At 73.6% G+C, this 57,671-nt stretch carries 42 protein-coding genes, 1 pseudogene and 1 riboswitch (1 of these 44 running past the window's edge); of the genes and pseudogenes, 20 read left to right on the top strand and 23 right to left on the bottom strand.

Annotated features, from left to right (window positions below; translation table 11 throughout):
* From AB0B58_RS30230 to AB0B58_RS30215, 4 genes are all read left to right on the top strand, one after another.
* Positions 1-588: the 3' portion of a flavodoxin family protein gene (locus tag AB0B58_RS30230; RefSeq protein ID WP_360230426.1), read on the top strand. 99 nt of this gene lie to the left of the window's left edge; 588 of the gene's 687 nt are visible here — the last part of the coding sequence; its start codon lies off the left edge, out of view; the stop codon is at positions 586-588.
* Entirely contained in the window at positions 585-1,346 is a 762-nt protein-coding gene (locus AB0B58_RS30225) for an alpha/beta fold hydrolase (protein ID WP_360230424.1), read from the top strand. Before AB0B58_RS30230 ends, AB0B58_RS30225 begins: the two co-directional genes overlap by 4 nt.
* Positions 1,347-1,412: 66 nt before the next feature.
* Positions 1,413-2,048 carry a TetR family transcriptional regulator gene (locus tag AB0B58_RS30220; protein ID WP_360230422.1) on the top strand — a complete coding sequence of 212 codons (636 nt, stop codon included), beginning with the start codon at positions 1,413-1,415 and terminating at the stop codon, positions 2,046-2,048.
* A gap of 81 nt (positions 2,049-2,129) precedes the next feature.
* Entirely contained in the window at positions 2,130-2,921 is a 792-nt protein-coding gene (locus tag AB0B58_RS30215; RefSeq protein ID WP_360230420.1) for an SDR family oxidoreductase, read from the top strand.
* Between the two features lie 17 nt (positions 2,922-2,938).
* Here AB0B58_RS30215 and AB0B58_RS30210 read toward each other — a convergent pair whose 3' ends face one another.
* Complete coding sequence (locus tag AB0B58_RS30210) at positions 2,939-3,760, bottom strand: alpha/beta fold hydrolase (protein WP_360230418.1); 822 nt, start codon at positions 3,758-3,760, stop codon at positions 2,939-2,941.
* A gap of 148 nt (positions 3,761-3,908) precedes the next feature.
* Here AB0B58_RS30210 and AB0B58_RS30205 point away from each other — a divergent pair, with 148 nt between their 5' ends.
* The 5 genes from AB0B58_RS30205 (at position 3,909) to pntB (ending at position 15,365) form a co-directional block, all read left to right on the top strand.
* The gene (locus AB0B58_RS30205; RefSeq protein ID WP_360230416.1) at positions 3,909-9,749 is read left to right on the top strand and encodes an amino acid adenylation domain-containing protein; all 5,841 of its coding nucleotides are present in this window, start codon (positions 3,909-3,911) and stop codon (positions 9,747-9,749) included.
* A 64-nt stretch (positions 9,750-9,813) separates the two neighbouring features.
* The gene (locus AB0B58_RS30200) at positions 9,814-10,710 is read left to right on the top strand and encodes a VOC family protein (protein ID WP_360230414.1); all 897 of its coding nucleotides are present in this window, start codon (positions 9,814-9,816) and stop codon (positions 10,708-10,710) included.
* Positions 10,707-12,056 carry an MFS transporter gene (locus AB0B58_RS30195; RefSeq protein WP_360230412.1) on the top strand — a complete coding sequence of 450 codons (1,350 nt, stop codon included), beginning with the start codon at positions 10,707-10,709 and terminating at the stop codon, positions 12,054-12,056. Before AB0B58_RS30200 ends, AB0B58_RS30195 begins: the two co-directional genes overlap by 4 nt.
* Before the next feature lie 329 nt (positions 12,057-12,385).
* Positions 12,386-13,912, top strand: coding sequence for a Re/Si-specific NAD(P)(+) transhydrogenase subunit alpha (locus tag AB0B58_RS30190; RefSeq protein WP_360230410.1), 1,527 nt, complete (start codon positions 12,386-12,388; stop codon positions 13,910-13,912).
* Positions 13,913-13,916: 4 nt separating this feature from the next.
* Positions 13,917-15,365 carry a Re/Si-specific NAD(P)(+) transhydrogenase subunit beta gene (gene pntB, locus AB0B58_RS30185; RefSeq protein ID WP_360230408.1) on the top strand — a complete coding sequence of 483 codons (1,449 nt, stop codon included), beginning with the start codon at positions 13,917-13,919 and terminating at the stop codon, positions 15,363-15,365.
* Positions 15,366-15,431: 66 nt separating this feature from the next.
* Here pntB and AB0B58_RS30180 read toward each other — a convergent pair whose 3' ends face one another.
* Entirely contained in the window at positions 15,432-16,931 is a 1,500-nt protein-coding gene (locus tag AB0B58_RS30180) for an MFS transporter (RefSeq protein WP_360230406.1), read from the bottom strand.
* Positions 16,932-17,162: 231 nt separating this feature from the next.
* Between AB0B58_RS30180 and AB0B58_RS30175 the strand changes: the two genes are divergently transcribed.
* Positions 17,163-18,143, top strand: a complete 981-nt coding sequence (locus AB0B58_RS30175; protein ID WP_360230404.1) for a LysR family transcriptional regulator — start codon at positions 17,163-17,165, stop codon at positions 18,141-18,143.
* Here the strand turns inward: AB0B58_RS30175 and AB0B58_RS30170 are convergent.
* Complete coding sequence (locus AB0B58_RS30170) at positions 18,140-19,696, bottom strand: condensation domain-containing protein (protein ID WP_360230402.1); 1,557 nt, start codon at positions 19,694-19,696, stop codon at positions 18,140-18,142. The two genes, AB0B58_RS30175 and AB0B58_RS30170, sit on opposite strands and share 4 nt — an antisense overlap.
* Positions 19,697-19,859: 163 nt before the next feature.
* On the opposite strand from AB0B58_RS30170, the gene AB0B58_RS30165 reads away from it, so the two are divergent.
* Genes AB0B58_RS30165 through AB0B58_RS30155 form a run of 3 tightly spaced genes read left to right on the top strand, consistent with a single transcriptional unit; the run spans position 19,860 to position 23,349 of the window.
* The gene (locus AB0B58_RS30165; protein ID WP_360230400.1) at positions 19,860-21,272 is read left to right on the top strand and encodes a phenylacetate--CoA ligase family protein; all 1,413 of its coding nucleotides are present in this window, start codon (positions 19,860-19,862) and stop codon (positions 21,270-21,272) included.
* A 44-nt stretch (positions 21,273-21,316) separates the two neighbouring features.
* Positions 21,317-22,768, top strand: a complete 1,452-nt coding sequence (locus tag AB0B58_RS30160; RefSeq protein WP_360230398.1) for an anthranilate synthase component I family protein — start codon at positions 21,317-21,319, stop codon at positions 22,766-22,768.
* A complete protein-coding gene (locus tag AB0B58_RS30155; RefSeq protein ID WP_360230396.1) occupies positions 22,765-23,349 on the top strand; it encodes an aminodeoxychorismate/anthranilate synthase component II in 585 nt (194 codons plus the stop codon). Before AB0B58_RS30160 ends, AB0B58_RS30155 begins: the two co-directional genes overlap by 4 nt.
* Before the next feature lie 13 nt (positions 23,350-23,362).
* Here the strand turns inward: AB0B58_RS30155 and AB0B58_RS30150 are convergent, their stop codons facing one another.
* Positions 23,363-24,457, bottom strand: a complete 1,095-nt coding sequence (locus AB0B58_RS30150) for an AMP-binding protein (RefSeq protein WP_360230394.1) — start codon at positions 24,455-24,457, stop codon at positions 23,363-23,365.
* Between the two features lie 184 nt (positions 24,458-24,641).
* Here AB0B58_RS30150 and AB0B58_RS30145 point away from each other — a divergent pair, with 184 nt between their 5' ends.
* Positions 24,642-28,196: an amino acid adenylation domain-containing protein gene (locus AB0B58_RS30145; RefSeq protein ID WP_360230393.1), complete on the top strand. Its 3,555-nt coding sequence runs from the start codon at positions 24,642-24,644 to the stop codon at positions 28,194-28,196.
* 65 nt (positions 28,197-28,261) lie between these two features.
* Positions 28,262-29,368 carry a 3-deoxy-7-phosphoheptulonate synthase gene (gene aroF, locus AB0B58_RS30140; protein ID WP_360230392.1) on the top strand — a complete coding sequence of 369 codons (1,107 nt, stop codon included), beginning with the start codon at positions 28,262-28,264 and terminating at the stop codon, positions 29,366-29,368.
* 15 nt (positions 29,369-29,383) lie between these two features.
* On the opposite strand, the gene AB0B58_RS30135 is transcribed toward aroF, so the two are convergent.
* The 3 genes from AB0B58_RS30135 to AB0B58_RS30125 all read right to left on the bottom strand — a co-directional run bounded on the left by AB0B58_RS30135 (position 29,384) and on the right by AB0B58_RS30125 (position 32,152).
* Positions 29,384-30,028 (bottom strand): response regulator transcription factor, encoded by a 645-nt coding sequence (locus AB0B58_RS30135; RefSeq protein ID WP_360230390.1) that lies wholly within the window; start codon positions 30,026-30,028, stop codon positions 29,384-29,386.
* A gap of 38 nt (positions 30,029-30,066) precedes the next feature.
* The gene (locus tag AB0B58_RS30130; RefSeq protein WP_360230388.1) at positions 30,067-30,942 is read right to left on the bottom strand and encodes an ATP-binding protein; all 876 of its coding nucleotides are present in this window, start codon (positions 30,940-30,942) and stop codon (positions 30,067-30,069) included.
* A 292-nt stretch (positions 30,943-31,234) separates the two neighbouring features.
* A complete protein-coding gene (locus AB0B58_RS30125) occupies positions 31,235-32,152 on the bottom strand; it encodes a UbiA family prenyltransferase (RefSeq protein ID WP_360230386.1) in 918 nt (305 codons plus the stop codon).
* Between the two features lie 258 nt (positions 32,153-32,410).
* Between AB0B58_RS30125 and AB0B58_RS30120 the strand changes: the two genes are divergently transcribed.
* From AB0B58_RS30120 to AB0B58_RS30110, 3 genes and pseudogenes are all read left to right on the top strand, one after another.
* On the top strand, positions 32,411-33,175 hold the full coding sequence (locus AB0B58_RS30120; RefSeq protein WP_360230384.1) for a BTAD domain-containing putative transcriptional regulator: 765 nt from the start codon (positions 32,411-32,413) through the stop codon (positions 33,173-33,175).
* A gap of 61 nt (positions 33,176-33,236) precedes the next feature.
* Positions 33,237-34,196, top strand: a pseudogene (locus tag AB0B58_RS30115) (hydroxyacid dehydrogenase); the annotation flags it as partial.
* A 168-nt stretch (positions 34,197-34,364) separates the two neighbouring features.
* Complete coding sequence (locus AB0B58_RS30110; protein ID WP_360230382.1) at positions 34,365-35,204, top strand: glycosyltransferase family 2 protein; 840 nt, start codon at positions 34,365-34,367, stop codon at positions 35,202-35,204.
* Between the two features lie 122 nt (positions 35,205-35,326).
* Here the strand turns inward: AB0B58_RS30110 and katG are convergent, their stop codons facing one another.
* From katG to AB0B58_RS30050, 12 genes are all read right to left on the bottom strand, one after another.
* The gene (gene katG, locus AB0B58_RS30105) at positions 35,327-37,615 is read right to left on the bottom strand and encodes a catalase/peroxidase HPI (protein ID WP_360230380.1); all 2,289 of its coding nucleotides are present in this window, start codon (positions 37,613-37,615) and stop codon (positions 35,327-35,329) included.
* A 23-nt stretch (positions 37,616-37,638) separates the two neighbouring features.
* Entirely contained in the window at positions 37,639-38,040 is a 402-nt protein-coding gene (locus AB0B58_RS30100; RefSeq protein WP_360230595.1) for a Fur family transcriptional regulator, read from the bottom strand.
* 122 nt (positions 38,041-38,162) lie between these two features.
* Positions 38,163-43,736, bottom strand: coding sequence for an AAA family ATPase (locus tag AB0B58_RS30095; RefSeq protein WP_360230378.1), 5,574 nt, complete (start codon positions 43,734-43,736; stop codon positions 38,163-38,165).
* A 79-nt stretch (positions 43,737-43,815) separates the two neighbouring features.
* Positions 43,816-44,394 (bottom strand): TetR/AcrR family transcriptional regulator, encoded by a 579-nt coding sequence (locus AB0B58_RS30090; protein WP_360230376.1) that lies wholly within the window; start codon positions 44,392-44,394, stop codon positions 43,816-43,818.
* Between the two features lie 53 nt (positions 44,395-44,447).
* On the bottom strand, positions 44,448-45,329 hold the full coding sequence (locus AB0B58_RS30085) for a hypothetical protein (RefSeq protein ID WP_360230374.1): 882 nt from the start codon (positions 45,327-45,329) through the stop codon (positions 44,448-44,450).
* The gene (locus AB0B58_RS30080; protein WP_360230372.1) at positions 45,326-46,573 is read right to left on the bottom strand and encodes a cytochrome P450; all 1,248 of its coding nucleotides are present in this window, start codon (positions 46,571-46,573) and stop codon (positions 45,326-45,328) included. The genes AB0B58_RS30085 and AB0B58_RS30080 overlap by 4 nt, the downstream gene beginning before the upstream one ends.
* On the bottom strand, positions 46,570-46,965 hold the full coding sequence (locus AB0B58_RS30075) for a nuclear transport factor 2 family protein (RefSeq protein WP_360230370.1): 396 nt from the start codon (positions 46,963-46,965) through the stop codon (positions 46,570-46,572). The genes AB0B58_RS30080 and AB0B58_RS30075 overlap by 4 nt, the downstream gene beginning before the upstream one ends.
* A complete protein-coding gene (locus AB0B58_RS30070; RefSeq protein WP_360230368.1) occupies positions 46,962-48,047 on the bottom strand; it encodes a ketoacyl-ACP synthase III family protein in 1,086 nt (361 codons plus the stop codon). The genes AB0B58_RS30075 and AB0B58_RS30070 overlap by 4 nt, the downstream gene beginning before the upstream one ends.
* 2 nt (positions 48,048-48,049) lie before the next feature.
* On the bottom strand, positions 48,050-50,737 hold the full coding sequence (locus AB0B58_RS30065) for a PEP/pyruvate-binding domain-containing protein (RefSeq protein WP_360230366.1): 2,688 nt from the start codon (positions 50,735-50,737) through the stop codon (positions 48,050-48,052).
* 2 nt (positions 50,738-50,739) lie between these two features.
* Complete coding sequence (locus tag AB0B58_RS30060; protein WP_360230364.1) at positions 50,740-51,381, bottom strand: isoprenylcysteine carboxylmethyltransferase family protein; 642 nt, start codon at positions 51,379-51,381, stop codon at positions 50,740-50,742.
* A complete protein-coding gene (locus tag AB0B58_RS30055) occupies positions 51,378-52,256 on the bottom strand; it encodes an AfsA-related hotdog domain-containing protein (RefSeq protein WP_360230362.1) in 879 nt (292 codons plus the stop codon). Before AB0B58_RS30055 ends, AB0B58_RS30060 begins: the two co-directional genes overlap by 4 nt.
* Positions 52,257-52,313: 57 nt before the next feature.
* The gene (locus AB0B58_RS30050; protein WP_360230360.1) at positions 52,314-52,931 is read right to left on the bottom strand and encodes a nitroreductase family protein; all 618 of its coding nucleotides are present in this window, start codon (positions 52,929-52,931) and stop codon (positions 52,314-52,316) included.
* Between the two features lie 369 nt (positions 52,932-53,300).
* On the opposite strand from AB0B58_RS30050, the gene AB0B58_RS30045 reads away from it, so the two are divergent.
* The gene (locus AB0B58_RS30045; protein WP_360230358.1) at positions 53,301-53,483 is read left to right on the top strand and encodes a hypothetical protein; all 183 of its coding nucleotides are present in this window, start codon (positions 53,301-53,303) and stop codon (positions 53,481-53,483) included.
* Positions 53,484-53,492: 9 nt separating this feature from the next.
* Here AB0B58_RS30045 and AB0B58_RS30040 read toward each other — a convergent pair whose 3' ends face one another.
* From AB0B58_RS30040 to AB0B58_RS30030, 3 genes are all read right to left on the bottom strand, one after another.
* Positions 53,493-54,122 carry a methyltransferase domain-containing protein gene (locus tag AB0B58_RS30040; RefSeq protein ID WP_360230356.1) on the bottom strand — a complete coding sequence of 210 codons (630 nt, stop codon included), beginning with the start codon at positions 54,120-54,122 and terminating at the stop codon, positions 53,493-53,495.
* Between the two features lie 94 nt (positions 54,123-54,216).
* On the bottom strand, positions 54,217-54,687 hold the full coding sequence (locus AB0B58_RS30035) for a VOC family protein (RefSeq protein ID WP_360230354.1): 471 nt from the start codon (positions 54,685-54,687) through the stop codon (positions 54,217-54,219).
* 15 nt (positions 54,688-54,702) lie between these two features.
* Positions 54,703-55,359 carry a class I SAM-dependent methyltransferase gene (locus AB0B58_RS30030; RefSeq protein WP_360230352.1) on the bottom strand — a complete coding sequence of 219 codons (657 nt, stop codon included), beginning with the start codon at positions 55,357-55,359 and terminating at the stop codon, positions 54,703-54,705.
* 290 nt (positions 55,360-55,649) lie between these two features.
* Positions 55,650-55,813: riboswitch (cyclic di-AMP (ydaO/yuaA leader) on the top strand.
* 7 nt (positions 55,814-55,820) lie between these two features.
* On the opposite strand from AB0B58_RS30030, the gene AB0B58_RS30025 reads away from it, so the two are divergent.
* Positions 55,821-56,420: a C40 family peptidase gene (locus tag AB0B58_RS30025; RefSeq protein ID WP_360230350.1), complete on the top strand. Its 600-nt coding sequence runs from the start codon at positions 55,821-55,823 to the stop codon at positions 56,418-56,420.
* Between the two features lie 54 nt (positions 56,421-56,474).
* Here the strand turns inward: AB0B58_RS30025 and AB0B58_RS30020 are convergent, their stop codons facing one another.
* A complete protein-coding gene (locus AB0B58_RS30020) occupies positions 56,475-57,551 on the bottom strand; it encodes a WD40 repeat domain-containing protein (protein ID WP_360230348.1) in 1,077 nt (358 codons plus the stop codon).
* Positions 57,552-57,671: the final 120 nt, after the last annotated feature.

Here is a 57,671-nt window from a genome sequence, read left to right as displayed (position 1 = left end):
CGCGGCGTCGACCTGGACGTGATCAACCTCGCGGAGTACCGGCTGACCGGCTGCGGGCCGTGCGGCGACTGCAACGCCCGCACCGAGCCCTGCGTGCTGGTCGGCGACGACCTGCCGGCGCTGGTCGACCGGATGACCCTCGCCGACGGGGTCATCCTGGCCGCGCCCGTGCACGGCTTCGGGCTCTGCACCACCATGCAGGCGTTCATCGAACGGGCCGGCGTGGGCTACCTGCGCTTCCAGCGGCCGCTGACCAACAAGGTCGGCGGGGTCATCGTCGTGGGCCGGCGCTACAGCCACACCGAGGTCTACCACCAGCTCGTCGACAACGTGCTGCTCAACCGCATGGTGATGGTCGGCGCCGGCTTCCCGGCGATCCTGTACGGCAACCACCGCGGCGAGGCCGTCCGCGACGAGGAGGGCGTGGAGATGATGGACCGGATGCTGGTCCGGATGGCCGCCATGGCCCGGGTCCTCGCCGAGCACCGCGAGTTCACCGGCCGCGACGTGCTGGAGGTCGACCAGGACAACGAGCGCGACGACCGCTGGTTCGCGCGCCGGTACGACACGGCGAAGGCGACGGCATGAGCGCCACCGCGGTCGGGTCGGAGTGGATCTCCTGCGCCTTCCGGCGGCCCGCCGCCACCGTGCGCCTGTTCTGCTTCCCGTACGCCGGCGGCGGCGCGACCGCCTTCCAGCCGTGGGTGCCGCGGCTGCCCGCGACCGTGGAGGTGTGGCCGGTCTGCCTTCCCGGGCGCGAGCAGCGCCTCTTCGATCCGGCGTACACGAGCCTTCCCGACCTGGTGGCGGAGCTGCGCGAGGCCCTGGCGGGCCCGATGGCCGACTCGCCGGTGCCGGTCGCGTTCTTCGGCCATAGCCTGGGCGCGCTGCTGGCGTTCGAGCTGGCCCGCTCGCTGCGGGAACACGGCGACGCCGAACCGTCCACGCTGGTGCTGTCCGGCCGCGCCGCGCCGCACCGGGCGCCCGGGCGGCGGCTGGCGACCCTGCCCGACGACGCGTTCGTCGCCGCCGTGCAGCGGTTCGGCGCCACGCCGTCGGCGGCGCTGGACCACCCCGAGGTGCGGGAGCTGTGCCTGCCGATGCTGCGGGCCGACTTCACCATGGCCGAGACCTACACCTACCGTCCCGGCCCGCCGCTGGACTGCCCGGTGACCACCTGGGCCGGCAAGGACGACCCGGGCGCCACGCCGGACCTGGTCGAGCAGTGGGCCGGTTACACGACCGGGCCGGTGCGGCACCGCACCTTCCCGGGCGGCCATTTCTTCCTGCACACCGACGGATCGGTGTTCGACGCCCTGGCCGAGGACCTGAGCCGGTCCCGCTGACCCTCGCGGAAAGAAAACCGACCGGCCGGTATGTACATACCAGCCGGTCGGTTTTATGCTTCCCGGGTGGGAGAGGTCAGCATGCAGCGGGTTCCAGCCACCGCCAAAGGGGAGGCGACGCGGGCGCATCTGCTGCGCACGGCCGCGGCGATCTTCGCCGAGCGGGGATACGCGGCGACCACGCAGGGCGACCTGATCGCCGCGTCCGGGCTGACGAAGGGCGCCTTCTACTTCTACTTCCGCAGCAAGGCCGACCTCGCCCTCACGGTGCTCCGGGAGCAGAAGGGCCGATGGCTCACGGAGGTCGGCGAGCGGGTGCTCGCCGAGCCGACGGCCGCGGGGCAGCTGCGGGCGCTCGTGCCGGCCATGCTCGACCTCATCTCGCGCGAACCGGCGGCGTGGAGCGTCACCCGATTGACCCGCGAGCTGTCGGCCGATCCGGAGCTGGCGGTCGAGGTCTCCAAGGTCCCGGCCGAGTGGGTCGCGTTCATCGCCGACGTCGTGCGGCGCGGTCAGGCCGACGGCGACCTGCGGGGCGGCCTGCGGCCCGAGGTGGTCGCGTCGGTGCTGATCGGCGCGTTCGACGGGCTGAAGGACCTGACCGGCGTGCTGGAGCCCGAGGGCGACAACTCGGCGGCGTTCGTCGAGCGGGTGCACACCCTGCTCGCGATCGTGGAGCTCGCCCTGATCAACCCGGTCTGACCGGTCCGCTGCTTCCCGCCGCTCAAGAATCTCTGGCATAAAAAAAACAAACCTACCGGTCGGTTTTCCTCAGGAGGAACAATGCAACTCAACGGACAGACGGCCCTGATCACCGGGGCGTCGAGCGGCATCGGAGCCGCATACGCGCGGGAGTTCGCGGCGCGTGGCGCCGACCTCGTGCTGGTCGCCCGCGGCGAGGCGGCGATGCGGGCACTGGCCGGCGAGCTGCGCGGAGCACACGGCCGCCGGGTCGAGATCGTGCCCGCCGACCTCGCCGAGCCCGGCGCCGCGGACCTCGTGGCCGAGCGGGTGGCCGCGCTCGGGATCGAGATCGACCTGCTGGTCAACAACGCCGGCTTCGGGATGCACGGCGACTTCGCCGGCGCCGACGCCGGCCGGATCACCGCGCAGATCCAGCTCAACTGCGTCGCGCTCGTCGACCTGACGCGGCGGTTCCTGCCCGGCATGGTGGCACGCGGGCGGGGCGCGATCGTCAACGTCGCGAGCACGGCCGCGTTCCAGCCGCTGCCGCACATGGCGGTCTACGGCGCGACCAAGGCCTTCGTGCTGTCGTTCAGCGAGGCGCTGTACGCCGAGGCGAGGCCGGCCGGGGTGAAGGTGCTGGCGATCTGCCCGGGCGCGACCGAGACGCCGTTCTTCGACGTGGCCGGGGAGGACGCGGCGGTCGGCCGCAAGCGCACCCCGGAACAGGTGGTGGCCACGACGCTGTCGGCCCTGGGCCGCGGACGGCCGAGCCGGGTCGACGGCCTGGCCAACGCGGTGCTGGCGGTGGTGACGAGGTGGGCGCCGAGGCGCATGGTGATCGCGCTGGCGGGTCGCCTGACCGCACCGCGCGAGGGCGCCACCGTGTGAGGTGACGCGGGCCCGGCTCAGGCCAGGAACTCCTCGACGAGGGCGTGGAAGGCGCCGGCACTGTCGATCTCGACGTGGTGCCCGGCGGCCGGCAGCACCGCCACCGCCGCCGACGGCAGGCCCTCGGTCAGGGTCCGCATCCGCGCGCCGGTGAGCAGCGCGCCGGGCACCGCCGGGTCGGCGCCGATCGCCAGGGTGTCCGCGCCGACCCGGGATAGCAGCGCACCCCAGTCCACCTCGCCCTGCTCGCCCTCGACCATGGCCCGGAACACGCCGTCGTCGGTCTCGGCCAGCGCCCGCGCGATCATCCGCCGCCACGCCTCGGTGCGGGCCGGCGTCGCCGCCAGCTCCCGGAAGATCTCGTCGACCGGGCGCCGGCGCAGCTCCCGGAACCGGGCCATGTCGGCGCGCACGACCGGCCAGTCCCCGCTCAGCAGCACCGGCGGCTCGGCCGCCACCAGCCGCCGGATCCGGGCCGGTGCGGCGCCGGGTTCGCACCGGCCGGCGGCCGCGTGCAGCGCGACGGCCGCGCCGAGCGAGTGCCCCAGCACGTCCACGACCGGGCCCAGCCGGGGCAGCACGGCCCGGATGTCGGCCGCGTAGTCGACGAACCGGTACCCACCGGGCGGGCGCCCGCTGCCGCCGTGCCCCCGCAGGTCCAGGCAGTAGACGGTCCGGCCGGCCGACAGCCGCTCGGCGCTGGCGGAGAACGTGCGCCACGACTCCCAGATGCCGTGCAGGACCAGCAGCGGCGGCGGCCCGGGCGGGCCCGTCCAGCGGGCGGCGTGCAGTCGCACACCCGCGCCGGGCAGGTCCAGGTGGTGCGGCTGACAACCCATCCGAGTTCTCCTTCGGCGCCGTGCGGGGAGGCCCCGCGCGGGGATGGTGCACCGCCGGGGTCTACGGCCGGTTACGTAACCGGCGCCGAACCGGCGGTTCCTACCGTGGCCGGACCGAGCGCTTTGGCGCGGTGAGAGAGGAGCTACCGTGACGTCTTCGCTGCCCATCGGAAATGCGGTCCCGAGTGGACCCGGCACCGGTGGACCCGCAAGCACGGACCGGGGCCGCCAGGCGTGGCTCACCTACCTCGCCGGCGCGCCGGTCACGGTCGAGCTGCCGCTCGACCACCTCCGGCCGCTGGAGCGCGACCAGACCGCCGCCCGGGTGCCGGTGCCGGTGCCGCCGGGTGTGCTGGCGGCGCTGGCCGACCTCGACACCGACGCGTCGACCGGCTGGCTGGCCGCGTTCACCGCGCTGCTGGTCCGCTACACCGGCGACACCGAGCTGGTCGTCGGCGTGCCGGTCGGCGACGCCCGCGACGGTACGGACGCGCAGCCCGCGGTGGCCCGCCGGATCGTCGCCCCCGCCGGGGTCACCTTCCGGGAGCTGCTCGACCGGGTCGAGGCCGCCGAGGCGGCGGCCAACCGCCTGGTCCCGTTGCCCCTGCCCGAGGTGGGCGCGCTCACCTGGCCGGACGAGGTGCCCGGCACGGTGGCCCCGTTCGCGGTCGGGTTCGTCCGCGGCGACGCACCCCGCCTCGCGGCCGGCTGGGCCGGCGCGGACCTCACCCTGGCCGTCGACGCCGAGGGCCGCGGCGCGCGCCTGTATTACGACGCCGCGCTGTTCGTCAACCGCACCGCGGCCCGCCTCGCCCAGCACCTCGCCACCCTGCTGGGGGAGCTGGTCGCGCACCCGGACCGGCCGGTGACCCGGGCCCGGCTGCTCGGCGCCGACGAGCGTCGCCGGGTGCTTGTCGACTTCAACGACACCGAGGTCTCGTACGCCGACGAGCGGCCGTGGGCGGCGCGCATCGCCGACCTCGCCCGGCGCCGTCCGTCCGCGCCGGCCGTCCGCGACCGCGGCTGCAGGCTCACCTTCGCCCAGCTCGACGCCGCCGCCAACCGGCTCGCGCGGGAGTTCCACGCCCGCGGGCTGCCGGCCGCCGGCCGGGTCGCGCTCTACCTCGACCGCAGCGCCGGCGCGGTGGTGGCCACCCTGGCCGCCCACCGGGCCGGCGCCGCCGTCGTGCTGCTCGATCCCGCGCAGCCGTCGGCCCGTACCGAGATGATGGCGGCCGAGACCGGACCGGACGTCGTCGTGACCACCGCCGCGCGGCTCGCCGACCTGCCGGACGCGCTAGCCGAGCGGGCGGTCTGCCTGGACCGCGACGCCGCGGCCGTGGACGCGCACCCGGCGACCGCGCCGGAGGTCGCCGCGCCGGACGCCGACGACATCAGCCAGATCGCATACACCTCCGGCTCGACGCACGAGCCCAAGCCGGTGCTGCAGCGCCACCGCACCCTGGACAACCTGGCCGACTGGACCTGCCGGGCGTACGGGGTGAGCGCCGAGGACCGGGCCAGCTGGATCTCCGCGCCGGGCTACGGCATCGGCATGCTCGAGTGGATGCCGTTCCTGGCCTGCGGCGCCGAGATCAACATCGCCGACGCCCGGACCGCGGCGACGGCGAACCGGCTCCGCGACTGGCTGGTCGCCCGGGGCGTCACCCACGCGCTGGTCCTCAACCACGTCGCGGAACGCCTGGCCGGGCTCTTCTGGCCGGAGCGCTCGGCGCTGCGGATCCTGGTGTCGGTCGGCGAGCCGATGCGGCACTGGCCCGCGCCGTCGCTGCCCTTCGAGGTGGTCGCCTGCTACGGCGCCACCGAGGTCGGCGCCGTGACCAGCAGCTACGACCTGGCCGGCGGCGTGCGCTGCACGTCGCGGGCGGTGCCCGAGGACGACCGGGCCGTGCGCGTACCCTCGGTCGGCCGGCCGATCGCCAACCTGCGGGTGTACCTGCTCGACCAGCACCGCAACCCGGTGCCGATCGGGGTGCCCGGCGAGCTGTACGTCGCCGGCGCCGGGCTGGCCGCCGGCTACCTGGACCGCCCCGAACTCGCGGCCGAGGCCTTCGTGCCGAACCCGCTGCCGGAGGAGCCCGAGCCGGTGCTGTACCGCAGCGGCGACCTCGCCCGGTACCGCGCGGACGGCACGATCGAGGTCGTCGGCCGGGCGGACAGCGTCGTGCGGATCCGCGGCCACCGGGTCGCGCTCCGCGACGTCGAGGCGGTCGTGGCCACCGACACCGGGGTCCGGGAGACCGCCGTGCTGGCGCACACTGACGACGACGGCGCGGTCCGGCTCGTCGCGTACGTGGTGCCGGCCGACGAGGCCGCGTTCTCCAGCCGGACCCTGCGGCACAGCCTGGCCAACCAGCTCCCGTCGCACCTGCTGCCGAGCGCGGTCGTCCGGCTGCCCGGCCTGCCCTGGCTGCCCAACGGCAAGCTGGACCGCCGGGCCCTGCCGGCACCGCCGGCGCCGGTGACCAGCGCGCCGCACGTGGCCGCCCGCACCCCGGTCGAGCGGGAGCTGACCGACCTGTGCGTCGAGGTGCTCGGCGTGGAACGGATCGGCATGGACGACGACCTGACCGGCGCGGCCGTGCCCGCCCGCCTGCGGGACGCGTTGCGCGCGCTGGTCGCCAGCCGGTACGACCTGGAGCTCGACGACTCCCGGATCACCTCGATCGGCGCCATCGCGGCCCTGGTGGACGCGGCACGCGCGGGCGCCGACGACGCGTTCGGCGCGCTGCCCCCGGTCGAGCACCACCCCGAGGCGCGCTTCGAGCCGTTCCCGCTCACCGACACCCAGCAGGCGTACTGGATCGGCCGCAGCGACGCGGTCGAGCTGGGCAGCGTGGGCTGCCACGGCTACTGGGAGTGGGAGAGCACCGGCCTGGACGTGGCCCGGTTCCGCACCGCCTGGTCCCGGGTGCTGGAGCGGCACGACATGCTGCGCGCGGTCATCAACCCGGACGGCACCCAGCGCATCCTGGCCGACCTGCCGGACTACGAGATCCCGCTGCTGGACCTGCGCGAGCACGACGCCGCCGCGGCCGAGGGCGAGGCGGCGAAGCTGCGCGACCACCTGTCGCACCACGTGGCGCCGGCCGACACCTGGCCGCTGTGGGACGTCCGGCTCACCCTGCTGCCCGGCGGCCGGACCCGGATCCACCTGAGCCTCGACCTGCTGATCATCGACGCCTGGAGCTACTTCCAGATCCTCGTACCCGACCTGGTCATGTTCTACGAGGACCCGCAGGCGGTGCCGGCCCCGCTCGAGCTGTCCTTCCGGGACTACGTGCTGGCCGCCGACGTCGCCCTCGAACAGTCCGAGGCCTACCGGCGATCCCGCCGGTACTGGCTGGAGCGGCTCGACGAGGGGCTGCCGGACGCGCCGGAGCTGCCCCGCGCCCCCGGCTCCGGCGACCTCGGCGATGTCCGGTTCACCCGCCGGGAGCACCGGCTGGACCCGGCGGCCTGGAGCCGGCTCAAGGAACGGGCGCAGACCGCCGGTACCACGCCGTCCGGTGTGGTGGTCGCCGCGTTCGCCGAGGTGCTGCGCGCCTGGAGCGGCAACGACCGGTTCACCGTCAACTTCCCGCTGTTCAACCGGCTGCCGTTGCACGACGACGTGGACGCCCTGATCGGCGACTTCACCACCACCTCGCTGCTGGCCGTCGAGAAGGTCGACGGCACCTTCGCCGAGCGGGCCCGGTCCATTCAGGAGCGGCTCTTCGAGGACCTGGAACACCGCCACTTCGGCGGCGTGCGGGTGATGCGCGAGCTGGCCCGGCGCGGCGGCGGACACGCCGGCGCGGCCTTCCCGGTGGTCGTCACCAGCCTGCTGGGTCAGCCGCCGCGGCACTTCACCACCGCGCTGGGCGATGCGATACACACCAGCACCCAGACGCCGCAGGTGACGCTGGACTTCCAGGTCTCCGAGGTGGCCGGTGCGCTGCACTTCAGCTGGGACAGCATCGACGAGGTGTTCCCGGCCGGGATGCTCGCGGACATGTTCGACGCGTACGGCCGGCTGCTCGACCTCCTCGTGCGGGACGCGGCGAGCTGGCGCAACGAGCGCTTCCCGCTCGTGCCGGGCGAACAGCTGCGCGTCCGCGAGGAGATCAACCGTACCGACGCGGAGCTGCCGGAGCTGCTGCTGCACACCCCGGTGGCGGAGCACGCCGCGCGGCGGCCGGACTCGCTCGCGGTGGTCGGCGGCGACGTGCGCCTCACGTACCGGGAGCTGGACCGCCGGGTGAACCAGGTCGGCCGGCGGCTGCGCGCCGACGGCGCGCGCCCGGGCACGCTTGTGGCCATCGTCTCGGAGAAGGGCTGGGAGCAGATCGTCGCCGCGCACGGCGTCCTGGCCTCCGGCGCCGCCTACCTGCCGATCGACGCGGACGTGCCGACCGAGCGCCTGCACTACCTGCTCGAGCACGGCCGGGTGGACACGGTGCTCACCCAGGCCGCGGTCGACGCCCGGGTGGACTGGCCGGACTCCGTGCGGCGCCTGCTGGTCGACGGCGACTTCGACGACGTCGACCCGGGGCCGCTGGAACCGGCGCAGGAGGTCAGCGACCTGGCCTACGTCATCTACACCTCCGGCTCGACCGGCCGCCCGAAGGGCGTCATGGTCGACCACCGGGGCGCCGCCAACACCATCCTGGACATGAACCGCCGCCTGGGCATCGGCCCTGACGATTCCTGCCTGGCCGTCTCCGGCCTGCACTTCGACCTGTCCGTGTACGACACGTTCGGCATGATCGCCGCGGGCGGCACCGTGGTGCTGCCGCCGAGCGCGCCGAACCCGGAACCGGCGCGGTGGGCCGAGCTGATCCGCGCGCACGGCATCACCTTCTGGAACTCCGTTCCGGCGCTGCTGGAGATCCTGGTCGGCCACGCCGAGGGCGCCGGGGAGTCCCTTGCCCCGCTGGGCGCGGCGGTCCTGGCCGGCGACTGGATCCCGGTGACCCTGCCGGACCGGTTGCGTGCCGTCGCGAGCGGCGTACGGGTGATCGGGTCCGGCGGGCCGACCGAGAGCTGCGTCTGGTCAGTGGTGTACCCGATCGGCGAGGTGGACCCGGCCTGGCAGAGCATCCCGTACGGGCGGCCGATGACCAACCAGCGCTACCACGTCCTCGACGCCCGGCGCGAGCACCGGCCGGTGTGGGTGCCCGGCGAGATCTACATCGAGAGCCCGGTCGGGCTGGCCCGCGGGTACTGGCGCGACGAGGAGCGCACCGCCGCGCAGTTCGTCCGGAACCCGGCCACCGGCGTCCGGATGTACGCCTCCGGCGACCTGGGCCGCTACCTGCCCGACGGCACCATCGAGATCCTGGGCCGCACCGACTTCCAGGTGAAGATCCAGGGTCACCGCATCGAGCTCGGCGAGATCGAGACGGTCCTGGCCGAGCACCCGTCGGTCGACCGGGCGGTCGCGGTGGCGTCCGGCGCCACCCCGCAGACCCGCCGGCTGGTCGCCTACGTGACCGCGGCCGGCGCCGAACCCGCGCCGGCGGAGCTGACCGCGTTCCTGGCCGGGCGGCTGCCGCGGTACATGGTGCCGGGCTCGATCAGCGTCCTCGGCGCGTTGCCGCTGACCGGCAACGGCAAGGTGGACCGGCGCGCGCTGGCCTCGCTGACCGGGCAGCGCGACGACAGCCGGGACCACGTCGCCCCGGACGGGCCGGTCGAGGAGCTGATGGCGGCGATGTGGGCCGAGCTCATCGGGCTCGACCAGGTCGGCCGGCACGACAACTTCTTCGAGCTGGGCGGCAACTCGGTCATCGCGACCCAGCTCGTTTCCCGGGTGCGGGAGATGTTCGGCGTCGACCTGCCGCTGAAGGCGATCTTCACCGCTCCGACCGTCGCCCAGGTCACCGAGGCACTGGTCGCCGACCCGCTCCGCGCCGGTGCGGTACGGGCCGTCGCCGATCTGCTCGCCGGCCTCGACGACGGCGACATCGACGCCCTCCTCGAGTGAGTGCCGGGGACCCGGCGGTCCCCGTAGCCCGTCCGTCCGCATCGCACCTCCGTGGGAGCAGACCATGCCGATCATCGGAATCGATCACGTCATGCTCGCCACGGGCGACCTCGACACCGCCCGTGACGCGTTCCAGGCCTGCCTGGACCGGCCGGCCCGGCCGGGCAGCCGGCATCCCGGCTGGGGCACCGCCAACGCGGTGGTGCGGTTCGCGGACACGTACCTGGAGTTGATCACGGTCTTCGACCGGGACGTGGCCCGGTCGCGTCCGGCCGGGCGGCGGCTGGCCGACGTGATCGACGCCGGCGGCGGCTGGGCGGCGCCGGTGCTGGCCGCCACCGACCTCGACGGCACCTGCCGGGCCCTGCGCGGCCGGGGGATCGAGGTCGCGGCGCCGGTCGACGGGGAGTCGGTGCGCCCGGACGGGCGCCGCCGGCGCTGGCGGATCGGCGTGCACGGCGACGAGTTCCGCACCGGCCGCCTGCCGTCGATGATCGAGTACCTGGACCCCTGGCCGGAGGACGACCCTGCTCCGGCCGAGCTGAACCGCAACGGCATCCGGGGCCTGGCCGGCGTCGAACTCGCGGTGCCGGACCTGCCGGCCCGGACCGCCGAGTACGCCGCCCTGCTCGACACGGCGCCGCTGATCGGGGACTTCAGCGCCGCCTGGACGCTGCCCGACGGCCGCCGCCTGCGCCTGGTCACGCCCGGCCGGTGTGGTGACCCGGTCGACGTCCACCTGGGACGGCTGGGCCCGGGGCTGTTCCAGGTCGACCTCGCCGTTGAGGCGCCCGAGCGCCTGCGGGGGGTGCTGCCGGCCGATGACGACCTCGTCCTCGACCCGGCCGCCACCGCCGGGGCCCGGCTGCGCCTGGTCGACGCCGCCCGGGTGGGCGGGCCGCGACGGCCGCCGGCGCAGACCCGTCCGACAGTCCACGCATCAGGAGGTATCCGACCGTGACCACGTACGCCGTACCGACCGCCAGCACGCCACGGTCCCGGATCCGGACTGTCGCCACCACCGTCGCCGGCAACTTCATCGAGTACTTCGACTGGCTCATCTTCGGGCTGTACGCGCCGATCCTGGCCCAGCACTTCTTCCCCGGCGGCAACCCGCTCACCGCCGTGCTCGGGGTGTTCTCGGCGTACGCGACCGGCATGCTGTTCCGGCCGCTCGGCGGCATCCTGGCCGGCACGCTCGCCGACCGCCGCGGCCGGCGGGTCGCGCTGCTGCTGTCGATCACGCTGATGGGCGGCGGCAGCCTGGTCATCGGGTTGCTGCCGGCGTACGCGAGCATCGGCATCGCGGCGCCGATCCTGCTGTTTCTGGCCCGCGCCGCGCAGGGTCTCTCCGCCGGCGGCGAGTGGCCGGCCGCCGTGTCGTACCTGATGGAGCTGGCACCGAAGAACCGGCGTTGCCTGTACGGCAGCTACTTCGCGGTCAGCTCGGCCGCCGGCGGGCTGGCCGCCGCCGCGCTGGGGCTCGGGCTCGGCGCGTTCTTCGGCGCGGGCGCCATGGCGCAGTGGGCGTGGCGGGTCCCGTTCCTGGTCGGCGCGGCCCTGTCGGTGATCCTGCTGCTGCTGCGCCGGCAGCTCGCGGAGAGCGAGCCGTTCGCCCGGGCGCGCCGCACCCGTCCCCGCGCCAGCCTGCGCCGGCTGCTGCGCGAACACCCCCGGGCGGTCGCGCTGGCCGCGCTGTTCGTGGCCGGCGTGACGATCAACACCACCACCTGGACGACCGTGGTGCCGGCGCTGGCGCAGACCAGGCTGCACGCCGACCCGGCGGTCGTCTACGCGGCGGTCAGCGCGTCGATCGCGCTGGCGATGCTCGTGCAGATCCCGTTCGGGCTGCTGGCCGACCGGATCGGGGTGCTGCCGATGCTCACCGGCAGCCTGCTCGGCTTCGCCGTGGCCGGCCCGATCGCCCTCGCCGCCATGGCACCCAGCACCGGGCGCCTGGTGCTGAGCATGGGCACCGGGCTGGTGCTGATGGCGTGCCTGACCTCCGTCATGCCCAAGCTGATGGCCGCGCTCTTCCCGGTCGACCTGCGGGCCAGCGGAATCGGCCTGCCGCACGGCATCGCCAACTCGCTGGCCGGCGGCCTCACCCCGTGGCTCGGCACCTACCTCGCCGGACACGACCGCTTCGGCTGGTACCTGGCGCTGCTCGTGGCCGCGGCCGCGCTGGCCTGGGTGGCGGGCTGGAGCGCGGTGCGCAGAATGTCCGTTGAGTCCGCCGACCCGGTCGCCGGCCCGGCGCCGCGGAGCGAGCCGCTGGTCGCCACGGCGGCGGGACGCGACGGCTGACGGGCAGCCGCGCCGACAGGGCCGCTGGACACCGACAGGGCCGCTGGACCAGGAGGGTCCGGCGGCCCCCGCGCGCCCGGCACCTTGCCGCGGTGAACCACCGCGATCCTGCCGCGCCCGGCTCGGCGGCACGGGTCTCTGGCAGCAGGTACACGGGATGCACGGCGCTGAGCGCGACGCGCCCGTGACTTTCGGTGCTCCGGGCTCTGGCGTTATGACGCCGAACCCCCTAACCTCACCGTACTCGCGAGTAACAAATTTCGGGGCGCATTGAACCGCCGGGTCGCGTATCCCGTTGTCATGGTCAACTTCAACCGGGGAGTCAACACATGATCATCGGCGTGCCGCGCGACCCGCAACCGGGTGAACGCCGGGTGGCGGCGACACCCGCCAACGTGGCGGCGTTGGTCAAACTGGGCTACGACGTGGTGGTGGAGTCCGGCGCCGGCGCCGGGTCGTCGTTCTCCGACGAGGCGTACGCCGACTCCGGCGCGACGATCGGCGACCCGCTGACCGCCGACGTCATCTTCGCGATCAACCCGCCGCCGCCCGGGCAGCTCGACCGGCTGCCCGTCGGCGTCACGCTGATCGGCATGCTGAACCCGCGCCTCGACCCCGACCTGGTCGAGGACCTGGCCCGGCGGCCGATCACGGCGCTGTCGATGGACGCGGTGCCGCGCATCTCGCGGGCCCAGTCGCTGGACGTGCTCTCCTCGATGGCCAACATCGCCGGCTACCGCGCGGTCGTCGAGGCGGCCCACGCCTTCGGCCGCTTCTTCACCGGCCAGGTGACCGCGGCGGGCAAGGTCCCGCCGGCCAAGGTGCTCGTCGCCGGCGCGGGCGTCGCGGGCCTCGCCGCGATCGGCGCCGCCGGCAGCATGGGCGCGGTCGTACGGGCGACGGATCCGCGCCCGGAGGTGGCCGACCAGGTCAGGTCCCTCGGCGGGGAGTACCTGTCGATCGAGGCCGCCGACGTGGAGGTCTCCTCCACCGGCTACGCCAAGCAGATGTCGGACGACTACAACGAGCGCGCCGCCCGGCTCTACGCCGAACAGGCCACCGACGCCGACATCATCATCACCACGGCGCTCATCCCCGGAAGGCCGGCGCCGCGGCTGATCACCGCGCCGATGGTGGCCAGCATGAAGCCGGGCAGCGTGATCGTCGACATGGCCGCCGCCAACGGCGGAAACGTCGAGGGCACCGTGCCGGGCGAGGTCGTCGTCACCGCGAACGGCGTGACGATCATCGGATACACCGACCTGCCCGGGCGCCTGCCCGCGCAGGCCTCCCAGCTGTACGGCACCAACCTGGTCAACCTCATGAAGCTGATGACGCCGAAGTCGGACGGCGAGCTCGTCCTCGACTTCGAAGACGTAGTGCAGCGGTCGATGACCGTGGTGCGCGACGGCGAGCTGACCTGGCCCCCGCCCCCGGTGTCGGTGTCCGCGGCGCCCGCGGTGGCACCGGCCGCCACGGTGGTGGCCGAGCCGGCCGTCAAGCGACCGGTCTCGCCGCAGCGCCGGCTGGCGACGGTCGGCGCCGGCGCCGGCGCGCTGTTCCTGCTCGCGGCGCTGTCACCGGCCGCCATGCGCGGGCACCTCACCGTCTTCGCCCTGGCGATCGTCATCGGCTACTACGTCATCGGGCACGTGCACCACGCCCTGCACACCCCGCTGATGTCGGTGACCAACGCGATCTCCGGAATCATCGTCGTCGGCGCCCTGCTTCAGCTCGGGCACGGCGACAGCCTGGTGACCGGGCTCTCCTTCGTCGCGATCCTGCTGGCCAGCATCAACGTCTTCGGTGGCTTCGCGGTTACCCGCCGCATGCTCGCCATGTTCTCCAGGAGCTGATCTGATGGACATCGAATCCGCGGCGCAGGCCGCGTACATCGTCGCGGCGCTCCTCTTCATCCTGGCGCTCGCCGGGCTGTCGAAACACGAGACCGCCAAGGCCGGCAACACCTTCGGCATCGCCGGCATGGCCGTGGCGCTGGGTGCGACCGTCGCCCTCGCGATCGCCCACGACATGAGCGCCACCGGCCTGGCGCTGCTCGTCGTGGCGACCCTGATCGGCGCCGCGATCGGCCTGTACCGCGCCCGCCGCGTCGAGATGACCGGGATGCCGGAGCTGATCGCGCTGCTGCACAGCTTCGTCGGCCTCGCCGCGGTGCTGGTCGGCTGGAACGGGTACCTGCACGTCGAGGCGGAGTCGGACGGCGCGGAGGCCGCGCTGCTGCGCAGCCAGGACATGCTGGGCATCCACAGTGCCGAGGTCGTCATCGGTGTCTTCATCGGCGCGGTCACCTTCACCGGCTCGATCGTGGCGTTCCTCAAGCTGTCCGCCCGGATCAAGTCGAGCCCGCTGACCCTGCCCGGCAAGAACGCGCTCAACGTCGGCGCGCTCGCCGCGTTCGCCGGGCTCACCACCTGGTTCGTTATCTCACCGCGGCTGTGGCTGCTGATCGTCGTCACCGTGATCGCCCTGCTGCTGGGCTGGCACCTGGTCGCCTCCATCGGCGGCGGCGACATGCCGGTCGTGGTGTCGATGCTCAACAGCTACTCCGGCTGGGCCGCGGCGGCCGCCGGCTTCCTCCTCGAGAACGACCTGCTCATCGTCACCGGCGCGCTCGTCGGCTCGTCGGGCGCCTACCTGTCGTACATCATGTGCAAGGCGATGAACCGGTCCTTCATCTCGGTGATCGCCGGCGGCTTCGGCATCGAGGCCGGGCCCGCCGAGGACAAGGACTACGGCGAGCACCGCGAGATCACCCCCGAGCGCGTCGCCGAACTGCTGACGGCGGCCGACTCGGTGATCATCACCCCCGGGTACGGCATGGCTGTCGCGCAGGCGCAGCACGGCGTCGCCGAGCTCACCCACCTGCTCCGCGAGCGGGGGGTCAAGGTCCGGTTCGGCATCCACCCGGTGGCGGGCCGGCTGCCGGGCCACATGAACGTCCTGCTCGCCGAGGCCCGCGTGCCCTACGACGTGGTCCTGGAGATGGACGAGGTCAACGACGACTTCGCGGACACCTCGGTCGTGCTGGTGATCGGGGCCAACGACACGGTCAACCCCGCGGCGACCGAGGACCCGAGCAGCCCCATCGCCGGCATGCCCGTCCTCACGGTGTGGGAGGCCGAGCACGTCGTCGTCTTCAAGCGCTCGATGGCCTCCGGGTACGCCGGCGTGCAGAACCCCCTGTTCTTCCGGGAGAACTGCTCGATGCTCTTCGGCGACGCCAAGGAGCGGGTGGAGAACATCCTCCGCGAGGTCACCTCCGGCGCACCCGCCGGCGCCCGCCGGTAACGCGAGAACGGCGGTGGCCGGGAGCGGATCCGCTCCCGGCCACCGGCCGTCGTTCCCGCCGCGCGGTCAGGTGCGTTCGCGCCGGCCGACCAGCTCCGCGTCGGAGACGTGGCCGTTGCGGGACGCGCCTTCGCCGGCGACGCGGCCGCGGGCGCCGGTCTTCGGGCCGGTCCCGGCCTCGGGTGTGCTCGGCGCCGGCGGCGCGGCGGGCGCTTCGACCCGCACGCCCCGCAGGATGAGCATCGAGGCCACCGAGCCGATCGCCAGCGCGATCGCCGCGATCATGAAGGCGAAGGTGTACCCGCTGGTGACGGCGGCCTGCTCCGCGGCGCCCGTCGCCTGCTCGTCCTGCTGGTAGCTCAGGGCGAGGGCCACGAACACCGTCAGGCCGAGCGCGCCACCCAGCTGCAGCACCGTGGTGACGATGCCGGAGCCCAGGCCGGCGTCGGCCTCGGAGACGTCGTGTACCGCGGCGTTCTGCATCGCCGGGTTTGTCATGCCGAAGCCGAGCGCGGTCACCACCATGGCCGGCAGCAGCTCGGTCAGGTACGAGCCGTCGACGCTGAGCCGGGTGAACAGGGCCACGCCGACGGCCGACACGGCCAGCCCGGACGCCAGCGCGATGCGCGGGCCGTACCTGGTCATGAGCTTGGTCGAGAGGAACAGGCCGGGCATGAACGCCACGCAGAACGGCAGCCAGGCCAGGCCGCTACGCAGGGGCGAGTAGCCCAGGATGTTCTGGCCGTAGAGCACGACCATGAAGAACACGGCGGCCGAGCTGCTGGCGATGAACACCGTCGCGACGTTGGCCGTGGCGCGGACCTTGTTGGCGAAGAAGCGCAGCGGCACCAGCGGCTGGGCCACCCGGGTCTCGACGATCACGAACGCGACCAGGGCCACGACGCCGATGGCCAGCGGGACCAGCACCTGCGCCGAGTCGAGCGGGTTGCGGGCCGCGGACAGGATGGCGTTCAGGATAGCGATCAGACCACCGGTGACCAGTACCGCGCCGGGCAGGTCGAGGCGTCGCTTGCCGGTGACCGGCGCCCTGTTCTCGTCGGCGTACTTCGGCAGCAGCAGCATCGGCACGAGCGCCAGCGGCACGTTGATCAGGAAGACCCAGCGCCAGCTCACCAGGTCGGTCAGCACGCCGGACAGCAGCACGCCGGCCGCGGAGCCCAGGCCGGCCAGCCCGCCCCAGATGCCGAACGCCTTGGCCCGCTCCTTCGGGTCGGTGAACAGCAGCGCCACCATCGACATGGCGGCGGGCGCCGCCAGCGCCTCGGCCACGCCCTGCAGCGACCGGCCGGCGAGCAACACCCCGCTGTTCTGCGCGAGTCCGGCGGTGATCGAGGCGACGGCGAACAGCCCGGCGCCGAGGCAGAACACCCGGCGGCGGCCGTACATGTCGGCGAGGCGGCCGCCGACCAGCAGCAGCCCGCCGGCGGTGATCAGGTAGGCGCTGACCACCCAGGTCAGGGTCGCGTCGGCCAGCCCGAGGTCTTTCTGGATAGAGGGCAACGCGACATTGACGATTGTCGCGTCCAGGAAAATGATGAACTGCACGAGCGCGAGCAGGGAGAGTGCTCGCCAACGTCGTGGATCGGCCCTTTCGGTAACCTTCCGGGGCTTCGCGGTATCCATTCCAGCCCCTCCTTCCGGGTGTGTGAGCCAGGGAATTCCGATGTGGTTTCGAGTGGTGCTCTCCGGTCCTTTCAGTCAATCGCCACGGACATCGCGGGTCCAACAACGGAGTGACCCGTTTGACAACCGATGGTTGTCGGCCAAGATGGCGTCATGGACCTCGACCTCGACCTGGCCCTGGTGCGGGCGTTCGTGGTGACGGCCGAGGAGCTGCATTTCGGCCGGGCCAGCCAGCGGCTCGGCGTTTCGCAGCAGGCGCTGTCCAAACGCATCCGCCGCCTCGAGGAGGCGCTCGACGCGTCGCTCTTCGAGCGCTCCACCCGTACCACCGGGCTCACCGAGACCGGCCGGCGCTTCCTCGGGCCGGCCGGTGAGCTGCTCGCGGCCGGCGACGCCGCCGTGGCCAGCGTGCGACGGCAGGGCACGCCGCTGCGGATCGACGTGCTGCACGATCGACTGGGTCCGGTACACCTCATCACCACCCTGACCGAGAGCAATCCGGGCCTGCGTCTGGAGCTCAGTGCCCGGCGCGGCCTGACCTTGGCCCTTCCGGCACTGCGCCGGTCCGAGATCGATGCGGTATTCGGCCGGGTGTCGCAATTGGTACCCGCCGCCGGGCTGGACCACACATTGGTGCGCCTCGAACCTCTGGTGGCGATCGTCGCCGCGGACCACCCATTGGCCCGGCACGACGCGGTGAGCCCGGCCGGTTTGCGCGAATACGGCATCTGGGTGCCCAATCCGGGCAGCGCGGTGGAGTGGGCCGGGTACGTGCAGCGTTTCGCCGACGATTTCGGCATTCCGCTCTCCTTCGAACAGGTCGACAACGTCAGCGCCGATCAGGTGCTGCGGCGGGGCCGGGCGCGGGGCCAGGTGTTCCTGTCCGCCGCCGACGTGGCCAACCCGGACGCCGACGACCTGCGTACGGTGTCGCTCGTGGAGCCCCGGCCGGTGTATCCCTGGTCGCTGCTGTGGCGCGGCAGCGACCGGCGGCGGCTGCTGCACGACTTCATCGCGCTGCTCGACGACCTCGGCACCCTGGAGGGCTGGCGGGCGTACACCCTGTCGGAGTGCTGGCTGCCCGACGAGGACCGCTCCGCGCTCGCCGGGACCGCGGCGGCGCGGGACGCCTAACGGGACCAGCGGTTCGAGCGCCGCGCCGCCGAGGCGGAGCGGGTCGCCGGTGCGCCGTCGTGGCGCAGCGCGCGGGCCCTCGCCGCCACCCGTCGGCGGGCCGCGCCGGGCGGCCGCACCGCCGAACGGCGCTCGCCCGGGCTACCTGCGATCCGCTCCAGGACGTGCCGCAGGTCGTCGACGAGGTCGCCGGCGGTGGAGTCGTCGAACAGCTCCGCGTTGTACTCCAGGCGCCCGGTAAGCGAATCGGGTCCATGTTCGACGGTCAGCTCCAGGTCGAGCCGAACGGTCCCGTTGGGGCACCCGTCGATCCGCATGGTCGTGTCCGGGCCGAGCTCGGCCCGGTCGCTGCCCGGCGGCAGGTTGCCGAGGTTGAACAGGACGTCGAAGAGCGGGTTGCGGCTGGCGTCGCGGTCCGGGAGCACCGCCTCGGCCAGCTTGCCGAACGGAACGTCCTGTCCGGACACCGCCGCGAGCATCGCCTCGTTCGCCCGCGCGGTGACCTCGGCCAGCGTCGGGTCGCCGGCGAGGTCGACCCGCAGCGGCAGCGTGTTGGAGCACGGCCCGACGACGCCGTCGAGCTCCGGGCGCCCGCGCCCGGCCAGCGGCACCCCGATCACGCCGGCGTCGCCCCCGGCGTGCGCGGCCAGGGTGAGCGCGTACGCGCCGAGCAGCACCCCGAACGGGGTGACGCCGGCGTTCTCGGCGGCGGCGGTGACGGCCCGCGCGGCCGGGCCGCCGAGGTCGAAGCGGCGCATGCCGCCGCGGAAGGTCTGCCGGTCCGGCCGGGGCCGGTCGGTGGGCAGCTCCCGCGGCTCCGGCCCGGCGAGCCGCTCGCGCCAGCCGGACACCAGGTCGCGCAGCAGCTCGCCGTCGACCCGCGCCCGCTGCCACCGCGCGACGTCGAGGAACTGCAGCCGTACCGGCGGAAGGTTCGCGGGGCGCCCGGCGCGGCGGCCGCGGTACGCCGCCGCGAGCTCGGTGCCGATGATCCCGAAGGACCAGCCGTCGACAAGCGTGTGATGGGAGATCCAGGCCAGGACGTGCCGGTCGTCGCGGATCCGGAGCAGCGCCAGCCGCAGCGGCGGGCCGGCGGACAGGTCGAAGACGGTCCGGGACAGCTCGCCGAGGAGTTCCCCGGCCGCCTGCTCCGGATCGTCCGCCGTGCTCACGTCGGTCAGCGGCATCGCCGGCGTCCGGTCGGTGACCTCCTGGTCCAGCCGGCCGCCGGTCACCACCAGCCGGGTACGCAGCACGTCGTGGCGGCCGGCGACGTCGGCGACCGCGCCGCCGAGGGCGTCCGCGTCGAGCGGGCCGTCCAGCCGGAAGGCGAAGGACACGTTGTACGCCGGGACGCCGTCGGCGAGCCGGCTGACGAACCAGAGCTGCTCCTGCACGAACGAGGCCGGACCCCGCCCGCCGGGGCAGGAGCCGGGGGTCAGCCGCGGCTCCTGCGCCACGACGGTGCCGGTGGCGGCGGTGTGGACCTTGGCCAGGAACCTGCCGCGTTCTTCGGCGGACATCGAGGCCAGCCGGGCCGTCAGGGTCTTCACGTGTGCCTCCTTGGGCCGGGGTCGGGTACGCCGATCCGCGCTGGGCGCCACCGTAGGCCGCGGCGGTTACGTGACGGTCCGTCGTGGACGTAACCGGCGGTCAACCGGCGCCGCCTACGTTCGCCGGGAACGGTGGCACCGACGACACCCGGGAGCGACAACGATGACCACGACAGCGGCCCACAGCCTCTGGCTCGAGTACATGTCCGTCTTCGACCGCTACCAGACCGGCGAGCTGACCGCCGAGGACTGGGACCAGTGGCGTCGTAACCGGCTGCGGACCACGCTGCGGCACGTGCGCGACCGCTCGCCGTTCTACGGCCGGCACCTGGCGGGCATCGACGTCGACTCGATCACCCCGGACACCCTCGACCGGCTTCCCTTCACCACCAAGGACGACCTGCGCCGGGAGATGTTCGACGCGCTCAGCGGCAGCGCGGCGGAGGCGCTGGTGTACTACGAGACGACCGGCACGACCGGCGCCTCGACGCCGTGCCCGCGCGACGCCAAGGACGTGAAGACCAGCAACGTGCACGTCGAGTGGGCCTGGCGGCGGATGTTCGAGCGCTACTTCGGCGCGCGCCGCCCGGTCATCGCCCTGATGGGCCCGTCGGAGCTGTACGCTTTCGGCGACACGTTCGGCGACGTCGCGCAGCGGCTGGACGCCTGCCACGTCAAGCTCTGGCCCGAGTCGCCGCGGGTGGGCTTCCGGAAGGCGCTGCGGCTGCTCCGGGAGCTCGAGGTCGAGGTCGTCGTCGCCGCGCCGGCCCTGTGCCTCAACCTGGCCAAGGCCGCGATCCAGAACGGCCTCGACCCGGCCCGGGACTTCTCCGTCAAGCTGTTCTGCACGCTGGGGGAGATCTGCACCCCGGCCTTCGGCGAGAACGTCAGGTCGATCTGGGGCGCCGACGTGCGTCCCGCCCTGTACGGGTCGCAGGAGGCGCTCGCCATCGGCACCGGCTGCACCCACGACCGGCTGCACGTGTCGCAGCCGAACTACCTGGTGGAGGTCCTCGACCCGGACACCTCGGTCAGCCTCGGCGGCTACGGCACTGGCGAGCTGTGCCTGACCATGCTCATCGACGGGATCAAGCCGCTGATCCGCTACCGCACCGGCGACCTGGTCATCGTCTCGCCCAACGCGTGCGGCTGCGGCGGCCCCGGCGACGTCGTCGAGGTGCTCGGCCGGGTCGCCGACCGGGTGCGCATCGGTGCGGACAGCTACCGGCCGGCGCAGATCGAGTCGAGCGTCCTGGGCGGGCTGACCGGCTGCCTCGGCTACCAGGTCGTCATCGACGGTGACCCGGGCGGCGGCGACCGGCTCACCGTCCACCTGGACCTGCGCTCACCGGACGGCGAGGAGGCCGCCCGGCTGGGCGCCGCGACCGCCGCCCGGCTGAGCGAGCACTTCGAGGTGCCGGCCCGGGTGGAGGTCACCACCGAGCTCGACCCGATCACGAACACCGGCGCGTTCGTGAGCTGGAAGGCCGCCCGGATCCGGGACAACCGGGTGTCCGGCGACCGCGACGCCGACGCCGCCCGGGCGGCGGCCGCCGCGCACCGCGTCACCAGCTGACCCGGGCCCCACCGCAAGCCCCGAACCGGCGATAGGAGCAGTCGATGACGATCACACCCCAGCGCCCGCGGGCCGCGGTCCGGGTGACCACCGAGCGGCACCTGGTGCCGGCCGGCGACCCGCTCGCCGTCTACCTGACCCTGCGGGAACGGTACGGGCCCGATCAGGTGTACCTGCTCGAGTCCCCGGCCGGGCCGGCCGGCGACTGCCGCTACGCCTACGTCGGCTTCGGCGAGCTGCTGTCGGTCTCGATCGACGGCGAGGACGTGTCGGTCGAGGGGATACCGGTGTTGCGTGAGCCGGCCCGCGAGCGGATCGGGCGCGCCGACGGCCTCGAGGAGATCCTCCGGGCGGTGCACCACCTCGTCGACGGGCCGCGGGAGAGCGACCGGTTCTCCTTCGGCTTCCTGGCCTTCCTCGGCTACGACGCCGCGCGGCACTTCGAGCGGCTGCCGTACCTGATCGAGTCCGGCGATCCGCTGCCGGACGCCTGCCTGGTCCTGCACCGCGGCCTGGTCCGTTTCGATCTCGGCGGGGGAGAGACCGAGCTGCTGCTGCACCGCGGCGACTGCTGGCCCGACGACCCCGCCGACGAGCTGATGACGCTGCTCGCCGCCTCCGCCGGCCGCGGCGAACCCCGGCCCGGGCCGGACGTGCCGCCGCCGCTCGCGGTGAGCGACGACATCGACCGGCCCGACTACCACGACACCGTCGACCGCTGCCTCGAACACATCGCGGCCGGCGACATCTACCAGGTCCAGATCGGACACCAGGTCACCATCCACAGCGCCGCCGACCCGGTCGAGGTGTACCGCCGGCTGCGCGAGCGCAACCCCTCGCCGTACATGTCGATGGCGCCGCTGGTGGGCCGGACGCTGATCAGCGCCAGCCCCGAGCTGTTCGTGCGGGTCGAGGGCGGAACGGCCACGATGCGGCCGATCGCCGGTACCGCGCCGCGCGGTGCCGGCGGCGTCGGCGACGAGGCGATCGGCGAACGGCTGCGCTCGGATCCGAAGGAGATCGCCGAGCACATCATGCTTGTCGACCTCTGCCGCAACGACATCGGCCGGATCTGCGAGCCGGACACCCTGCGGGTCACCGACACGATGTCGGTCGAGGCCTATTCGCACGTGCTGCACCTGGTGTCCTCGGTGGAGGGTGCGGTGCGCCCGGGGCTGGACAGCTACGCCGTGCTGGCCGCGCTGTTCCCGGCGGGGACGATGACCGGGGCGCCGAAGATCCGGGCCATGGAGATCATCGAATCGATGGAGCACAGCCGGCGCGGCCTGTACGCGGGCGCGTTCGGCCTGATCGGGCTCGGCGGCTACGTCGACCTCGCCCTGTGCATCCGCAGCCTGGTGCACGACGACGGCCGGTACCGGGCCCGGGCCTCGGCCGGGGTGGTCGCCGACTCGCAGGCCGACCGGGAGTGGCGGGAGACTCTGGCCAAGCTGAGCGCCACCTACTGGGCGGTCACCGGAGAGGAGTTGCTGTGAAGGTCCTGCTGGTCGACGCGTTCGACAGCTTCGTGCACATCATCCGGCAGTACCTGCTGAGCATCGGGGTGGAGACCGAGGTGGTCCGCTCGGGCGAGCTGTCCGTCGGCGACATCCCGGCCACCGGCGCCGACGCGATCCTGCTCGGCCCGGGCCCCGGTCACCCCGACGCGTCCGGGCACGTCGAGCTGGTGCGGGCGTACGCCGGCCGGCTGCCGATCCTCGGGGTCTGCCTCGGGCATCAGGCCATCGGCCTCGCGTTCGGCGCCCGGGTGGGCCGGGCGTCGCACCTGATGCACGGCAAGACCAGCGAGGTACGCCACGACGGGCAGGGCGTCTTCGCCGGCGTGCCGGACGGCTTCCGGGTCACCCGCTACCACTCCCTGATCGTCGACGGCGACAGCCTCGCCGGCACCGGCCTGCGGTGCAGCGCCATCGCCGCCGACGACGGCTACGTGATGGCGCTGCGCCACGAGACCCTGCCGGTCGAGTCGGTGCAGTTCCACCCCGAGAGCGTCCGCACCGAGCACGGGATGCGGCTGCTCACCAACTTCGTGAGCGGGGTGCCGGCCACGACGTGAGCCGGGCCGGCCGTCACGGGTCGGCCAGCCGGAGCACGCCGTCGACGCGGCGTGCCCGGTGTCCGGTCCACAGCATCGTCCTGCCCCCGGTCCGGTCGAACGGGTCGGGGCGCAGCCAGCGGGCGGTCCGGGTCGGCCCGCCGCGGTAGCCGCCGCCGAGCCAGGCGGCGGCGAAGTACAGCTGACCCTCCGTCACCGGGTGCAGGTCGTCGTCCAGCACGTACCACCGGCCGTCGAGCTCGTCCGGGTCGCCCGCGCCCGACGGCGCTGCGACGGCCTGACCGTCGAACCGGACCGGATCGCCGTGCAGCAGCTGCCCCCAGATGACCAGCTCGTCGCACTCCGGGCTGGGCGCGGCGCACTCCGCCGGCCCGCCCGTCGGCAACGGCCCGCCCGCGGAGTACGTGGCGGTGGCGGCCAGGACCAGGCGGCCGTGGTCGAAGACCAGACCCCCTCCCGGAGCCGGGCCCGGCACCACGTACGCCGGGTCGCCGGGCTCCACCGCCCGGCCCGCCCGTGCCGGGCGCCTGCCGCCCGCGCGGTCGCGCCGTTTCCAGGCGAGCACCGGCAGCCCGTGGCGGCGGGCCGGGCCGGCCCACTCCGGCTCCGCGACGATCAGCCGCAGGCCCGGCTGCGCGGGCGGCGACCCGTCCCGCATCGGCAGGTACGCCGCGCCGGCCCGCAGCACCGCCAGCCGGGCGACGACGGCGTCGGCGCCGGGTCGCAGCCGCAGCCCGACCAGTTCGCCGGGGCGGACGCCGTGCTCCGCGATGGTCCGGGCCAGCGCGCCGGCGCGCCGGTCGAGGCCGGCGAAGGTGAGCGGGCGCCCGGCGCCGAGCACCGCGGCGCGGCGCGGCGCCAGCGCGGTGACCAGGTCGAGCCGCCCGGTCACCGTCCGGCCCCCGTCATCCGGGGAGCCGCCAGTAGACGCAGCCGGTTCCGGCCCGTGCTGGCGGGTCAGCTCGGTGATCTGTGCCAGGCAGCGCAGCCGGCTGCCGACGAAGTAGGTGTCGACCCAGCCGGGTGGAATCCGGCGGGCGAACGGCCACAGGCCGTAGCGGTGTTCCGCGTTGACGACGATCCGCAGGTACTGCGGTGCTGCTGCCATCGGCGAGCCTCCTCCCGGTCGGTCGCCCCCGTTTCGCCTCGACCCGGTCGCGTCCGCGGACGGTAGCGCCGGCGGGTTCGGCCCCGGTTACCCGTCGCCGCCGGCCGCGCACCGTAACCCGTGCCTAACCAGCCGTCCGTAGCGTCCGCCAGGACCACATAGGTGGACCCGGAAGGAGACGGCTGTGCCCGACACCGCTGCTTGGGAACGACACCTGCAGGACGTGCCCCGGCTGGTCGGCCTGCCCGTCGACCGGTGCGAGGCCGGCCCGGACGACGGGCCGGCCGGCTGCGTGATCCCCGGGGGCCCCTACTGCGCCGCCGAGCTCGCCGCCGGCCTGGCCGCCCTGCTGCACCGCTACAGCGGCGAGTCCCCGCTGCTCGTCGGCCTGGCCGACGGCGAACCGCCGGGGCGGCTGACCGTGCTGCGCGTGACCGTCGACGGCTCCCGGCCGTTCGCCGAGCTGCGCGACGCGGTGCCGCACCTGACCGACGCCGCCCGGCAGCTCGGCGCCGTGACGCCGCCGGAGCTGCTGGAGCTGCGCGGTCTCGGCACCGGCCCGCAGCGGCCGTGCCACGCGGTGGTGGTCACCGGCGACCGCTGCGGCATCGGCGCCGCCGGTGCCGAGCTGACCGCCGTCGCGGACCGCGGCGGACGCTCCGTGCTCGTCGCCGACGCCACCATCCCGGACACCGACGCCGAGCGGATCGCCGGGCATCTCGCCCGGCTGCTGGCCGCCGGCGCGGCACCCGCCGGGCCGCCCCTCGCCCGGCTGTCCCTGCTCGACGGCGAGGAGGAGGGCCGCATCCTGCACGGCTGGAACGACACCTCCCGCCCGGTGCCGGACGAGCAGTTCCCGGCGGCCATCGCCCGGATCGCCGCCGAGGCTCCCGACCGGGTCGCCGTCGTCGCCGGCGCCCGGTCCCTGACATACCGGCAGTTCGACCAGGACGCCAACCGGCTCGCGCAGCACCTGGCCGGCCTCGGGGTCGGCCGCGGCGACCGCGTCGGTGTCTTCTTCGAGCGCAGCCCGGAGAGCCTGCTGTCGCAGCTGGCCGTGTTCCGGCTGGCGGCGACCGCGGTGCTGCTCGACCCGGAGTATCCGGGCGAGCGGCTGGAGTTCATGGTCGAGGACTCGGCGGCGGCCGCGGTGCTGACCCGCGAGGGCCTGTCCGGGCGCCTCGGCGCGCCGCGGTGCCCGGTCGTGCCGGTCGACGGCGACGCCTGGCGCGCCGCCCCGGCCGTCGACCCCGGCGCCGAGGTGCGCGACGAGGAGGTCTGCCACATCGCCTACACGTCGGGCTCGACCGGAAAGCCCAAGGCCGTCCAGCTCCGGCACGGCCCGCTGCGCAACACCGCGTACGTGCTGCGGGAGCAGTGCGGCCTGACCGCCGGGGTCCGGGGCACCTGGCTGTGCTCGCCCGGGTTCGGCCTGGTGCAGGTGGACTGCTTCCCGATCCTGCTGGCCGGCGGCACCGTCCACATTCCCGAGCCGGCGGTCGCCGCCGCGCCGGAGCAGCTGCGCGACTGGCTCGTCGAGCAGCGGATCAGCCAGTCCCTGGTGCTGACCGCGATGGCCGAACGGCTGTGGACGCTGCCGTGGCCGGAGGGCACCGAGCTGCGCTGCATGCGGATCGCCGGCGAGCGGGTGCGCACCTGGCCCGGGCGTGAGCTGCCGTTCCACGTCCTCAACGTGTACGGGTCGGCCGAGGCGACCGTCGTGGCCACCTGCGACCTCACCGAGCTGGGCGCGGCCGGCGGCGCCGGCGGGCGGATGCCGCCGATCGGCCGCCCGGTGGCCAACGTGCGCACCTACGTGCTGGACGCCAACCACCAGCCGGTGCCGCCGGGCGTGCTCGGCGAGCTGTACATCTCCGGCGCCAGCCTGTCCCGCGGTTACCTCAACCGGCCGGACGCCAACGACGCCAAGTTCCTGGCCAACGACGTGCCCGGCGACCCGTACCCGGTGCTCTACCGCAGCGGCGACGTCGCCCGGTACTGGTCGGACGGCACGGTCGAGATCATCGGCCGGACCGACAACGAGGTGAAGATCCGTGGTTACCGGGTGCACCTGGGTGAGGTGGAGGGCGCGCTCGCCGAGCAGCCCGGCGTACGGCAGTGTGTGGTGCTGGCCCGCGAGGACGTGCCCGGCGAGCGCCGGCTGGTCGCCTACGTCGAGCCGGACCGCGCCGCGCCGCCGCGGGTCGCCGCCGTGCAGGCCGCCCTGCGCGAGCGGCTGCCCGGGTACATGGTGCCGTCCGCGTTCGTGGTCGGCGATCTGCCCACCACGCCCAACGGCAAGATCGACCGGGCCGCGCTGCCGCCCCCGCCGCGGACCCGCCCCGACCTGTTCACCGAGTACCGGGCGCCGGCCACCGACGCCGAGCGGGCCGTGGCCCGGATCTGGGCCGACACGCTCGAACTGGACGAGGTCGGCGTGGACGACGACTTCTTCGAGCTCGGCGGCGACTCGCTGCGGGTGATGCGGATGCTCGCCGGCCTGCGCGCCGAGCTGGGAATCAGCCTGCGGATGTCGCAACTTGTCCGGACGCCGACGGTGGCGGCCCTGGTCGAGCTGCTGTCCAGCGGCGCCCCGGCCCGGCGGCCGGAACTGCGGCACGATCCGGAGACCCGGTACGAGCCGTTCGGTGTCACCGCCGGCCCCGGGGTCCGCTACGTCGAGTGGCACCAGGAATGGCTCGACCCGGACCGGCTGGTCGAGGCGTGGCGGCGGCTCGTGGCGCAACAGGACGCCCTGCGGCTGACCTTCGACGCCGACGGCGGCCAGCGGGTCGTACCCGCCGCGGACGCGCCGCCCGGCGAGCCGTCCGTGCTCGACCTGAGCCTCGACGACGAGGCCGTCGGCCCCCGCCTGGACGGGGTACGCGCCGAGCTGCTGGCCACGCGCTTCGACGGCGCCGGGCCGCCGTACCGGTTGCGGCTGACCCTGCTGCCGGACGAGGTCCTGGCCGTGCACCTGGCGGTGGATGCGCGCGCCGGCGACGACCGCGGCCTCGACGAGGTGCTGCCGCGCCTGCTCGCCGGCCTCTATGAGGACCTGGACCGGCCGGCACCGGAGCTGACCGTGCGGGACGTGCTGACCGCGGCCGGCCGGGTGCCCGGCCCGGCGCCGGTCGCCGGCGATCCGCCGCCGCCCGCCGGTCACCACCGCCGGCTCGACGCCCGGGTGTGGCCGGCGCTCCTGCGGGCCGCCGAGGCCGCCGGGGTCGACCCGCGGTGGCCGGCCACCGTGATCGCCGCCGACGCGTACTCGGCCGCCGCCGGCGAATCCGGCGTGTGGGTCCTGGTTCCCGTCGCCGAGGCGCCCGACGCCGCGCACGACGTGCTCGGCGCGCTCAGCGAGGATCGGCCGGCCGGGATTCCGGAGCCCGGCGGGGCGACCGTGGCCGCCCGCGCCGCAGAGCTGCGTGACGCGGCCGTCCGCGGGGGAGAGGACCGTGACGGCGGCCCGGTGCTCGCGGTCCGCGTCGTGACCGAGCACGATCCCGGGCAGGAGGGCTGGGACGCGCCGGTGTTCCGGGCGAACGCCCTGCCCGGCGTCGTTGCCGACCTGACCCTGCGCCCGAGTGGCGACTCGCTGCACCTGACCTGGACCTATCGGAGCGACGTCCTGAGCCGGGACCTCCTCGTCCGCATCGACACCGCCGTCAGCGCCGGGCTCGCGGCGTTCGCCGACGCCGGAGAGCCCGCCCCGGTCCCGGACCCGGCCGGTGTGTGACGCCCTGCCGTACACCCCGTGCCGACCGGTGCGGACCAGCCCAGATTCAGCGAGGTGAACACCTGATGACCGTGCTAGTCGTATTGACGGATACCTCAACCAGGACCGAGCAGCAGCAGGCCGCGGCCCTGACCCAGCGCGCCTGCGGCGAGGTGCGGGTGCACACGCCGAGCCTGCTCTCCACCGTCGGCGATCTGGCCGTCGTCGACCGGGCGGTGGGTCATCTGCCCCAGGTCCGGCACGTCGCCCGGGTGCCGGGCGACTACCCGCGCGCCTCGGTGCAGTCCCGGATGGGCCGGCCGAGCACCGTGGCGCTGGGCCGGGCCGCGTTCGGGCCGGGTCAGTTCACGGTCATCGCCGGGCCCTGCTCGGTGGACAACCACGATCAGCTGATGGAGGTCGGCCGCGCCGTACGGGACGCCGGCGGGCATGCCCTGCGCGGTGGCGCGTTCAAGCCGCGCAGCTCGCCGTACGCCTTCCAGGGCCTCGGCCGCCGCGGCCTCGACCTGCTCGCGGAGGCCCGCCGGGTGACCGGCCTGCCGATCGTCACCGAGGTGCTCGACGTGCGTGACCTGCCCGCGATGCTGCCCTGCGTCGACATGCTCCAGGTCGGCGCCCGCAACATGCAGAACTTCGCCCTGCTGCGCGAGCTCGGCAGGCTGCGGACGCCGGTCCTGCTCAAGCGGGGACTGGCCGCCAGCATCGACGAGACGCTGATGGCGGCCGAGTACATCCTCGACGGCGGCAACACCGACGTCGTGCTCTGCGAGCGCGGCATCCGCACCTTCGAGACCGGGTACCGGTTCACCCTCGACATCGGCGCCGTGCCGGTGTTCAAGGAGCGTAGCCACCTGCCGATCATCGTCGACCCGAGCCACGCGGCCGGCGAGACCGCCCGGGTCATCCCGCTCGCGCTCGCGGCCGCGGCGTGCGGCGCCGACGGGATCATCGTGGAGACACACTGCGATCCCGCCGCCGCACTGTGCGACGGCAAGCAGGCGCTGCCGACCAGCCGGCTGCCGGAGCTGATCGACGGCGTGGTGAACGTCGCCCGGGCCGCGGGCCGCACGGCCGGGCCGATGATGTCCGAGCGCAACGACCGGCACCGCGAGCTCGTGCTGACCGGCGATCCGGCGGGAACGGTCGCGTCGGCCCGCGTGCGCTGGCGGTGACGGGCTGCCGCGCGGTCAGCGCAGCCGGTCGTCCTCCGACAGCAGCTTCGCCCCGACGGCCTTGCGGATCGCGTCGACCCGCGAGACGGCCTGGAGCTTGGCGTACACGTTGGTCAGGTGCCGCTTCACGGTGCTCTCGGTGATACCGAGCCGGGCCGCGACCTGCCCGTTGCTGAAGGCCTTGGCGACCAGGCGCAGCACGTCGAGCTCGCGGGCGGTCAGCGGGGCCTGTGTCGGCCCGATCCGCTCGCGGGAGCCGTCCAGCCGGTCCATGGTGTCGCGCGACACCGAGAGCAGCACGTTGTCGCGCCCGCGGTTGACCGAGTGCACCGCCGCGATCAGCTCCTCGCCGGCGATTGTCTTGACCAGGAACGCGTTGGCGCCGCGCTCCAGCAGGTCGTGCACGATCGCGGGGTTCTCGTGCATGGTCACGATGATCACCCGGGTCCTCGACCGGCTGCGGGCCAGCCGGTCGATAACGGCCGCCGCGCCCGGGCCCGGCATCTCGACGTCGAGCAGCAGCACGTCCGGCTGCAGGCTGGCGACCAGGGCCAGCGCGTCGTCGGAGTTGCCGGCCTCGCCGACCACCGAGCAGTCGGGGTCGGTCTCCAGCAGCTCGCGCAGCCCCTCGCGGAACAGCGTGTGATCGTCGGCGAGCACCACCCGGACCGTCCGGCGGGCAGCGCCCGGTCGCCCGTTCACGGGCCGCGGCCCGGCAGCGACACGTGCACCCGGACCGTCGTCCCGCCGCTCGGATTGTCCGAGATGGACACCATGCCGCCGATCAGCTCGACCCGTTCGCGCATCGACAGCATGCCGCCGCGGTGGAAGTCCTCGGGGCGGCGATCGAAACCCCGGCCGTGATCGGCCACGTCCGCCACCACGGCCGACTCGCTGACCAGCAGCGTCACCGCCAGCCGATCGGTGCCCGAGTGCAGCAGGGCGTTGCGCACCGCCTCCTGGAGCACGACGTAGACCTCCTCGGCGATCACCCCCGGCACGGCGCCGCTGTCGCCCTGGGCGGTGAACTCGACCGCGACGCCGGGCGGAACATTGGCGTCGAGATAGCCGCGCAGGGCGTGGTCGAGGCCCTGCGGCCCGACGGACAGGCGCAACTCCTGGGAGAGCCCGCGGGTGATCGCGATGGCGTCGCGCAGCGACTGGTCGACCCGGCGCAGCTGACCGGCCGCGCGCTCGCTGTCGCCCTCGATGGCGCGTTCGGTGTAGATCCGGTGCAGGTCGAAGTGCTGCAGCCCGACGCCGATCGCGTGTGCGACCCGGTCGTGCAGGTCCCGGGCGATGCGGCGGCGCTCCTCGAGGTGCGAGGTGTAGACCTGTTCCAGCAGGAAGCTCACATAGGACAGCGAGCCGACGGTCACCCGTACCATGATCGCGCGGTGCAGCGTGATCGCGACATCGCCGGCGGTGCTGGGCGAGGCCACGGCCGGACCGGTGTAGTGGGACAGCAGCGGGGGGAGCGCGACCTCGAAGAGGGCGGTCGCCGCGCGCAGGGAGTGCAGCGGGTGCACGCCGTGTTCGGCGCGGTCGCTTCCGACGTCGAGCGAGACAGCCACCGATTTCGATCCGACCTCGGCGGTGCCGCTGTTTCGATAACGGGCTACATCATCGATCACCGCCTCGGCCTGACGCAGGGCCTGCCGTAAAGCATGCGGATCGGTGTGAATGGGATTTTCGGTGGCTTCGAGCCGAGCCTCATAGGCGGCGAGGATTTCTGCCCGGAGAGCAGGCGGAACTCCATGCTCCGATGCGTCGACCCTCGTGCCGGCCCCGACCACAACACCTCTCAGCGTGCCCCCCGTATGGCGAGCCCTAATCCGACCCCTGACCCGTAGTTTCCGTCAGTGCTCAGGCCGATGCAAATTTAAGAAGTACCGATATGTGGGCGATGTACTGGGTCGCCATGAAAATTCGGTAGGGCCAGCGACGGCGGAAAACGTCGCCCCGGCTGGCCGGCGCGCACACCACCCAGGCCAGCACCACCGCGCCGAGCAGCACCAGCCAGGAGGCCAGGCGCACGGTCGGCGGCGAGTCGGCGGCGAGCACCACGAACCCGCCCGCGACGGTGCCCGCGACCAGCGCCATCACCCGGCGGGCGCGCCGCTCACCGAGCAGGATCGGCAGCGTGCGGCGGCCGGCCAGGCGATCGCCCCGGACGTCCGACAGGTCCTTGGTGACGCCGCCGACCGCCATCCACAGTGCCATCATCGCCGGGAACAGCAGCAGGTGCTCCTCCGGCCGCCCGCCCGCGCACAGTGCGCCGGCGGCGTAGGTCAACAGGCCGGCCAGCACGACCGCCACCACGGCGTGCACGGTCACCCGCTTCAGCGGCGCCGGCCCCATCGAGTACGCCCAGCCGAGCAGCAGCTGACCGGCGCCCAGCAGAACCAGCAGCGGCGAAACCGCCGCGGCGACCGTCAACCCGGCGACGGCCAGGCCCCAGGCGATCCGGGTCGCCGCGGCCGGGCTCAGGTCACCCCGGGCGATCGGCCGGCGTGCGCCGTTGGCGCGGTCCTCCACCACGTCGGCTATCCCGTTCACCAGGTACACCGCCCAGGTCAGCAGGAACCACGCGGCGGCGCCGACCGCGATGGCAGGCCTCGGCGGAACGCCGCTGAGCAGGGCCAGGGCGGCGGCGGTCGCGAAGCGCAGCAGGAAGATCACCTGAACCTGCGGCCGGGCCTCGCGCAACGACAGCCACAGCGCGCGCGGACCGGCCCACGCGCCCCGGTACGCGGACCCGGCCACCACTGGTTTCTCCGGCATGATGCATTTCCCTTCGTAGCACCTGCGTCCGCCTCGAAAGTCGCAGTCGTACTACGACCTACGTCCGCAGGGGTACCCACTTCGGGGCGACCTACTTGTAGGCCCGGAATCGGTGTTCCTACGTTGATCGGCATGAGCTCCGTCGTATCCGAAACAGTCTTGACGAATACGGAAGGACCGCCGATGAACGGCAACACCACCGCCTTGATGGTTGTACGAAGCCTCGGTGATTTCTCGGTGACGATTGCCGGCACGCCAGTGGAATCCTGGCGTGCCGGAAAGGCCCGTAACCTGTTTCAATTCCTATTGTTCAACCGGGGCCAGGTGGTGCCGAGGGACCGGCTCTACGAGGTCCTGTGGCCGGACGGCGAAGGCGACCGGGCGACCTCGCTCAAGGTCGCGGCGCACGCCCTGCGCCGCATCCTCGGCACCGACGAGGTCAGCATCTCCTACCAGGACGTCGGCTACCTGCTGCGCTGCGAGGGCGTGTGGATCGACATCGAGCAGTTCGAGGCGGCCATCGAGGCGGCCCGCGCGGCCGAGCGCGAGGGCGACCCCGGCCGCGCCCTCGCCGCGCACCACCGGGCGATCACCCTCTACCGGGGCGACTTCCTGGACGGTGAGGCCGCGCACTGGGCCGACGAGCAGCGCCAGTGGGCCCGGTCGATGGTCCTCGGCTCGCTCAACCATCTGCGCGCCGACGCGATGCGCCGCAGCGATCCCGGCGCGGTGATCACCTGGTGCCGGCGGATCCTCTCCATCGACCCGTTCCTCGAGGAGGCGTACCAGAACCTCTTCGTGGTGCACGGCATGCTCGGCGAGCTGGGCCAGGTGCGCAACTGGCACGATCTCTGCGTGCAGCGGCTGCGGGACGGGCTCGACGCCGGGCCGTCGCACCGTACCCGGAAGATCTTCGAGCTGGCGCTCTCCGGCCGGCTGCTGGGCCGCGAGGCGACGGCCGGCTCCGCGCCCGAGCCGGCAACCGCCGCGGCATCGCTGCAGCCGTTCTCCCTCACCGCGTAACCGCCGTGGAACCGCCGCATCCCACAGTTTCCGGGACCACACCACGAGCCTAGGAGCCGGCATGAGCGAGAGCACCACTTCGGACGGACGGCAGGTCGTGCTGATCGCCGAGGAACTGGCCGCCGAGGCGCGGCGGGCGCTGGCCGACGATTTCGACGTACGCCAGGTCCGCGGCACCGACCGCGAGGCGCTGCTCGCCGCGCTGCCGGAGGCGGACGCGGTCATCGTCCGCAGCGCGACCCGGGTCGACGCCGAGGCCCTCGACGCCGGACGCCGGCTGTCCGTGGTCGCCCGCGCCGGTGTCGGCGTCGACAACATCGACGTCGGCGCGGCCACCGAGCGTGGCGTGCTGGTGGTCAACGCGCCGACGGCCAACGTCGTCTCCGCCGCCGAGCAGGCGGTCGCGCTGCTCCTCGCCGTCTCCCGCCACACCGTCAACGCCGGCATCGCCCTGCGCGAGGGGCGCTGGCGGCGGTCGGAGTTCACCGGCGTCGAGGTCGCCGGCAAGACCGTCGGCGTCATCGGGCTGGGCCGGGTCGGTGTGCTGTTCGCGCAGCGGATGGCCGCCTTCGGCGCCCGGCTGATCGCCTACGACCCGTACGCCACCGCGGAGCGCGCGGCCCGGGTCGGCGTCAGCCTGGTCCCGCTGGACCAGCTCCTCGCCCGCAGCGACTTCATCTCGCTGCACCTTCCCCGTACGCCCGAGACGACGGGCCTGCTCGGCGCGGCCGAGCTCGCCCGGGTGAAGCCGGGGGTACGCATCATCAACACCGCCCGGGGCGGCCTCATCGACGAGGACGCGCTGGCCGCCGCCATCGCGGGCGGCCGGGTGGCCGGCGCCGGCATCGACGTCTTCGCCGCCGAACCGTGCACCGACTCGCCGCTGCTCGCCCTCGACGCCGTCGTCGCCACGCCGCACCTGGGCGCCTCGACGGCGGAGGCCCAGGCCAAGGCCGGCGTCATGGTCGCCGAGAACGTGCGCCTGGCGCTGCGGGGCGGCCCGGTCGCCGACGCCGTCAACCGGCCGGCCGGCCACGCCGCCATCGTCGCGGTGAGCTGAGGCGCCGGGCCGCCTTTCGGCCCTGATGTCCGGTTCGCCGCGGGTGCCGCCCGGCGAACCGGGTTTCCTTGCCCGGTGTTTGAGGCCGGCCTGAGGTTGTCTTGAGGTAGCGACCCGATCTGGTCGGGCATGAACGCGACCTTGCAGCTCATCCCCACCGCCCGCCCCGACAACCTGTCCGTCCTCTGGGACCAGGCCACCGCGGACGTCGAGCTGACCGTGGTCGTCCCGTTCTACAACCCCGGCCCGGCGCTGCGCCGCACGGTCGAGCGGCTGGTCGCGTGCCTGAGCGACGCCAAGGTCGGCTACGAGGTGATCGCGGTCTCCGACGGTTCCACCGACGGCTCGGCGCAGACCCTCGGCGGCCTGGCCGGCGTCCGCGTCATCGACATCCCGATCAACCAGGGCAAGGGTGCCGCGCTGCACCGGGGCTTCGCCTCCGCCCGCGGCGCCTGGATCGGCTTCGTCGACGCCGACGGCGACATCGACCCGCAGCACCTGGTCGACTACCTGAACGTCGCCCGCACCGGCGGCCACGCCGTGGTCTACGCCGACAAGCGCCACGCCGCCTCGGTCAGCGGCGCATCCGGCTTCCGCAAGCTGGTCTCGGTCAGCTACTCGACGCTGGTCTCCGGGCTGTTCGGCCTCGACGTCCGCGACACCCAGACCGGCTGCAAGATCGTGCGCCGGGACGTGCTGGCGACCGTGCTGCCCCGGCTGCGTGAGCGCCGCTTCGCCTTCGACCTGGAGCTGTTCGTCGCGGCCGACGCCGCCGGCATCGACGACCTGAAGGCGCTGCCGGTCCGGCTCGAGGAGCGGGTCGCCGGCTCCACGGTCACCACCAAGAGCATCGTGCGGACCATCCGCGACACGTTCGTCATCTACGGCCGCCTCCGCGACAACCACTACCGGCCCACCACCGCCCCGGCCGTGGTCGAGCCCGCCCGCCCCCTCGCCTACGCGGCCTGAGCCCGCCGCACGCGGCGATACCGAAAACGGCCGGCCGGCCCGACGCACGCGTCGGGCCGGCCGGCCGTTTTCGGTTCAGGCGGATCCCGGCCGGCCGCGCGGGCCGGCCGGGGACCTGCGTGTCAGGCGAGGTCGAACCGGTCGAGGTTCATCGTCTTGACCCATGCCGCGACGAAGTCGGCGACGAACTTCTCGCGGGCGTCGTCGCTCGCGTACACCTCGGCGAGGGCGCGCAGCTCCGAGTTCGAGCCGAACAGCAGGTCGACCCGGCTGCCGGTCCACTTGACCTCGCCGGTGGCGAGATCGCGGCCCTCGAAGCTGGTCGCGTCCTCGGACGTCGCCTTCCACGCCGTACCCAGGTCGAGCAGGTTGACGAAGAAGTCGTTGGTCAGCGACCCGGGGTTGTCGGTGAGGACGCCGACCGGGGACCGCTGGTAGTTCGCGCCCAGGACGCGGAGACCGCCGACGAGCACCGTCATCTCGGGTGCGCTCAGGGTGAGCAGGTTCGCCCTGTCGACCAGGAGGAACTCGGCCGGCAGCCGGTTGCCCTTGCCGAGGTAGTTGCGGAACCCGTCCGCGACCGGCTCGAGCACGGCGAAGGACTCGACGTCGGTCTGCTCCTGCGACGCGTCGGTGCGGCCCGGGGTGAACGGCACGTCGACCGTGTGGCCGGCGTTGCGGGCGGCCTGCTCGACGGCCGCGGAGCCGGCGAGCACGATCAGGTCGGCGAGCGAGATCCGCTTCGCGCCGGTCTGCGCGGCGTTGAACGCCTCCTGGATGCCCTCCAGGGTGCGCAGGACGCCGGCCAGCTCGGAGGGGTCGTTGACCTCCCACCCGCTCTGCGGCTCGAGGCGCAGGCGCGCGCCGTTGGCGCCGCCGCGCTTGTCGCTGCCGCGGAAGGTCGAGGCCGAGGCCCACGCGGTGGAGACCAGCTGGGAGACCGACAGGCCCGAGGCGAGGACCTGGCTCTTGAGGCCGGCGACGTCCGCGGCGTCGACGAGCTCGTGATCCACCGCGGGGACCGGGTCCTGCCAGATCAGCGTCTCGGCCGGTACCTCCGGGCCGAGGTAGCGGGCGATCGGGCCCATGTCACGGTGGGTCAGCTTGAACCAGGCGCGGGCGAAGGCGTCCGCGAACTCGGCCGGGTTCTCGTGGAAGCGCCGCGAGATGGGCTCGTAGACGGGGTCCAGGCGCAGCGCGAGGTCCGTCGTCAGCATCGTGGGCGCGTGGGTCCTGGTCGCGTCGTGCGCGTCGGGGACGGTGCCGTCTCCCGCGCCGCCCTTCGGCTTCCACTGGTGCGCGCCGGCCGGGCTCTTGGACAGCTCCCACTCGTACCCGAAGAGGATGTCGAAGAAGCTGTTGTCCCAGGTGGCGGGGGTGTTCGTCCAGGCGCCCTCGAGGCCGCTGGTGATCGTGTCGCCGCCCTTGCCGGTGCCGAAGGTGCTCCTCCAGCCCAGGCCCAGCTCCTCCAGCGGGGCGGCCTCGGGCTCGAGGCCGACGTTCTCCGCCGGGCCGGCGCCGTGTGTCTTGCCGAAGGTGTGACCGCCCGCGATGAGCGCGACCGTCTCCTCGTCGTTCATCGCCATCCGGCCGAACGTCTCGCGGATGTCGCGGGCCGAGGCGAGCGGGTCCGGGTTGCCGTTCGGGCCCTCCGGGTTGACGTAGATGAGGCCCATCTGCACCGCGGCGAGCGGGTTCTCGAGCTCCCGGTCGCCGGTGTAGCGCTCGTCGCCCAGCCACGTGGTCTCGGGACCCCAGTAGACGTCCTGGTCGGGCTCCCAGACGTCGGGGCGGCCGCCGGCGAAGCCGAAGGTCTGGAAGCCCATCGACTCCAGGGCGACGTTGCCGGCGAGGATCATGAGGTCGGCCCAGGAGAGGTTCTGGCCGTACTTCTTCTTGACCGGCCAGAGCAGGCGGCGGGCCTTGTCGAGGTTCGCGTTGTCCGGCCAGCTGTTCAGCGGCGCGAAGCGCTGCTGACCGGCGCCGGCGCCGCCGCGGCCGTCGCTGACGCGGTAGGTGCCCGCGCTGTGCCACGCCATCCGGATGATGAACGGGCCGTAGTGGCCGTAGTCGGCCGGCCACCAGTCCTGCGAGGTCGTCAGGACCTCGGCGATGTCCTGCTTCACGGCGGGCAGGTCGAGGGTCTTGAACGCCGCGGCGTAGTCGAACGCCTCGCCCAGCGGGTTGGCCACGGCGGGGTTCTTGGCGAGGATCTTGAGGTTGAGCTGGTTCGGCCACCAGCTGCGGTTGCCGCCGCCCTCCGTCGGGTGCGCGGCGCGCCCGTGCGCGACCGGGCAGCGGGACTCGGCCCCCGCCTCCTCGTCGTGGATGATCGGCTCGTGGTCCTGGGACGGCACGGACGTGGCGCCCGCCTCCGGGTCGTGGACGATGGCGTCGTGGTTGTCGGACATGGTTTCCTCCGTGACTGGGTGAATCACAAGCTGTTTCGGGAGCAGGCGGGGCACAGGCCCCAGAAGACGACCTCCGCCTCGTCGATCGAGAAGCCGCTGTCGTCGGAAGCCTCCAGACAGGGCGCCTCGCCGACGGCGCAGTCGACGTCGGCGATGAGGCCGCACGAGCGGCACACGATGTGGTGGTGGTTGTCGCCGACCCGGGCCTCGTAACGGGCGACGGAGCCGGACGGCTGGATGCGCCGCACCAGCCTCGCGGCCGTCAGCGCGTGCAGCGTGTTGTACACGGCCTGGTGTGAGACCTCCGGCAGGTCCCGGCGCACCGCCCCGATGATCGAGTCCGTGTCGGCGTGCGGGTGCGTGTGCACCGCGCTCAGCACCGCGACCCGAGGCCGGGTCACCCGCAACGCGGCCCCACGCAGCATCTGCTGGAAGTCCACGCCCGGAAGTCTGCTCGCTATTCTGGAATCAGTCAAGATTAGGCGCCGGCGACACTCCGTGGCCCGGGCGTTCGGGCGCCCGTGCGCCGGTGCGGCCGTCGCCGTGATCACGGCGTGGTCGCCGGCGACCGTCGGCCGGGCGCGGCGTCGACGGGTGGCCCGGTGCCCGCCGCGGTGCCGGCCTCTGCGCCGACCGCCGGGAGGGTGAGTGTGAAGATCGACCCGTGCGGAACCGCCGGGCGGTACCGGATGTCGCCGCCGTTGGCGCCGGCCAGCTCGCGGACGATGTAGAGGCCGAGCCCGGTGCCGGTCACCGTGCCGGCCGTGGTGTCCGCCCGGGCGAACCGGTCGAAGAGCCGCTCCCGGAACTCGGCGGGCACGCCGGCACCCTCGTCGCAGACCTGGATGGCGACGGTCCGCCCGGTGCGGGCGGCGATGATCGCGGTCGCGCCGCCGCCGTACTTGGCCGCATTGCTGATCAGGTTGGTGAGGATGTGGTCGAGGTGACCCGGCTGCACCGCGGCGAGCAGCTCCGGCGGGCAGTCGAGGCGCACGCCGGAGACGGCCGTGACGGCCAGCGCCGACTGGATGTGTTCGGCGACGCGCACCGGCCGGGGAGCGGCGGTCAGCCGGCCCGCGTCGATGCTGACCAGCGCGAGGACCTCCTGGACGATGGTGGCGAGCCGGGAGGTGTTCCGGCCGATCTTGGCGATCAGGTCGTGCACGGGCGCCGGCGCCGTTTCGTCGTCGAGGGCCAGGTCGACATACCCGAGGATGATCGCCAGCGGATTGCTGATCTCGTGCCCCAGCATCCCGATCAGGTCGGCCTTGAGCCGGTTCGCGGTCTCCAGCTCCCGGTTGCGATCGGCCAGCTCGATGTTGGCGGAGTCCCGCGCGATCTCGGCCACCCGGCGCGCGCTGATGTCCTGGAAGATGCTGACCAGGTGTTCCGGCTGGCCGTCCGGCGCCCGGACGGCCGAGACGGTGACGTGCACGTCGAGCCGCCTGCCGTCGGCGCGGAGCAGGACGAGCTCGGAGCTGATCAGCTTCTGCCGGCCGGCGATGACCGCGCTGAGCTCGCGGCGGTGCGCCGCGCGGTCGGCCGGGTCGAACCGGTCGGTGAGCTTCGTCCCGCCGAGGTCCCGCGGCGCCACGCCGCACATGGCGGCGAAGGCCCCGTTGGCCTCGTCGATCCGGTCGTCCGTGCCGTGGATGACCTGCCCGACGGCGGCGTGCTCGAAGTGGGACCGCAGGCGGCGCTCGCTGTCCGCCAGGCGCTGGTTGGTCGTCGCCAGGTCGGCGGTGCGCGACCGCACCGTGCTCTCGAGGGAGTCGTAGAGCAGCGCGTTGTCGATCGAGACGGAGAGCTGCCCGGCGAGGAGCTGCACGGTCTCCAGGCGGTCGGTGGAGAAGACGCCGCTCTGCCCGCGGTTCTCCAGCACCAGTACGGCGCGCGCGCTGCTCCGGCTCGGTATCGGTATCGGGACCACCAGCAGCGCGCACGTGGTGAGTCCCGCGAGGTACGGATCGCGGGCGAAGCGGTCGTCGCGGGTCGCGTCCGCGACGAGCAGCGGTTCGCGGGTGCGCAGCACGTAGCGCACGGCCGACAGCGGCATGCGGCGCTCGTCCTCGTTGACGGTGTCCGCGTCGGCGGCCTCGGCGGCCTCGGGATCGGCCATCGGCGCAGCGGCGCCCTGGTGCCGCGGCCCGGTGCCGGCCAGCGCGGAGACGTACCAGTGCGCGGTGTCCGGGCGGTGCAGCACGACGTGCACGTCGGTCGCCCCGGTCATCGCGCAGAGCAGGTCGCCTACCTGTTCCTGCAGCCCCGCCAGGGTGGTCTGCGAGCTGAGCGCCTGCGAGGCACGCAGGATCGCCATGAGGTCGATCCGGTGCGCTCCGGTCTCCGAAACGCGCCCCGGTCCGGCGGCCGCCGTTGCCCGCAGGAACGCGTGCTCGGCCTCCAGCTGAGCGACCTTGCCGTCCGCACCCCAGCGGCGGTATCCGTCGCGGGCCTCGGTCAGCAGGCCGCGGCCCGCGTGCACCAGGCCCTGTTCCAGCTGGAGGCGTCCGGCCCGCTCGGCGAGCAGCGCCCGGTGCCACGGGCGCCCGGCCACCTCGTGCAGGCCGGCGTCGAAGTCGCGGGCCGCGCCGGCGAGATCGCCCTGCGCCCAGGCCCGCTCCGCGTCGACGAGGTGCAGCAGGTGCCGGTAGTTGCCCGGCGCGTCGGCGGCCCGCCGGGCGAGCCACTGCCGGGCCGCCGTCAGCTCGCCGGCGAGGCCGGGGTCGCCGCCCGCGGCGCGCAGCCGCCTGGCGAGGCTGAGGCAGCGCAGCAGCCGGGCGAGCGCCGACACGTAGCACCCCCGGATGGCCTGGGGGTCGGCCATCGCCGCGGCGGAGTGCGTGTCGAGCGCGTCGACGTCGTCGAAGATCGCCGCGGCGATCCCGCGGTTGACGTGGTACGTCGCCGCCGCCAGCCGGTTGCCCGCCACGTCGGCCAGGTAGGCGGCCTCGTCGAAGTCGGGTCCGGCGAACGCTCCCGGCCCGGAGGTCCGCCCGCGCAGGACGCTCAGCAGCCGCTGGTAGCCGGCGAAGGTGAGTGCGGCGTACGGGTTGCCGGTCCGGGTGGCGAAGGCCAGGGCCGGCGGCAGCTCGTCCGCGCACGCCTCCAGCGATTCGGCGCTGTCCAGCAGGATGTGCATGAGCCGCGCGGAGGTCATGCAGACGACCTGGATGTCGCCCGCGGCCAGCAGCTCGTCCCGGGTCTGGTGGGCGATCTCGACGACGTCCTCCAGCGGCTCGAACCAGTGCGCGGCCAGGGCGACGTACATGTACCCGGCCAGCGCCGTCTCCGCCTGGTAGCCGCGCGCCTGTCCGACGGCGATGATGTGCCGGGTCAGGAGATAACCGGTGCGGTAGTCGTCCCGCTGGTCGATCGTCACGCTCGGCGCGGCACCCAGCGTCCCGACCAGGGGCGCGCACACCCCGTGCCGGGCCCAGAGCCGTTGCGCCTGCAGCACCAGCCACGAGTACAGGAGGGGATCGAGCAGGAAGGCGGGCGCGAGAAGCCGGTTGATCAGGCGGCCGGTGACCAGGATCCGCGGGTCGTCGGTCTCCTCGGTCTCGTCGCCGGGCAGGGCGCCTCCGGCGTCGCCGGGCAGGCGCAGCCCGGCGGCCCACCGGTACAGCCGCGCCGTGTCCCGCTCGACGTCGGCCGCCAGGTCCCGCGGAAGGGTGACGCCGAACCGGGCCAGCACCTCCAGCCCGAGATCGGCGGCGGCGCGCGCCTTGCCCCGCTGCGCGAGGCTGTTGATCTGCGTGCAGGTCGCCGTCGCGAGGGTGATCGGGTCGGGTGACCGGTCGGCGAGTGCCCGGTAGACCTCGTCGCTCTCGTCGAGACGCCCGAGGCAGTGCAGCACCACGTGCCGGTCGACGGCGACGGCGTCGCGGCCCGCCGCGTCGGTGCCGTCCGCCTCCAGCAGCGTTGCGGCGGCCGCGAGGAACTCCTCGGCCACGAAGTAGTTGGTCAGCTCGGCGGCGTTGCGCCCGGCGGTGCGCAGCAGGGTCGCCGCGACGTGCCGCTCCCGCGGCGTCTCGAGCAGGCCGGCGACCGCGAGGTACTGCTCGGCCGCCTCGTGGCGGCTCTCCCGGTGTCCGGCGAGCCGGCGGGCCATCGCCAGCCGGAGCCGGTCGCGCGCGCCCGCGTCCAGGCTCTGCCGGGCGGCCCGCTGGACGAGGTCGTGCCGGAACCGGACCGCGCCGGCGGTCGGCCCGGACCGGTCGGTGGTGATCAGGCCGTCGGCGATCGCGGGCGCGAGGTGCGGGACGAGCTCCGGCTCGCGCATCCCGGCACCGATGGCGAGCAGCGCCGGGCGCACGTCGGCGCCGAGGCAGGCCAGCGTGGCCAGCAGGCGGCGGGTCGCCTCCGGCTGCTGGTCCAGCCGGGCCGCGAGCAGCTGCGGCACGCGCTGGCGGGCCACGAAGACGCGTACCGCGTCCGGGTCCCAGTTCCAGCCCTCCTCGGCCAGCACCAGCAGGCCCTCCGACCGCAGCCCGTTGAGCAGCTCGACCGTCTCGTACGGGTTGCCGCCGCTGCCGTCGGCGATCAGGCTCGCCAGCCCGGACACCGTGGGGGGCTCCATCCGCAGGATCGCGCCGATCAGCTCGGCCAGCCCCTCGACGGCGAGGCCCGCCAGCCGCCGGGGCGGGCCGACCGCCCCGTCGCGTTCCCAGCGCGCGAGCAGCGGCGACAGCGGATGACCCTCGTCGACCTCCTGATCCCGGTAGGTGGCGAGCAGGAGCAGCCCGGGTATCGGCCCCGCCTCCAGGATGGCGTCGAGGACCCGCAGCGAGGGGCCGCTCGCCCACTGCAGGTCGTCCAGGACGAAGACGACCGGACGGTGCGCGGCGACGGCCCGCAGCAGGGCGACGACCGCCGCGCTGATCCGCCCCGGCCCGGTCGCCGGGTTGATGTTCCCGGGCTCGGGTGCGATGCCCAGGAGCACCGCCATCTCCGGCACCACGGCGGCGACCACGGGTGCGTTGGGCCCGAGCGCCGCGCCGAGCCGCTGCCGGTGGCCGAGCACGTCCGGCTCGGGCTCGGCGAGCAGCAGCCGCGTCAGCCCGCGCAGGGCGCGGCTGATCGCGCGGCCGCCCATGTCGGAGCCGAACTGGTCGTACTTGCCCGTGACGAACCACCCGCCGCGGGCGGTGACCACGGGTCGCAGCGTCTGGATCAGCGCGGTCTTGCCGATGCCGGGCGGGCCCGTGACGAACACGGCGGGGCCGCCGCCGGTCTGTGCCCGGTCCAGCGCGGCGGCCAGGCCGCGGACCTCGGAGTCCCGGCCGACCAGCCGGGACGGGGCGGCCAGGAACGTCGGGAAGTCGTGTACGCCCAGCCGCCACGGCTCGGCCGGCGCGGCGTCGAACCGGCCCAGGTCGTACGCCAGGCCCTCGGCGCTCTGGTACCGCCGGTCGGGGTTCTTCTCCAGCAGCCGCATGACGATCTCGCCGAAGCGGTGCGGTAGCCGGGGGTTCAGGCCGCCCGGGAAGGTCGGCACCCGGACCAGGGTGTCGCGGATCAGCTCCAGCGGATCGTCGCCCGCGAAGGGCGCGACGCCGGTCGCCAGCGCGTACAGGGTGGCGCCGAGGCCGTACAGGTCGGACCGGCGGTCCACCGGGAGCCTGATCCGGCCGGTCTGCTCCGGCGCCAGGTAGCCGAGCGTGCCGACCGGTTCGTCCGGCGGCGCCGCGTCGGCCTCGCTCGCCGAACCGGTCAGCGCCAGGTCGAAGTCGATCAGGATCGGCGGACCCGAGCCCGTCAGTATCAGGTTGGCGGGCGTGATGTCCCGGTGCACGACCCCGGCCCGGTGCACCGCGGCCACCGTGTTCGCCAGCGCCCTGGCGACCTCGATCAGCCGGGTCGAGGGCAGCACGGTGACGGCCGGCGACCGGCCCCCGTCGTCTCGGAGGGTCAGGGCCTGCCGGGCCTGCCGGTCCGCCAGCCTCGGCACCCCGGGTACGCCGGCGAGCTGCCGCAGCACCGCCCGTTCGTGCTCGATCCGCCGCGTCGCGCCGGGGCCGAAGGCGCGCTTGTGCACCACGCTCCCGGAACCGTCCGGGGCGGTCTGGCGAGAGACGTGCGTCCGATCGTTGTGGTAAAGGACCTCCTCATCCTCGCCCATGTTCGGGATCTTGCCACTTTTGCGATGATCCTTCTTATTCAGCCCATATATAGTGGGTCGCCCCACGCCGGTGCCGGCGTCACACCGCCGATCCGGTCGGCAACTGCTCCAGCACGAACGGAACGATCTGATCGAGCGGCGCCGTCGACTGGTACGCCCGGCAGAGCACCGCCGCGCCCTCCAGGCTGGCCAGCATCAGCTTGGCCAGCCGCTCCGCGGGTTCGGCGAGCGCGCCGTACGCCACCAGCCCCTCCGTCAGGGCGGCCAGCCAGGCGTCGTACGCGCTGCGGCAGGCGACGGTCAGCGCCGCCGATGCGGGTACCGAATCCAGGGTGATGATGGTGATCGGCAGGCCCTCGGTGTAGTCGGAGGCGCGCAGCTCGCCCGCGAATTCGGCGGCCATGGCCTCCACCCACCCGCGGGCGGTGTCGTTCGCGGCGCGCAGATCGCGGATGCGCCGGTCGAACTCGATGGTCCACTCGTTGACCGCCGCCACGGCCAGCTGCTCCTTCCCGCCCGGGAAGAGGAAGTAGACCGACCCGCGCGGCGCGCCGCTGTGCGTGATGATCTGGGCCAGTCCGGTGGCGTGGTATCCGTGCCGGCGCAGCAGAACGCTGGCGCTCGCGATGATTCGTGCCCGGGTGTCAGACTTGCGCACGGCGCTCCTCCCACTGCGTTCGATCCGGTGCCTCGCTCCGCAGCGCGGTCACGTCATGGCTGGAGGCCGAGCAGGAAGTAGCCGGCGAACGTCAGCAGAAGGTACAGCGCGGGCGACGCGGCCGGCCATCGGGGAGCCGACGTCGCGAAGAAGCGCCACCCGGCGAGGGCGGGCAGCACGAGGGGCACGACGGCCAGGAGCGCCCAGGCCCCGCTCGCCCGCTGCGCCAGCAGGAGCAGGAGCACGGCCGAGACCACCGGGGCGATCAGCGCCACGGCCGTCGTGCCGGCGAGCCCGAAGACGTCGACGTAGGTGCGCTCGCCCGGCCGCGGGGACCGGGTGATCTTCTTCGCGAGTTCGAGGTGGACCGAGGCGAGCACGACGATGCCGATCGCGATCCACGCGTCGCGGTCCGGGGCCAGGCCCGTGCCGTGCAGGTAACCGGCGTACAGGTACACGTGCAGCAGCAGTTGGGCCGGGAAGCTCACCAGCAGGCTGAGCAGCAGGTCGTCGCCGGAGGGCCAGCGCAGCCGGAGATGGACGGCCACGACAAGCACGCCGTAGCCGAGCTGCGCGGCGAGCACCGCCATCGCCGCGGGGGTGCCCGCGTTGAGGATCAGCAGCAGCGCCGAGCCGGCCGCGTACAGAACGAGCAGGTCGCCTGTCCGCACGGCCCCGGCGGCCAGCGGGCGGCCGGGGTTGAACCGGCGGTCGTAGTCGAGATCCCGGATGTCGTCCAGCGCCCGCATGAGCAGCAGGTCGACCGCGAGGGTCAGCGCGGCGACGGCGGTGCCGGCGTCCGGCCTCCAGTGCGCCGCGCGCGGGTCGACGGCGGCGAACAGGCCGGTGACGCCGTAGGCCCAGGCGACGGCGAAGAGCAGCGAGGGCAGCGGCGGGTAGCTGCCGGCGACGAAGCGGGCCCAGCGCCGCGTCATGAGCCGGTCTCCCCGCCCCGCCACCGCACCGGCAGCGTCCACAGTCCGCGCATGAACATCCGGCTGCGCCAGTCGAGTTGCGACTCGTCCACCGCGAGCTCCATCCGGCCGACGTGCGGCAGGATCGCCGCCATGCCCTCCTGCAGCTCCACGCGGGCGTGCGCGGCGCCGAGGCACATGTGCCGGCCGTGACCCAGCCCCAGGTGTGGATTCGGCGTGCGGTCGGGGCGGAACTCCTCGGAGCCGGCGAAGACCTCGGGATCCCGGTTCGCCGCGTCGGTGAGGGGGACGACGACCTGGCCCGCGCCGATGACCGTGCCGGCGAGCTCCACCTCCGCGAGGGCGACGTGCGGCTGCCCCCCGGTGCCGGCGAACCACACCCAGCGCAGCATCTCCTCGATGAACGCGGGGATTCCCGCCGGGTCCCGGCGCAGCGCCTCGGCCAGCGTGGGCCTGCGGAGCAGTTGCAGCACGCACATCGCCAGGTGGGACGCGGTCGTCTCGCCGCCGGCCATCAACAGGCCGAAACCGAAGACCGCGATCTCCTGGGTACTGAGCCGGGACTCCTCGGGCGCCGTCAGCAGGCCGGTGAGCAGGTCGTCGCCCGCCTCGCCCGCGGCCACTGCCCGCTCGCGCGCCGCCAGCTGGCCGAAGAAGTACTCGTACATGGCCTCGTGGGCGGCCGCGACCTCGTCGGCGGGGAACCGCCCCGCCGACATCATCACCGTCACGCGGGGCAGCAGCAGCTCGAGGTCGTCGACGGGTATCCCGAGCAGTTCGCAGATCACCTGGTACGGCAGGGGAGTGGTGAAGGCGCTGATCAGGTCCACCGTCGACTCGGCCGCCGCGATGTCGTCCACCAGCCGCGCCGCGATGGCGGCGATGCGGGGCCGGGCCCGTTCCGCGCTGCGGTGGGTGAACCAGTGCTGCACCGCGCGCCGCCGCCGGGTGTGCGTCGGCGCGTCGCTGGTGACCAGGGCGAGCGTGCTGGAGTCCCGGGCGAAGAGGGTGCCGTTGCGCCAGGCCTCCCGGCTGAACCTCGGGTCGGCCAGCACGGTCTTGACGTCCTCGTACTTCGTGACCAGCAGCGCCTGCCGTCCATTGGGCAGTTGCACGGGCACCAGCGGCTCGTCGGCGAACAGCCCGGCGTACTCCGGCGCGAGGCTGATGCCGGGGCGATCGGCGAACGGATAGTGCGGGCACACGCCGGGCGCCGGGGCGGCCTGATCGGATCGCACGCTCATCGGATCCACCCCGCCGCCGGCTCGATCGCGCTATCCGGCGCGGAGTGCCAGTACTCGCGGAACTCGGCGCAGCGGCCGTCGTCCGCGAACCGCAGCACCAGGCAGCCCGCGGCGGTCCGCGGCGCGCCCGTCGCGGGGTCGTGCAGGATGCACCACCACTCGACCGTGGCGCGGTCGGCGCACACGGCCGGCGCGCCGAACCAGATGACCGGGTCCTTCTGGCGCGACAGCGTCGCCGCCCAGTGCGCGGCGATCGCCTCCCGGCCGGCGTGCGGGGACCCGAACGGGCCCTGGTGGTACGCGGCGTCCTCGGTGAACAGCGCGGCGATCGCCGCGGGATCGCGGTCGCGCCAGCCGGCCTCGAGGTCGTCGATCCATCGCCGGACGTTCATACCGTCTCCTTGTAGGCCTCGGGCGTTCCGGTGGCCCAGGCGGGCACGGCGGTGATCTCGACGACCGCGGCCGCGAGGGAGACACCGACCCCGTTGCTGATCATCAGGACGTGGTCACCCGGGCCGACGTGCAGGGTCCGCACGAGGTGGGCCAGGGCGACCAGGTGGTCGCTGACCGACAGATGGCCCAGGCCGCGCCCGAGTTCGAGCATGCCCCGCGCCGGGTCGATGCCGATCGGCTGCAGGACGCTTCGGATGTAACCCTCGCCGCCGGAGAACACGTGGGTGCTCCGGACGATGTCCGCGGGCGCGATGCCGGCCTCGGCGATGGTGCGCAGGGCGAGCTCGGTGCGGGCGTCGGACAGCGACCTCTTGGCCGCGGCCGCCGCCGCCGGGAACCGCCGGGTGAAGCCGGTCATGCGGGCGGCCACGTCCACCGGCCGGTCGAAGGTGAGCGCCGGCGGGAACAGCGGCCCGTCCGGGCGGTTCATCTCCTCCAGCTCGGGCAGCGACGCGGAGTTCATCGCCTTGACCCGGGCGAATCCGTCCCGGTTGGATAGCACGACGGCGCTCGCCGCGTCGCCGATGATCGAGCCGCGGTTGGTGTTGGTCCCGGACGAGTAGCGCCACCGGTCGAACCGCGCGACACCGAAGTTGTCCGCGCCGGTGACGAGGGCGGCGACCCGGCCCGGACCGCCGCTCAGGTAGCCGTGCGCGAGCTCCATGCTCGCCAGCACGCCGTTGCAGCCCTGCCGGACCTCCATGGCCGGTATCGAGCCGCCGACGGTGTTCCGCAGGATGTAGTGGTGCGGCGACCAGCCGTCCGGCCCCTGATCGCCGACCGAGGCGTGCAGCAGCAGGGAGATGTCGTCGGCGGCGTGGCCCGAGCGGGCCAGCGCCTCGTTCGCCGCCACGACCGCCATCTCGGGCGCCGAGATGTTCCCCGCCACCGCCGCGCCGCTCCAGCCGCTGTTCTTCCAGTCCTCCTCGTCGTACCGGCCCTCCGCGACCGCCCGCGCGGCCGGGAACGGTTCGGGTACATAGCTGCCCAGTCCTGCCAGATGCAGGTTCTCCACGCGCACGGCTACTCCACAGGTGCTTCGAAATCGGCTTCGGACAGCAGGCGGACCGTTCCGGTGCCGCCGTCGATCTCCACGGGCGCGCCGTCCGGAATCAGCGTGGCGGCACCGGCGACCGCGACCACGGTGGGTATGCCCAGCAGCCGGCCGGTGATCGCGGTGTGCGACACCAGGCTGCCGCGCTCGACGACCATCCCCCGGGCGACCATCATCAGCGGCAGCCAGCCCGGGTCGGTCTCGCGCGCGACGAGGATCCGGTCCGCGCAGGTCTCCGGCGACACCGCGGCGTCGAGCAGGACCCGGGCCCGGCCGCGTACCCGGCCGTTGCTCGAGGCCAGCCCGCGCAGCACGCCGTCCTCGGTGGTGGCCGCGGCCGGGCCGGCGTCCCGGATCCGCACCGGCCCGACGCCGACGGGAACCTCGGCGGCCGTGGTGAAGTAGGCGGGCAGGCCCGGGCGGTCCGCCGCCGCGGCCAGCTCGGCACGGCGGCGCCGCGCCACGTCGCGCAGGCCGGTGTCGGGCAGGGTGCCGTCGAAGGCGCCGAGCACCTCCTCCACCCGTAGGTGTGCCACGTCGCCGGCCTCGTCCAGCATCCCGGCGGCGACCAGCCGGTCGGCCAGGCGCCAGAGGACATCGCGGGAGATCCCGTAGAGCTGGCTGCGGCAGAACCTGGTGTCCTCCCGGGCCCTCACGAAGAACCGCAGCGACGCGGCGAGGACGCCGATGACGGCCCGGCGCACCGGATTCGGGCAGGTCTCGCGCAACGTGCGCCGGGCCTCGGCCGAGGCGCGCCGCTCGTCGGCCACGCTGCCGGCGACGGTCAGTCCCTGCGTGACGAACGGCCGCAGCGTGGAGAGGATCATCCAGGGCCGCTGCCGGGGCGTGACCACCTCCAGCTTGAGGTCGTGCAGCGCCCGGTCGCCGAAGCGGGCCAGGTGCCCGGCGAAGGCCGCGGCGACGTCGGCGCCGTGCCGGCCGGCCGCGATGTCGTCCCAGACCTCACGCTCGGGCCGCTCGAGCACCGCCTGGCGCAGCGGTGGGCGTTCGTTGACGAGCTCCGCGAGGGCGATCGCCGAGCGGACCGCCTCCAGCGTCCGGTTGGCCCTGCCGCCGGACACGAGCTGCGGCAGCAGCGCCGCGCCGTCGCGCGTCCAGCGGGTCAGCAGCACGGTGGCGAGCGCCATGACGGCCAACCCGAAGTAGCTGTTCACCATCGTGGTGCCCCAGCGCCGTTCCGCCTCGGCCCACATGTGCCGGTACAGGACGATCAACTCGTCCGCCGAGCGGGACTCGAGCGAAGCCGAGTCCGCGACGAACGCGTCCCACCAGCGCAGGAACGAGCGGGTCTCCCGCGGCTGCCGGGCCAGCAGCAGCGCGAGCCGCGGCGCCGCCCGGAGCACGCGCAGCCACGGCCTCCCGCTGCGTTCGCGGGGCATGCCGGTGCGCTCGGTGAGCCCGAGCGAGCGTTCCCACAGCGGCCGCATCAGTTCGAAGCCGGGAATCCGGCCGTGCAGGGCGAACCACGCGTCCAGCCGGTAGTAAACCTGGCCGTCCAGGTAGCCGATCATGCGCCTCAGGTGGTGCCGGTCGCGGCGCAGCGACTCCTCGCTCACACCCATGCGCCGGTAGAAGTCGGTGAAACCCATCTCGTAGAAGACGCACGCCTGGCTGTAGGTCAGCGTGCTGGTCAGCCCGGGGAAGCTCTCGGTGAGGTTGTGGTTGGTCCACGGCACCTCCGCGCCGGCGGGTTGGTGATCCAGGACCGCGGGCCTCGCCTGCACCAGGTGGATCGTCCCGTCCGCGGTGATGGTGCCCTCGACGTCCTGCGGCCCGCCGAAGAGCTCCTGCGCCGTGACGGCCAGCGCGCACACCTCGCGCACCTCCGCGGAGCTGAGCACCGGCGCCTGCGCCCGTTCCGCGGGCACGGGCAGCGGGACCGGCCCGTCGCCGGGCCGGTCCGGATCCAGGCCGACCATCGTGGTCTTGGCCACGGCGTCGACCTCGATCGCGTCCGTCGCACCGTCCACGAAGAAGTGGTCGATGTCGGCCTTCTCCTGCACGATCCCCTCGCCGATGCCGTGCGCGGCGGCGATCACCCGCCGGTCGGCGCCGGTGCGTGGGTCGCGGGTGAAGGCGACGAACGACCGCGTGCCCAGCACCATGCGTTGCACGCCGACCGCGACCCGGACACCGGCCGGGTCCAGGCCGCGCCGTACCCGGTAGAGGACCGCCTCCGGGTTGTAGGCGGAGGCCCAGCAGTCCAGGATGCGTCCCGGCACGGCGTCCCGGCCCACGTACAGGTAGCTGTCCGACAGGCCGGCGAACGGGTCGTCGGCGCCGTCCTCGCCGGCGCCGTCGGCGGTCGCGACGACACAGGCCCGGACGGCGACGAGGCCGTCCTCGCCGGCGAGCGCGTCGAATTCGGCCAGCACCCGCTCCGCGAGCCCGGCGGGCACGTCGCCACCGCGGATCCGGTCCCGGTTGACGCCCGCCCAGGCGACGAGTTCGCCGGTGTCCGCGTCCAGCCCCGGGAACGCGGTTGCGGCGGGCGTGAGCTGCGCGAAGGCCTCGCCGGTGAGGCAGAAGAAGCGGGGCACCGGCATTCCCGCGCGGCGCATCAGGTCCTGCCGGGCGAACTTGTGCCCGACGAGGGTCGGGTCGGCCAGCCCGGGTCCGTCCAGTACGAGCTGCATGCTCACCACACTCCCGGCAGCAGGCGTGCGCGGCCGTTGGAGTAGGCGCGGTAGCCGGGGACGCCCAGCAGCACCCGCTCCTCGACGCCGATCCGCCAGACCACCACCGCGCACAGCGCCGCGAGCAGCACGACGCTCAGCGGATTGAGGAAGAAGGCGACGAACCCCGCGTTGGCCAGCAGCATCCCGGTGTACGCGGGGTGCCGCACCAGCCGGTACGGGCCGGTGCTCACGATCGAGTGGTCCGAGTAGCGGACGACGTGATGGGAGTAGAACCGGCCCAGCGTCCTGATGGCCACCAGCCGCAGCGCCACGGCCCCGACGAACAGCACGATCGGCACGGCCATCCACGCCGACAGTCGGTCCCACCGCAGCGGCCACAGCGCGGCGGATACGCCGACGCCGGCGCGGCTCAGCGCGTACGGGAGAAGGGTGTTGTTCTCGGCGGACGCCTCCGACGGGTTGCTCACCGTGATCCGGCTCTCGACGAGTATCCACAGCAGATAGACGGCGCAGAGCACGGCGGCGACCAGGTGCGGCGGCCGGCCCGCCTGCGCGGCGTGCACGGCGGTCGCGACGACGAACGCGGCCACCGTCGCCGGCAGTAGCGCACGCAAGCCCGCGACGACCAGACGTTGATTCATCGGGGGTTCCTCCCGTTACCGCGGAACCGGGCATATTCGGCCGGGGTAAGCATCTTGCTGGCGAAATGGAGCGAACCGAGCGCCGGACCGCGGCCGTCGGCGTGGATCAGGTCGAGGTGGAACTTGGCCTTGTCGGCCGAGATCGGCGCCGCCCGCCACCGCAGCGCGACCGCGAGCGTGCGCGGCAGGCTCACGGGCAGGTCCACGGTCACCCCGATCCACAGCATGTGCGCGTCGAGCGGCCACCGGGCGAGGCGGTGCGGCAGCCAGGTCGAGAACTGCCGCCCCGCCTCGACGAGGTAGTCGACCGCGTGCGCGCCGGGACGGCGACCGGCGAGGGTGTGCCCGTCCGGCGGCGCCAGCACGAGGGCCGTGACGTGCCCGTCGCCCTGCCAGGGCGCGCCGATCATGATGTTCTCGTCGCGGGCCCGGTGCACCAGGGCCGCGTCCGCCGGCACCTGCCGGCCGGGATCGATCCGGTAGTCGCGCGCGGGTACATCGTCGGCGGCGGAGAACTCGAACCAGCCGTCGGCGACGGTCTCCGAGTCCTGGGTGACCTCGATCCTGCCCCGCTCGCCGCCGGGAAGCAGCAGCGTGGGAGCCGGTTCGAGCTCGCAGATGCTCCGGAAGGTCATCGCGCCCCGGACCCGGCCCTCGGGCGCGTCGTCGGCGGCCGCGCGCACCAGGTCGGCCGCGCCGCAGAGGATCAGCATGCCGGGAACGTGGTCGAGCGGGTGGTCGAAGTAGAACGGATTGCCCTGGTCGACGCGCAGGCGGGCCGTCAGGCCGCCTGGGCCGGCCGATCCGTGCACTCCCTCGAGCAGGTCGGGGGGTTCGTGTTCCCACAAGGCGGTCGCCGTGCTGTGCTGTCTCATCCCGGGTACCTCACGTTCATGGTCGGCAGAGTCTGGTCTTCGGGAGCCGGCGGTACCTCACGACCAGCGGTCGAGGTACAGCACCTCTTCGACCGGCCGGCGCCGGGCGGGCCGGAACCCGGTGCCCAGCACGTGCGCGGTCGGGATCAACGCGCCCTGACGGACGTTGTCCGGCAGCCCCAGCACCTCGGCCACCTCCCGCTCGTAGGCGAGGTGGACGGTCGTCCAGGCGGTGCCGAGGCCGCGGGCCCGGGCGGCGAGCATGTAGCTCCACGCGGCGGGCAGCAGCGAACCCCACAGGCTGGCCTGGCTGCCCTCGGGCAGCGCGGCGGACTCCAGCTCGAGGCAGGGGATCAGCAGCACGGGTACGTCGGCGATGTGCCGGGCGAGATGGCCCGCGCTCTCCACCATCGCGGCGGGATACTCCTCCTGCCGCGGGAGGAAGCGCTCCTGCCAGGCGCGGGTGTGCCAGCGGCCGACGGCCGCGCGCTGCGCCGGATCGGTGACGACCATCCACCGCCATTGCTGCGCGTTGCCCCCCGACGGCGCCTGTAGCGCGATGCGCAGGCACTCCTTGACGGTGTCGAGGTCCACCGGCCGGGTGAGGTCCAGCCGGCGGCGCACGGCGCGCGTCGTCGTCAGCAGTTCGTCCGGACCCATCGCGGCCGCGTCCACCGAGTTCCCCCTCCGGGAGTCGTTTCCCTCTCCGATACTAAGTGGACCGACCGTCATAGTTGTATAGACTATGATCTCTCTAACTCATCGCCGTTCCATTGGATGGGATCGATGGGGGTCGGCGGCGGCAACCGTGCTGGTCGGGCCGCGCCTGTCCGCCTGGCGGAGATTGCCCCAGGCTTCCGGAAATGTGACGGCACCGAGTGGATCTTGTCACGCGAACGGACGTGCGCGGCTACCTACAGTGCATCGATTGGCGGATCGGGCGGGCCCGGGTCGGATGGACGGCCGGTGCCACGTTCCGCCGCGGCGTGCGAGATTGTCGCGCGACCGGCGCGGATGCCGGCCTGTGACGGACGGAGACCGGTAATGGAGGACGCGCTGGAGGCGTACGGCGCGGGGCGCGCGGATGCCCTGGCCGGATGCCGGGACGCGGCGCGGGCGAAGCACCCGGAGACCGGCGCGGACTACCGGATCGGGTTCCTCGACGGGCGCATCGAGATCTTCCGGATGCTCGCCTCCGCCCGTCGGATCCTGGAAGGCAACGACTGACCGGCGAGGTCACCCGGGCCTACGGGCGAAGATCCGTTCGACGGTGCCGGCCTTGCGCCGTTCCACCTCCACGATCTCGAACCCGGCCGCGCGCACGAGCGGTAGCTGGCGGCGGGTGAAGTGCTCGCCGGCGGCGCGGACGGTCAGCCGTTCGAAGAGCCATTGTGCGGCGTAGACGGGTGGCCAGGTGCTGGCGACGTGGTCGAGCAGCAGCAACCGCCCGCCGGGCACGAGCACCCGTCGCATCTCACGGACCGCGGCGACCGGATCGGGGATCGCGCACAGCGAAAGCGCGCAGACCACCGTGTCGAACGTGGCCCCGGCAAACGGCATGGCCTCGGCGTTGCCGTTGCGCAGGTCGACGTCGCGACCGAGGCCGGCGGCGCGCCGCCTGGCTATGGCCAGCATCGCCGGGCTCAGCTCGATCCCGCTGACCGGCGCCTCGGCAGGGTAGTGCGGCAGGTTGCGGCCGGTGCCGATCGCAACGTCCAGGACCCGGCCCCGGACGCGAGCGCCGAGCCACTCCCGCCCGCCGCCGAACCAGATCTTCTCGAAGAAGGTGATCTGCCTGTCGTAGCCCGGCGCGCTCTTCTCCCAGGCGCGCAGGACCTTGGCGGTCTCGTCCGGTGTCCCTGTCATCGTGTGCGTGCCCTCCGCGCTCACGCCGAACCCCAACCTTGTGCCCGAACCTGTCCGCGGTCAAGGCGAAGGGCGTGCCCGCTTCGGACGGTCGCTACCCGGCGCCGGGCATGGCCTGGGCGACGCAGAACTCGTTGCCCTCCGGGTCGGTGAGCACGGACCATTCGCCCCCGGGCTCCTTGACGTGGCGGACCAGCGTCGCGCCGTGCTTTTCCAGCCGGGCCACGGTCGCCTCCAGCTCGCCGTGGCCGGCATGGATGTCGACGTGCAGCCGGTTCTTCTCCGTCTTCGACCCGGCAACGCGGTTGAACAGCAGGCGCCTGCCCAGGCCCGCACCGGTGAGCGGGTCGAACGGGTCGTCGGGATGCCGGACGGCCGCTGCATCCCGCCAGAACAGGCGCCCCTGGAACTCGACGCACAGTTCCCGCCCGACCGTCCCGGCGGCCAGCAACTGCTCGATCAGGACGCTGTTGTCCTCGAGCTGATAGCCCAGCGCCTCCGCCCAGAACACGGCTTGACGGTGCGGGTCACCCGCGTCGAAGACCAGTTTCCAACCGAGTGCCATTGATCTCTCCCTTGGTCATGATTCGCCGGAGGCCCGGACCGTGCGGAGCAGGAAACCGCGCAGGGCGAGTTCCCGGCCGCCGGTCTCCGCGGCGACCTCTATCTCCTCGACCTCGGTGCCGACCCACTCCGGCTCGGCGAAGCCCGCGCGCAGGAGCTCCTCGGTCACGCCCCAGCCGTGGCCCGCCTCGAGGGACACCGCGAGCACGAAGACGGTCGCGCCCGGCGCGGCGAGGCCCGGCAGCAGCGCGAGGTAGTCGGCCACCTCGCTGCCGCCGCGCCGGTTGAGGATGTGCAGCAGTCCGGAGTCGAAGACCGAGTCGAACGACGCCGGCGGCAGTGCGAGGTGTGTGGCGTCCTGTACCTCGAAGCGCACCTTCAGGCCCTCACGCGCGGCCTTGGCGCGGGCCATGCCGATCGCCACGGGCGAGATGTCGATCGCCGTGACCTCGTAGCCGCGGCGGGCCAGTGCGAGCGCGAGTTCACCCGTGCCGCAGCCGACGTCGAGCACCCTCGGGCCCCTCACCCGGTCGTTCAGCAGGCGCGCGAGTGCCGGCTGCGGACCGCCGATGTCCCAGGGCGGCCCGCCGGAGTCGGCGGCGTCACGGTAGATCTCGTCGAATTCGGCGCCGGCGCCGGCGCCGGCCTCGGCATCGGCATCGCGTGCGGTCACGCAAACCTCCTGCCCACCTGCGAACATCACGAAACCGCCCAGAGGGTCGCCGCCATCGTCTCAGTTTCGTCGTGACAAAAACCACCGGCGACACGCCCTGGATGCCCGCTTTTGGGTGCTGCGGGCGGTCGATGTCCCGCCCGCAACCCGACCGGTAGTCGGGTTAGGGAACGGTGTGGCTGCGGTGGCCTGCGGCCGGGCTGACGTCGGCGGCGTTCGTGCCGAACGTTTGGGTGCGCCTCCCGAACCGGGGAAGCCGCTCTCGGCCACGGAGTCCTGCCCGTCGAGAGCGTCAGAGAAGACTGACTCCTATCAGCGACTTCGATGGGCAGGAGCGGGGGAACCAGGTGTGCCGGCGAGGGCCGGCTCGGGGTGAAGTCGTGCGAACCGCATGACGGGCCGCCTTCAGGCCTAATCCGACAGCTAACCTCGCACGTGGGTTGAAGGACGAGGGATCGTTCGTGTCCAACCGCTTTGAGACCCTTCTTCGTCGTCTTGCCCTCCTCGGGCTGGCCGCGGCTCTGCTGGCCACCGTCGGCGTGTGCGTGCGGCCGTCGGCCGCGATGGCCGCGCCCCGAGCCGCCGAGGCATCGGCGCCACCGCCCCGCGCCACGCACACCGCCGCCGCGAAGGCCCGTGCCGCCGCGAAGGCACGGGCTGCCGCGAAGGTCCGCGCGACCGCACGGGCGAACGCGGCGGCGCGGAACCGCGGGATGCGGATCGTCGCGTTCGCGAAGGCGCAGAAGGGCAAGCCGTACCGGATGGGCTCGAAGGGCCCCCGGGCGTTCGACTGCTCCGGGCTGACCAGCTACACCTACCGCAGGGCGGACCTGAAGCTGGGTCGTACGGCCAACCACCAGTACCACCAGGCCCGGCGCATCGCCGGCAAGACCGTGCGCCCCGGCGACCTGGTCTTCTGGGTCCGTGGCGGCCACGCGTACCACGTCGGGGTCTACGCCGGGGCCGGCAAGGTGTGGCACGCGCCGAAGCCCGGCGACAAGGTGAAGCTGGCGAAGATCTTCGACCGCGGCCGGGTCAAGTACGGCCGTATCGGTCGCTGACAGCACGTCGGAAGGGCCACCCCGGTGCCGGGGTGGCCCTTTTCGATGTGCGGCTCAGTCCGGGGCCCACAGCCGGACCGTCCGGTCGGTGCCGCCCGACGCCAGCAGCCGCCCGTCCGGACTGAACGCCACCGCCCGTACGGCGCCGCGATGTCCGGTGAGGACGGCGGCCACGGCCGGGCGCTCCGGATCGGTGACGTCACAGAGGACGATGTCCGCCGCCTCGCCCGCGCAGGCGAGCGATCGCCCGTCCGGGCTGAACGCCACCGACAGGACCTGGCCCGCGCCACCGCCCGGCGTCAGGGTCGCCGTGCGCAGGGAAGCCCGCGGATCGGTGACGTCCCAGAGCGCGGCGCTGCCCCTGCGCCACGACCCGCCGGTGCCGCCGGCGACGCCGAAGTCCCCGTCGGCGGTCGCCAGCAGCCGCCCGTCCGGGCTGAACCCCACCGCGTTGATCGCGGGCGACCCGGCGAAGAACGCCGTCGTCGCCCGGTCCCGGACGAACGGCACGAGCGTTCCGGCCCGTACCGGATGGGCCGGATCGGCGACATCCCAGAGGATCCCGGTGTTCTCCGGGTCGCAGGCGCCGGTGACCAGCAGGCGCCGGTCCGGGCTGAACGCCACCGCCTTCACCGGTCCCGACCGCCGGACCCGGCGACGATGGGTCAGCGCCGCCCGCCGGGCCGGGCGTGCCGGATCGCCGACGTCCCACAGGAACACGGTCCGGTCGCTGCCGCAGACCAGCAGCCGTCCGTCCGGGCTGAAACCCACCGCGTTGACACCGGCCTCCAGCCGACCGTCACGAATCAGCCATCCGGGCCGGTCATGGGCGAGGGTGGACACGCGGGCCGGGTGTGCCGGATCGGCGACGTCCCACAGTAGAACGGCCCGGTCGCCGCCGCCCGAGGCCAGCAGGCGCCCGTCGGGGCTGAACGCCACCGCGCGTACCGCCCGGCGGTGGCCATTGAGGACGGCGACCCGTCTCGGGCCCGCCGGATCGGCGACCTGCCACAGGATGACGGTCCGGTCGTCGCCGCCCGAGGCCAGCAGGCGCCCGTCGGGGCTGAACGCCACCCCGTTCACCACCCGGCCGTGTCCGGTGAGGCTGACTGGGTTCCCGGCGAACGGCATGGCCCAGTCTCCCGTACGGACGGCGGTTACAGCAGTGGCTCGATGTGGCGGCTGGGTAGTGGTCCGGGGCGGGCCATGTAGTAGCCCTGGCCGAGTTCGACGCCGAGGGAGCGGAGTTTT

Source organism: Actinoplanes sp. NPDC049118, assembly GCF_040648555.1.
In the GTDB taxonomy this organism is placed as follows: domain Bacteria; phylum Actinomycetota; class Actinomycetes; order Mycobacteriales; family Micromonosporaceae; genus Actinoplanes.
The sequence above is the reverse complement of the archived record's forward strand: the minus strand, read 5'-3'. Positions and strand labels throughout refer to the sequence as shown.

Excerpts from the sequence above, each read along its gene's own strand:
- AB0B58_RS30095 (WP_360230378.1), bottom strand. The coding sequence starts at position 43,736 with ATGGGCGAGGATGAGGAGGTCCTTTACCACAACGATCGGACGCACGTC.
- AB0B58_RS30060 (WP_360230364.1), bottom strand. The coding sequence starts at position 51,381 with ATGAATCAACGTCTGGTCGTCGCGGGCTTGCGTGCGCTACTGCCGGCG.
- AB0B58_RS30175 (WP_360230404.1), top strand. The coding sequence starts at position 17,163 with ATGGACCTCGACCTCGACCTGGCCCTGGTGCGGGCGTTCGTGGTGACG.
- AB0B58_RS30150 (WP_360230394.1), bottom strand. The coding sequence starts at position 24,457 with ATGGCAGCAGCACCGCAGTACCTGCGGATCGTCGTCAACGCGGAACAC.
- AB0B58_RS30215 (WP_360230420.1), top strand. The coding sequence starts at position 2,130 with ATGCAACTCAACGGACAGACGGCCCTGATCACCGGGGCGTCGAGCGGC.
- AB0B58_RS30225 (WP_360230424.1), top strand. The coding sequence starts at position 585 with ATGAGCGCCACCGCGGTCGGGTCGGAGTGGATCTCCTGCGCCTTCCGG.
- AB0B58_RS30160 (WP_360230398.1), top strand. The coding sequence starts at position 21,317 with ATGACGATCACACCCCAGCGCCCGCGGGCCGCGGTCCGGGTGACCACC.
- katG (WP_360230380.1), bottom strand. The coding sequence starts at position 37,615 with ATGTCCGACAACCACGACGCCATCGTCCACGACCCGGAGGCGGGCGCC.
- AB0B58_RS30055 (WP_360230362.1), bottom strand. The coding sequence starts at position 52,256 with ATGAGACAGCACAGCACGGCGACCGCCTTGTGGGAACACGAACCCCCC.
- pntB (WP_360230408.1), top strand. The coding sequence starts at position 13,917 with ATGGACATCGAATCCGCGGCGCAGGCCGCGTACATCGTCGCGGCGCTC.
- AB0B58_RS30040 (WP_360230356.1), bottom strand. The coding sequence starts at position 54,122 with ATGACAGGGACACCGGACGAGACCGCCAAGGTCCTGCGCGCCTGGGAG.
- AB0B58_RS30045 (WP_360230358.1), top strand. The coding sequence starts at position 53,301 with ATGGAGGACGCGCTGGAGGCGTACGGCGCGGGGCGCGCGGATGCCCTG.
- AB0B58_RS30085 (WP_360230374.1), bottom strand. The coding sequence starts at position 45,329 with ATGACGCGGCGCTGGGCCCGCTTCGTCGCCGGCAGCTACCCGCCGCTG.
- AB0B58_RS30075 (WP_360230370.1), bottom strand. The coding sequence starts at position 46,965 with ATGAACGTCCGGCGATGGATCGACGACCTCGAGGCCGGCTGGCGCGAC.
- AB0B58_RS30100 (WP_360230595.1), bottom strand. The coding sequence starts at position 38,040 with ATGCTGCGTGGGGCCGCGTTGCGGGTGACCCGGCCTCGGGTCGCGGTG.
- AB0B58_RS30035 (WP_360230354.1), bottom strand. The coding sequence starts at position 54,687 with ATGGCACTCGGTTGGAAACTGGTCTTCGACGCGGGTGACCCGCACCGT.
- AB0B58_RS30190 (WP_360230410.1), top strand. The coding sequence starts at position 12,386 with ATGATCATCGGCGTGCCGCGCGACCCGCAACCGGGTGAACGCCGGGTG.
- AB0B58_RS30210 (WP_360230418.1), bottom strand. The coding sequence starts at position 3,760 with ATGGGTTGTCAGCCGCACCACCTGGACCTGCCCGGCGCGGGTGTGCGA.
- AB0B58_RS30065 (WP_360230366.1), bottom strand. The coding sequence starts at position 50,737 with ATGCAGCTCGTACTGGACGGACCCGGGCTGGCCGACCCGACCCTCGTC.
- AB0B58_RS30200 (WP_360230414.1), top strand. The coding sequence starts at position 9,814 with ATGCCGATCATCGGAATCGATCACGTCATGCTCGCCACGGGCGACCTC.
- AB0B58_RS30125 (WP_360230386.1), bottom strand. The coding sequence starts at position 32,152 with ATGCCGGAGAAACCAGTGGTGGCCGGGTCCGCGTACCGGGGCGCGTGG.
- AB0B58_RS30165 (WP_360230400.1), top strand. The coding sequence starts at position 19,860 with ATGACCACGACAGCGGCCCACAGCCTCTGGCTCGAGTACATGTCCGTC.
- AB0B58_RS30080 (WP_360230372.1), bottom strand. The coding sequence starts at position 46,573 with ATGAGCGTGCGATCCGATCAGGCCGCCCCGGCGCCCGGCGTGTGCCCG.
- aroF (WP_360230392.1), top strand. The coding sequence starts at position 28,262 with ATGACCGTGCTAGTCGTATTGACGGATACCTCAACCAGGACCGAGCAG.
- AB0B58_RS30110 (WP_360230382.1), top strand. The coding sequence starts at position 34,365 with ATGAACGCGACCTTGCAGCTCATCCCCACCGCCCGCCCCGACAACCTG.
- AB0B58_RS30020 (WP_360230348.1), bottom strand. The coding sequence starts at position 57,551 with ATGCCGTTCGCCGGGAACCCAGTCAGCCTCACCGGACACGGCCGGGTG.